The 55,347-nt window shown below is 61.2% G+C and carries 58 protein-coding genes and 2 pseudogenes (2 of these 60 running past the window's edge); 25 read left to right on the forward strand and 35 right to left on the reverse strand.

Going from position 1 to position 55,347, the window contains the following annotated elements:
* Positions 1-224, forward strand: the final stretch of a protein-coding gene (locus DQ393_RS19135; protein WP_112343318.1) for a glutamate synthase subunit beta. 1,231 nt of this gene lie to the left of the window's left edge; 224 of the gene's 1,455 nt are visible here — the last part of the coding sequence; its start codon lies beyond the left edge, outside the window; the stop codon is at positions 222-224.
* 64 nt (positions 225-288) lie between these two features.
* Here DQ393_RS19135 and DQ393_RS19140 read toward each other — a convergent pair whose 3' ends face one another.
* The 3 genes from DQ393_RS19140 to DQ393_RS19150 all read right to left on the reverse strand — a co-directional run bounded on the left by DQ393_RS19140 (position 289) and on the right by DQ393_RS19150 (position 3,770).
* A complete protein-coding gene (locus DQ393_RS19140) occupies positions 289-1,038 on the reverse strand; it encodes an aminoacyl--tRNA ligase-related protein (protein ID WP_112343319.1) in 750 nt (249 codons plus the stop codon).
* A gap of 238 nt (positions 1,039-1,276) precedes the next feature.
* Positions 1,277-2,467: an SGNH/GDSL hydrolase family protein gene (locus DQ393_RS19145; RefSeq protein WP_112343320.1), complete on the reverse strand. Its 1,191-nt coding sequence runs from the start codon at positions 2,465-2,467 to the stop codon at positions 1,277-1,279.
* 79 nt (positions 2,468-2,546) lie between these two features.
* On the reverse strand, positions 2,547-3,770 hold the full coding sequence (locus tag DQ393_RS19150; RefSeq protein ID WP_112343321.1) for a lytic murein transglycosylase: 1,224 nt from the start codon (positions 3,768-3,770) through the stop codon (positions 2,547-2,549).
* 201 nt (positions 3,771-3,971) lie between these two features.
* Here DQ393_RS19150 and galU point away from each other — a divergent pair, with 201 nt between their 5' ends.
* Positions 3,972-4,859 carry a UTP--glucose-1-phosphate uridylyltransferase GalU gene (galU, locus tag DQ393_RS19155; protein WP_112343322.1) on the forward strand — a complete coding sequence of 296 codons (888 nt, stop codon included), beginning with the start codon at positions 3,972-3,974 and terminating at the stop codon, positions 4,857-4,859.
* 99 nt (positions 4,860-4,958) lie between these two features.
* On the opposite strand, the gene DQ393_RS19160 is transcribed toward galU, so the two are convergent.
* Positions 4,959-6,479, reverse strand: a complete 1,521-nt coding sequence (locus tag DQ393_RS19160; RefSeq protein ID WP_112343323.1) for an outer membrane beta-barrel protein — start codon at positions 6,477-6,479, stop codon at positions 4,959-4,961.
* 197 nt (positions 6,480-6,676) lie between these two features.
* On the opposite strand from DQ393_RS19160, the gene DQ393_RS19165 reads away from it, so the two are divergent.
* A complete protein-coding gene (locus DQ393_RS19165) occupies positions 6,677-7,672 on the forward strand; it encodes a KpsF/GutQ family sugar-phosphate isomerase (RefSeq protein WP_112343324.1) in 996 nt (331 codons plus the stop codon).
* On the opposite strand, the gene DQ393_RS19170 is transcribed toward DQ393_RS19165, so the two are convergent.
* Both DQ393_RS19170 and DQ393_RS19175 read right to left on the reverse strand, forming a co-directional pair.
* A complete protein-coding gene (locus DQ393_RS19170) occupies positions 7,673-8,131 on the reverse strand; it encodes an NfeD family protein (RefSeq protein WP_112343325.1) in 459 nt (152 codons plus the stop codon).
* A gap of 1 nt (position 8,132) precedes the next feature.
* Positions 8,133-9,149, reverse strand: a complete 1,017-nt coding sequence (locus DQ393_RS19175) for an SPFH domain-containing protein (protein WP_112343326.1) — start codon at positions 9,147-9,149, stop codon at positions 8,133-8,135.
* A gap of 301 nt (positions 9,150-9,450) precedes the next feature.
* On the opposite strand from DQ393_RS19175, the gene DQ393_RS19180 reads away from it, so the two are divergent.
* On the forward strand, positions 9,451-10,359 hold the full coding sequence (locus DQ393_RS19180) for a S1C family serine protease (protein ID WP_112343327.1): 909 nt from the start codon (positions 9,451-9,453) through the stop codon (positions 10,357-10,359).
* Positions 10,360-10,435: 76 nt separating this feature from the next.
* Here DQ393_RS19180 and hemH read toward each other — a convergent pair whose 3' ends face one another.
* The 9 genes from hemH to DQ393_RS19225 all read right to left on the reverse strand — a co-directional run bounded on the left by hemH (position 10,436) and on the right by DQ393_RS19225 (position 20,633).
* Complete coding sequence (gene hemH, locus DQ393_RS19185; RefSeq protein ID WP_112343328.1) at positions 10,436-11,470, reverse strand: ferrochelatase; 1,035 nt, start codon at positions 11,468-11,470, stop codon at positions 10,436-10,438.
* Positions 11,471-11,567: 97 nt separating this feature from the next.
* On the reverse strand, positions 11,568-13,694 hold the full coding sequence (locus DQ393_RS19190) for a 5'-nucleotidase C-terminal domain-containing protein (RefSeq protein ID WP_112343329.1): 2,127 nt from the start codon (positions 13,692-13,694) through the stop codon (positions 11,568-11,570).
* A 146-nt stretch (positions 13,695-13,840) separates the two neighbouring features.
* Positions 13,841-14,164, reverse strand: a complete 324-nt coding sequence (locus DQ393_RS19195) for a hypothetical protein (RefSeq protein WP_112343330.1) — start codon at positions 14,162-14,164, stop codon at positions 13,841-13,843.
* A gap of 28 nt (positions 14,165-14,192) precedes the next feature.
* Positions 14,193-14,579, reverse strand: coding sequence for a hypothetical protein (locus DQ393_RS19200; protein WP_112343331.1), 387 nt, complete (start codon positions 14,577-14,579; stop codon positions 14,193-14,195).
* A 180-nt stretch (positions 14,580-14,759) separates the two neighbouring features.
* The gene (locus DQ393_RS19205; protein ID WP_112343332.1) at positions 14,760-16,211 is read right to left on the reverse strand and encodes a homospermidine synthase; all 1,452 of its coding nucleotides are present in this window, start codon (positions 16,209-16,211) and stop codon (positions 14,760-14,762) included.
* Between the two features lie 229 nt (positions 16,212-16,440).
* Complete coding sequence (locus tag DQ393_RS19210) at positions 16,441-16,725, reverse strand: YciI family protein (protein ID WP_112343333.1); 285 nt, start codon at positions 16,723-16,725, stop codon at positions 16,441-16,443.
* Positions 16,726-17,370 (reverse strand): aminotransferase class IV family protein, encoded by a 645-nt coding sequence (locus DQ393_RS19215; RefSeq protein WP_112343334.1) that lies wholly within the window; start codon positions 17,368-17,370, stop codon positions 16,726-16,728.
* Positions 17,355-18,515, reverse strand: coding sequence for an aminodeoxychorismate synthase component I (locus DQ393_RS19220; protein ID WP_112343335.1), 1,161 nt, complete (start codon positions 18,513-18,515; stop codon positions 17,355-17,357). Before DQ393_RS19220 ends, DQ393_RS19215 begins: the two co-directional genes overlap by 16 nt.
* A 273-nt stretch (positions 18,516-18,788) precedes the next feature.
* On the reverse strand, positions 18,789-20,633 hold the full coding sequence (locus tag DQ393_RS19225; protein WP_112343336.1) for a M3 family oligoendopeptidase: 1,845 nt from the start codon (positions 20,631-20,633) through the stop codon (positions 18,789-18,791).
* Between the two features lie 220 nt (positions 20,634-20,853).
* Between DQ393_RS19225 and DQ393_RS19230 the strand changes: the two are divergent.
* From DQ393_RS19230 to DQ393_RS19250, 6 genes and pseudogenes are all read left to right on the forward strand, one after another.
* Positions 20,854-22,105, forward strand: a pseudogene (locus DQ393_RS19230) (sigma-54-dependent transcriptional regulator); the annotation flags it as partial.
* Positions 22,106-22,221: 116 nt separating this feature from the next.
* Positions 22,222-22,434 (forward strand): annotated as a pseudogene (locus DQ393_RS34325) (helix-turn-helix domain-containing protein); the annotation flags it as partial.
* Positions 22,435-22,608: 174 nt separating this feature from the next.
* Positions 22,609-24,561, forward strand: a complete 1,953-nt coding sequence (locus DQ393_RS19235; RefSeq protein WP_112343338.1) for a DUF882 domain-containing protein — start codon at positions 22,609-22,611, stop codon at positions 24,559-24,561.
* A 216-nt stretch (positions 24,562-24,777) separates the two neighbouring features.
* Positions 24,778-25,395, forward strand: coding sequence for a hypothetical protein (locus tag DQ393_RS19240; RefSeq protein ID WP_112343339.1), 618 nt, complete (start codon positions 24,778-24,780; stop codon positions 25,393-25,395).
* A 119-nt stretch (positions 25,396-25,514) separates the two neighbouring features.
* Positions 25,515-26,357, forward strand: coding sequence for a glycosyltransferase family 25 protein (locus DQ393_RS19245; protein WP_112343340.1), 843 nt, complete (start codon positions 25,515-25,517; stop codon positions 26,355-26,357).
* Between the two features lie 11 nt (positions 26,358-26,368).
* Complete coding sequence (locus DQ393_RS19250; RefSeq protein ID WP_112343341.1) at positions 26,369-27,070, forward strand: polysaccharide deacetylase family protein; 702 nt, start codon at positions 26,369-26,371, stop codon at positions 27,068-27,070.
* 30 nt (positions 27,071-27,100) lie between these two features.
* Here the strand turns inward: DQ393_RS19250 and DQ393_RS19255 are convergent, their stop codons facing one another.
* Positions 27,101-27,373, reverse strand: coding sequence for a hypothetical protein (locus DQ393_RS19255; protein ID WP_145644493.1), 273 nt, complete (start codon positions 27,371-27,373; stop codon positions 27,101-27,103).
* A gap of 329 nt (positions 27,374-27,702) precedes the next feature.
* Here DQ393_RS19255 and DQ393_RS19260 point away from each other — a divergent pair, with 329 nt between their 5' ends.
* The 4 genes from DQ393_RS19260 to DQ393_RS19275 all read left to right on the forward strand — a co-directional run bounded on the left by DQ393_RS19260 (position 27,703) and on the right by DQ393_RS19275 (position 32,500).
* On the forward strand, positions 27,703-28,965 hold the full coding sequence (locus tag DQ393_RS19260; protein ID WP_112343343.1) for a flavin monoamine oxidase family protein: 1,263 nt from the start codon (positions 27,703-27,705) through the stop codon (positions 28,963-28,965).
* A gap of 191 nt (positions 28,966-29,156) precedes the next feature.
* Positions 29,157-30,254 (forward strand): branched-chain amino acid aminotransferase, encoded by a 1,098-nt coding sequence (locus DQ393_RS19265; protein WP_112343344.1) that lies wholly within the window; start codon positions 29,157-29,159, stop codon positions 30,252-30,254.
* Between the two features lie 202 nt (positions 30,255-30,456).
* Positions 30,457-31,380, forward strand: coding sequence for an NAD(P)-dependent oxidoreductase (locus DQ393_RS19270; RefSeq protein ID WP_112343345.1), 924 nt, complete (start codon positions 30,457-30,459; stop codon positions 31,378-31,380).
* 67 nt (positions 31,381-31,447) lie between these two features.
* Positions 31,448-32,500 carry an NAD(P)H-dependent flavin oxidoreductase gene (locus tag DQ393_RS19275; RefSeq protein WP_112343346.1) on the forward strand — a complete coding sequence of 351 codons (1,053 nt, stop codon included), beginning with the start codon at positions 31,448-31,450 and terminating at the stop codon, positions 32,498-32,500.
* Between the two features lie 67 nt (positions 32,501-32,567).
* On the opposite strand, the gene DQ393_RS19280 is transcribed toward DQ393_RS19275, so the two are convergent.
* The 3 genes from DQ393_RS19280 to DQ393_RS19290 all read right to left on the reverse strand — a co-directional run bounded on the left by DQ393_RS19280 (position 32,568) and on the right by DQ393_RS19290 (position 34,119).
* Positions 32,568-32,819, reverse strand: a complete 252-nt coding sequence (locus tag DQ393_RS19280) for a DUF2312 domain-containing protein (RefSeq protein ID WP_069613239.1) — start codon at positions 32,817-32,819, stop codon at positions 32,568-32,570.
* Positions 32,820-32,991: 172 nt separating this feature from the next.
* On the reverse strand, positions 32,992-33,297 hold the full coding sequence (locus DQ393_RS19285; protein ID WP_112343347.1) for a DUF1244 domain-containing protein: 306 nt from the start codon (positions 33,295-33,297) through the stop codon (positions 32,992-32,994).
* Between the two features lie 27 nt (positions 33,298-33,324).
* Entirely contained in the window at positions 33,325-34,119 is a 795-nt protein-coding gene (locus DQ393_RS19290; RefSeq protein WP_112343348.1) for an N-formylglutamate amidohydrolase, read from the reverse strand.
* A 204-nt stretch (positions 34,120-34,323) separates the two neighbouring features.
* Between DQ393_RS19290 and DQ393_RS19295 the strand changes: the two genes are divergently transcribed.
* The 4 genes from DQ393_RS19295 to DQ393_RS19310 all read left to right on the forward strand — a co-directional run bounded on the left by DQ393_RS19295 (position 34,324) and on the right by DQ393_RS19310 (position 38,443).
* On the forward strand, positions 34,324-34,812 hold the full coding sequence (locus DQ393_RS19295; protein ID WP_112343349.1) for a DUF1036 domain-containing protein: 489 nt from the start codon (positions 34,324-34,326) through the stop codon (positions 34,810-34,812).
* Positions 34,812-36,251, forward strand: coding sequence for a pyruvate kinase (gene pyk / locus DQ393_RS19300; RefSeq protein ID WP_112343350.1), 1,440 nt, complete (start codon positions 34,812-34,814; stop codon positions 36,249-36,251). Before DQ393_RS19295 ends, pyk begins: the two co-directional genes overlap by 1 nt.
* 124 nt (positions 36,252-36,375) lie before the next feature.
* Complete coding sequence (locus DQ393_RS19305) at positions 36,376-37,257, forward strand: NAD(P)-dependent oxidoreductase (protein WP_112343351.1); 882 nt, start codon at positions 36,376-36,378, stop codon at positions 37,255-37,257.
* A gap of 550 nt (positions 37,258-37,807) precedes the next feature.
* The gene (locus DQ393_RS19310; protein ID WP_112343352.1) at positions 37,808-38,443 is read left to right on the forward strand and encodes a LysE family translocator; all 636 of its coding nucleotides are present in this window, start codon (positions 37,808-37,810) and stop codon (positions 38,441-38,443) included.
* A 2-nt stretch (positions 38,444-38,445) separates the two neighbouring features.
* Here DQ393_RS19310 and DQ393_RS19315 read toward each other — a convergent pair whose 3' ends face one another.
* From DQ393_RS19315 to DQ393_RS19330, 4 genes are all read right to left on the reverse strand, one after another.
* Positions 38,446-39,417, reverse strand: coding sequence for a threonine ammonia-lyase (locus DQ393_RS19315; protein ID WP_112343353.1), 972 nt, complete (start codon positions 39,415-39,417; stop codon positions 38,446-38,448).
* An 88-nt stretch (positions 39,418-39,505) separates the two neighbouring features.
* Positions 39,506-40,078, reverse strand: coding sequence for a DUF4865 family protein (locus DQ393_RS19320; RefSeq protein WP_112343354.1), 573 nt, complete (start codon positions 40,076-40,078; stop codon positions 39,506-39,508).
* Positions 40,079-40,081: 3 nt separating this feature from the next.
* Entirely contained in the window at positions 40,082-40,477 is a 396-nt protein-coding gene (locus DQ393_RS19325; protein ID WP_112343355.1) for a cupin domain-containing protein, read from the reverse strand.
* A 5-nt stretch (positions 40,478-40,482) separates the two neighbouring features.
* Positions 40,483-40,875, reverse strand: coding sequence for a tautomerase family protein (locus tag DQ393_RS19330; protein WP_112343356.1), 393 nt, complete (start codon positions 40,873-40,875; stop codon positions 40,483-40,485).
* A 110-nt stretch (positions 40,876-40,985) separates the two neighbouring features.
* On the opposite strand from DQ393_RS19330, the gene DQ393_RS19335 reads away from it, so the two are divergent.
* Positions 40,986-41,927, forward strand: coding sequence for a LysR substrate-binding domain-containing protein (locus DQ393_RS19335; protein WP_112343357.1), 942 nt, complete (start codon positions 40,986-40,988; stop codon positions 41,925-41,927).
* On the opposite strand, the gene DQ393_RS19340 is transcribed toward DQ393_RS19335, so the two are convergent.
* The 6 genes from DQ393_RS19340 to DQ393_RS19365 all read right to left on the reverse strand — a co-directional run bounded on the left by DQ393_RS19340 (position 41,906) and on the right by DQ393_RS19365 (position 45,838).
* On the reverse strand, positions 41,906-42,955 hold the full coding sequence (locus tag DQ393_RS19340) for an alpha/beta fold hydrolase (RefSeq protein WP_112343358.1): 1,050 nt from the start codon (positions 42,953-42,955) through the stop codon (positions 41,906-41,908). The two genes, DQ393_RS19335 and DQ393_RS19340, sit on opposite strands and share 22 nt — an antisense overlap.
* Positions 42,956-43,055: 100 nt before the next feature.
* On the reverse strand, positions 43,056-43,685 hold the full coding sequence (locus DQ393_RS19345; protein WP_112343359.1) for a hypothetical protein: 630 nt from the start codon (positions 43,683-43,685) through the stop codon (positions 43,056-43,058).
* 92 nt (positions 43,686-43,777) lie between these two features.
* Positions 43,778-43,903 carry a type B 50S ribosomal protein L36 gene (ykgO, locus tag DQ393_RS19350; RefSeq protein WP_003582204.1) on the reverse strand — a complete coding sequence of 42 codons (126 nt, stop codon included), beginning with the start codon at positions 43,901-43,903 and terminating at the stop codon, positions 43,778-43,780.
* A gap of 153 nt (positions 43,904-44,056) precedes the next feature.
* Positions 44,057-45,124: a 5-(carboxyamino)imidazole ribonucleotide synthase gene (locus DQ393_RS19355; RefSeq protein ID WP_112343360.1), complete on the reverse strand. Its 1,068-nt coding sequence runs from the start codon at positions 45,122-45,124 to the stop codon at positions 44,057-44,059.
* Entirely contained in the window at positions 45,121-45,615 is a 495-nt protein-coding gene (gene purE, locus DQ393_RS19360; protein ID WP_069613329.1) for a 5-(carboxyamino)imidazole ribonucleotide mutase, read from the reverse strand. Before purE ends, DQ393_RS19355 begins: the two co-directional genes overlap by 4 nt.
* A gap of 19 nt (positions 45,616-45,634) precedes the next feature.
* Positions 45,635-45,838, reverse strand: coding sequence for a YdcH family protein (locus DQ393_RS19365; RefSeq protein ID WP_075851912.1), 204 nt, complete (start codon positions 45,836-45,838; stop codon positions 45,635-45,637).
* Positions 45,839-46,069: 231 nt separating this feature from the next.
* On the opposite strand from DQ393_RS19365, the gene DQ393_RS19370 reads away from it, so the two are divergent.
* Positions 46,070-46,243: a YdcH family protein gene (locus DQ393_RS19370; protein WP_069613224.1), complete on the forward strand. Its 174-nt coding sequence runs from the start codon at positions 46,070-46,072 to the stop codon at positions 46,241-46,243.
* 174 nt (positions 46,244-46,417) lie between these two features.
* Here the strand turns inward: DQ393_RS19370 and DQ393_RS19375 are convergent, their stop codons facing one another.
* Positions 46,418-46,678: an ArsR/SmtB family transcription factor gene (locus tag DQ393_RS19375; protein WP_034476040.1), complete on the reverse strand. Its 261-nt coding sequence runs from the start codon at positions 46,676-46,678 to the stop codon at positions 46,418-46,420.
* Positions 46,679-46,900: 222 nt separating this feature from the next.
* On the opposite strand from DQ393_RS19375, the gene DQ393_RS19380 reads away from it, so the two are divergent.
* The 5 genes from DQ393_RS19380 to DQ393_RS19400 all read left to right on the forward strand — a co-directional run bounded on the left by DQ393_RS19380 (position 46,901) and on the right by DQ393_RS19400 (position 51,993).
* A complete protein-coding gene (locus DQ393_RS19380; protein WP_112343426.1) occupies positions 46,901-47,554 on the forward strand; it encodes a thiamine phosphate synthase in 654 nt (217 codons plus the stop codon).
* A 9-nt stretch (positions 47,555-47,563) separates the two neighbouring features.
* Positions 47,564-48,784: a tetratricopeptide repeat protein gene (locus DQ393_RS19385; RefSeq protein ID WP_112343361.1), complete on the forward strand. Its 1,221-nt coding sequence runs from the start codon at positions 47,564-47,566 to the stop codon at positions 48,782-48,784.
* A gap of 194 nt (positions 48,785-48,978) precedes the next feature.
* Positions 48,979-49,779 carry an inositol monophosphatase family protein gene (locus DQ393_RS19390; protein ID WP_112343362.1) on the forward strand — a complete coding sequence of 267 codons (801 nt, stop codon included), beginning with the start codon at positions 48,979-48,981 and terminating at the stop codon, positions 49,777-49,779.
* Between the two features lie 135 nt (positions 49,780-49,914).
* Complete coding sequence (locus DQ393_RS19395) at positions 49,915-50,958, forward strand: flagellar motor protein MotA (protein WP_112343363.1); 1,044 nt, start codon at positions 49,915-49,917, stop codon at positions 50,956-50,958.
* A 3-nt stretch (positions 50,959-50,961) separates the two neighbouring features.
* Positions 50,962-51,993, forward strand: a complete 1,032-nt coding sequence (locus DQ393_RS19400) for a peptidoglycan -binding protein (protein WP_112343364.1) — start codon at positions 50,962-50,964, stop codon at positions 51,991-51,993.
* A gap of 4 nt (positions 51,994-51,997) precedes the next feature.
* Here the strand turns inward: DQ393_RS19400 and DQ393_RS19405 are convergent, their stop codons facing one another.
* From DQ393_RS19405 to DQ393_RS19425, 5 genes are all read right to left on the reverse strand, one after another.
* Positions 51,998-53,245 carry an RNA polymerase sigma factor gene (locus tag DQ393_RS19405; protein WP_112343365.1) on the reverse strand — a complete coding sequence of 416 codons (1,248 nt, stop codon included), beginning with the start codon at positions 53,243-53,245 and terminating at the stop codon, positions 51,998-52,000.
* 5 nt (positions 53,246-53,250) lie between these two features.
* Positions 53,251-53,589: a YciI family protein gene (locus DQ393_RS19410; RefSeq protein WP_112343366.1), complete on the reverse strand. Its 339-nt coding sequence runs from the start codon at positions 53,587-53,589 to the stop codon at positions 53,251-53,253.
* Entirely contained in the window at positions 53,574-53,783 is a 210-nt protein-coding gene (locus DQ393_RS19415) for a hypothetical protein (RefSeq protein WP_112343367.1), read from the reverse strand. Before DQ393_RS19415 ends, DQ393_RS19410 begins: the two co-directional genes overlap by 16 nt.
* A 53-nt stretch (positions 53,784-53,836) precedes the next feature.
* Positions 53,837-54,025, reverse strand: a complete 189-nt coding sequence (locus tag DQ393_RS19420) for a YegP family protein (RefSeq protein WP_015341032.1) — start codon at positions 54,023-54,025, stop codon at positions 53,837-53,839.
* Positions 54,026-54,134: 109 nt separating this feature from the next.
* A protein-coding gene (locus DQ393_RS19425) for an ABC transporter transmembrane domain-containing protein (protein ID WP_112343368.1) crosses the window boundary here: on the reverse strand, positions 54,135-55,347 show its 3' portion. The gene runs 608 nt beyond the window's last position; 1,213 of the gene's 1,821 nt are visible here — the last part of the coding sequence; its start codon lies off the right edge, out of view; it ends in the stop codon at positions 54,135-54,137.

The raw sequence follows: 55,347 nt of genomic DNA on the forward strand, positions 1-55,347 counted from the left end.
TGCTCAAGGAACTCGACGGCAAGCTGACTGTGAATACCGACCGCCGCGGCTCGACCAACGTCGTTGCCAACGACAAGGACTACAAGACCTCGGTCGACAAGCTCTGGACCGCCGGTGACGTTCGCCGCGGCCAGTCGCTGGTGGTCTGGGCGATCCGCGAGGGCCGCCAAGCCGCGCGCGCGATCGACGAGGCGTTGATGGGTTCGACGGTTCTGCCGAACTAAGTTTCGCTGTCCTCTCGCGCAAAGTTATCGAAGGCCGGGTTCGTTACAAACCCGGCTTTTGTCGTTACCGGCTTGCGGCGATATTCCAGCTGTAGACACAACGGTCGAGTCCGATGGCGATTTCAAGCACCGCGACGTCATGGTCTATCGCCGGCCCCTTCTTCGGCTGGCTGCGGTAGCGCTGAGGGAAATCCGTGCGTTTCGAGATCGAGCAGACTTCCATCCATTTGTCGCCATTGTCGACCTCGATATCCATAGTGATTTCGGAATAGGCCGGGAGACGGTCGGAAGGCACGATTCGCGTCGGCAGATGGATCACCGAGGCGATCATCCGGCGGACCGGTTCGAGGGAGGCGGCATGATAGTCATTGCCGCTATCGGCGGTGAAGGCGCATTGGAATTCGAGCTGCCAAAACTCCTTGAGCCGCACATGCTTGCTCGGCTGGTCCTGTTCGCGGCGATAGGATTTCCCGGCCTGCCAGACGCACAAGGGCAGCCGCGTTCTGGAATGGTTTCCGAGAAGATGCTGCATGTAGACATAGGTTGACGGCGTCGTTTCCGGCCGAAGCACAAGTTCGGTCTCGGTGTTCGACATTCGCTCCTGCACCCATATGTCCGAATTGGAATAGGCATCTGAGACAAGGCTTCGAGGCATCAGGGTCGGAGCCTCGACCCTGCGGAAATCCCAGGCGGGGTTTGCGGATCGCAGGAAGTTCGCGACTTCATCGGAAAAGAAGCGGACGAAATCGTCGCGCAGCTTGATGGCCCGCTCTTCCCAGTGAACGAGCGAATTGACGTTATAGATATTGAGCACGTGCCATTCTCCATGGGCAACGTTGATATTTTGAGGTTGAGGGCTTTACGTCCAGCAGCCGCCGGACGCATCAACGCCTCCGGCTGTCACGACTGGACGCGGAGACCTCGGCCGGAGAAAGCGCACAAAACCGCAACCTGCAGGCAGGTGCGGTAACGATCGATCTGATCTGCGCTGTTGGTGCTCATGCAATTCTTCTATTGGCGGTCCGCGAGCTTGTCAAACCGCTCCGGCGCACCTATCGCGCCGCCGATCCCGGCAACCGGTAGTCGTCCACGCGGCCGGCCGGCGCCGGATCCATTCGGCCCTTGTCGACGAGCAGATCGCGGGGCGACGGCGTCGTCACGGCGGGGGCGGGCGCGCTGCCCAGTAGTTGCGAGCCGCCATCGAGATCGGGGTCGGAAAGGCTTATCGGCTGCGTGCGGGTTATCTTTTCCATCTCGGTTGTGGGCAGGCTGGCCTGCTGCGCCGGCAACGGATTGCCCGTGTCGAGGCGGGTGATGTCGGGGCTCGCCTGATCTCCCAATATCCGGCGTGCCGGCTTTTCGACATAGAAGGCGACCTTGCGCTTGCCGGCCACCGTCAGGTTGACGCCATCGGCCGTCCTCAATCGAACCTGCTGGCCGTTTATATCGGAGCCGGTGACGATGAATTCGCCGTTCTGGTCGGTAAAGCCGTCCCATATGTCGATGAACTCACCGCCGACGCTGGTGGTCTGGCTCTGGTAGATCTGGTTGAGCTTGACCGCACCGGCGCTCAGCTGATCAGAGCCGAAGGAGGGCAGCCCCACCCAGAGCAGCGGGATATGGCGGCTCGTCACCAGCTTGGCGAATTGCTGCACGCGCTCTTCATAGGCGAGGAACCACGGATCTGTGCCGTATTTCTCGTTGAGCCCGTCGCCGATCATCTGCTGGCGGTCATTGGCGCCGATCATGACGACGACCATGGCCGGCTTCAGCTGATCGATCATCCCGGGCAGCTGCTGCGGCCAGTTGTAATAATCCTGCCGGACGAGGCCGGAAGCGACGTTGCCGCGGGCCTGAATGACGACGCCGGGGGAGGTGGAGAAGGCATCCTCCAGTCCCGCCGCCAGGCCGCTCGCCAGGAAGTCGCCGACGACGAGGATGGTTTTGGCATTGGGAAGCTTCTCCGCCGGTGACGGCGTTTCCGGCTGTACGACTGGCTGCCGAGGCGGTGGGGTCGGCCGTTTGCGCGGTTGGACCTTTCGACGCGGTGGCGGCTGCTCGGCCGGCTGATCGAGGTAGTCGGGCTCGCGGGTGCCGAACAACATATCGAACAGGTTTCTGCGCGGCCGTTCCTGCGCTTCGGCTGTGCTCCACAAGCCGCCGAACATGATGATGATTGCAAGGAATGCCGCAAGGACAATCCTTGCTGTTGCCATGGTTGCGCGGGCAGGTCGTTTTGTCATAGCTATTTTTCCGCTGACGCCCCGCGATCGCATGAGGATAAATTTCCCGCCAAGCGATCTCCGGTTCGTTCCAGGCGGCCTACTTGCGCAGCGCCTTTAGCAGGCCCATCGAAGGCTCGCCATCCGCATCCATGCCCATGCGTTGCTGAAGGGCTGATATCGCAGCCTTGGAACCCGAGCCGAAATTGCCGTCGACGACGCCGTCGTAATAGCCGAGCTCCTTCAGGCGCGTCTGCAGCTCGAATTTCTGCTTGACGTCGAGCGCGCCGCTCGGGCGAGGCCAGGATTGCTGCATGCCGCCATAGCCGGCGATCTGGTCCGCGAGCAGGCCGACGGCCAGCGCATAGCTGTCGGAAGCGTTGTAGCGCTTGATGGTGAAGAAGTTGCCCGTCATCAGGAAGCCGGGACCATCCGGGCCGCCTGGCATCTTCAGCTGCGCGCGGTCGGAGGTCGTGCGGAAACCCTTGCCGTTGGGACGCACGAAGCCGAGAGCCGCCCATTGTGCGATGGTATGGGTCTTGCCGGCCTGTGCAGCGCCGCCTGGCGGCACAACGACTTCATAACCCCATGTTCGCCCGGTATCCCAGCCGTTCTTGGCAAGAAGATTGGCCGTGGTCGCCAAGGCGTCGGGAATGGAGTTCCAGATATCCGGATGGCCGCTGCCGTCGGCATCCACGGCGTAGAGCAGGTAGCTGGTGGGGATGAATTGCGTATGGCCCATGGCGCCGGCCCAGGAGCCGTTCAACTCCTTGCGCGAGATATCGCCCTTCTGCAGGATCTTCAGTGCGGCGACCAGCTGCTTCTTGGCATAATTGGCCCGCTTGGGATCGGCGTAGGCGAGCGTCGCAAGCGCGCGGGGCACATAATGCAGCCGATCATTCTTGGCCAGGACGGCGCCATAGTTCGATTCCATCGACCAGATCGCCAGCATGATATTTCTGTCGACGCCGAAGCGCTGTTCGAGCGCGCGCAGCGTGGATGCATATTTGACCGCCATCTTCCGGCCAATATCCACGGTATAGGGATTGACACGGGAGTCGAGGTAGTCCCAGATTTGGGACTTGAACTCCGGTTGATACTGCGCTTTTTCGAGGACCGTGGGGTCTGGGTCCGTCACGCCGGCAAATGCATCGCGATAGGTCGATTGTGTGATGCCGCTCTTTGCAGCGGTGGCGTAGAAGCCCGCGATCCATTTCTGGAACCCAGGGTCAGCATTGGCGTTAACGGGGAAGAATCCCGCAAAGGCGCCGAGCGCGAGCGCCAGAGCGAGACCACGAAGGGAGTTTTTGCGGTTTAAGGTCATCTACAGCCTGGTCCATCAATCGTTGGATTTCGGTGCGGCGAAGCAAATGGCATTCGCCCAAGCGTGACACTAGAGGAACGAAGTCAACAAATTCTTTACCATGGAAGTGAGGGCCAGTCATTATTTGCAAAACAGTAGCAAATCTAATCTACTGACGTTTCGAATGGCTTGGCGCCAGCGTTTAATGCCCAGGAGGTATGAGTGGGACAGCATAAGAAGGTGCGTAAGGCAGTATTTCCGGTTGCCGGACTAGGGACGCGGTTCTTGCCGGCGACCAAGGCGGTGCCGAAGGAAATGCTGACTGTCGTGGACAAGCCGGTGATCCAATACGTCGTCGACGAGGCGATGGAAGCGGGCATCGAGCATTTCGTCTTCGTGACGGGCCGCAGCAAGCACGTTATCGAAGATTATTTCGATATCCAGTTCGAACTCGAGCAGACGCTGCGCCAGCGCAACAAGAATGCCGAACTGTCGCTGCTGAACGGCCTGCTGCCGAAGGCCGGTACGGCGAGCTTCACACGCCAGCAGGAACCGCTCGGTCTCGGCCACGCCGTCTGGTGCGCCCGCGAGATCGTCGGCGACGAGCCTTTCGCGCTTTTGCTGCCCGACATGGTCATGCGCGCCGAAAAGGGCTGCATGAAGGGCATGATCGAGCTTTATGAGCATAGCGGCGGCAACGTCATCGCCGTTGAGGAATGCGCGCCCGACCAGACCCATAAATACGGTATCGTCGGTGTCGGCGAAGCGGTCGGCAACGGTTTCCGCATCACCGAAATGGTCGAAAAGCCTGCCAAGGGCACGGCTCCGTCCAACTTCTTCATCAACGGCCGCTATATCCTGCAGCCGGAAATCTTCCGCATCCTGGAAAGCCAGGAACGCGGTGCCGGCAACGAGATCCAGCTGACCGACGGCATGCTGAAGCTCGCACAGACGCAGGATTTCGCCGGCTATCACTTCCAGGGCCAGACCTTCGACTGTGGCGCAAAGGATGGCTTCATCCTCGCCAACGTCGCTTTCTCGCTGGCGCGCGCCGATATCCGCCCGACCATCGAAAACGAGCTGAAGGCGCTGATCGCCGCCCTGAAATAAGCGCTTGCGATCTTCACAGGCAAAGCATCGAGGCCCGGTCATGCCGGGCCTCATGTCGTCTGCGCTGACAAAATTCACGGTACGGAGCGCAGTTTGAGGTCAGCGCTTCACCGTCAAGCCGACGCCGGCCTGAAGCTGGTGCGTGTCGTCGCCAGCCTTTCTGGTGGTCAGCTGATAGCCGATATTGCTGGTCAGATCGAGATAGCGATTGATCCCCCAGGTCAGGCCGAAAGCTGTGTCGTATTCGGTTTCGTCGGAGGCGCCGCCGTTGGAAGGGTAGTCGCGCCAGATCGTTCCGCCCGTCACTTTGGCGGTCAAGTCGTCGCGCAGCTGATGGCTTACGGTGCTTGTGAGCTGGTAGGCGGTATAGCCGCTGAGGCCAGCGGTGGTGGAGGGCTGGACCGTGGTCGAGAGACCGATGCTGATATCCGTGCCGCGCTGCGGTGACCAGGCAAGATTGCCGTCGATCGTCGGTGAGTCCACGGACGCGAGGCGCGAATCGTCGAATTGCGTGTGCTGATAGCCGAAGCCGAGCTCGCCCCTGAATTTTTCGCCAAGGTCGAATTCGACGCCGCCCTTGCCGCCATAGCTCTGGTTCGAGCGGGCATAGCCGTTGCTGTCGCGGGTTTGATCGTAGATTGCGCGGCCGAGATTGACTTCCACGAAGGGAATGATGGCGGGCGAGAGCTCGTAGCCGATACGTCCGCGCCAGGTGCCGGCCGTCTGATCGCGGTCGCTGAGCGTGACCTTGGTTCCGTCGGAAAGCACGGCATCGGAATAGACCGTCCGCGTCAGCGCCAGTGCCGTCGTGCCGCGTAGCAGGCCGAAGTCACGTTCCAGCGAAAGTCCGGTCGTGAATTGGTTGACCGCCGATTGCTTCGAGGCGCCGGCGATCGCGTTCGGGTCGCTCGTATCCTCGCGGTAGAACTGATAGCCGGCGGTGAGATGCGCCGTGGTATCGGCGGGAAGATCGAGCCGCAGGTCGGCATTAAGATTGATGGTCGGTTTTTCTTCGCTCGTGCCGCTGAGGTTCTTTTGCCAGACGCCTTCGCCGGTGACGGTCAGGGCATGACGATCCCAATCCGAGGTCAAGGTGCTGCGCAGGTCCGTCTGCAGGAAAGTGCGATTATCCTTGGTCGAGCCGGTGCGATCCCGCTCGACATTGATGGACTGGTTGACGGAAGGGCGCAGGGTGAAGGTGCCGAGCGGTATGCCCTGGGCATCTGCGCGATCCGGATACTGGCGCGCCTTCAATCCATCGACGGTCGGTTCTGGCAGGTTGACGCGGCGCAGGTCGTTATCGAGCGTGGAGCCCGTGGTGGTGGGATCGACGCCGTCAAGGCGAAGGCGCATGTTCGGGGGTGAGTCGCTGTTCGACGCGCTGGCGGAGGCCGCGTTCGTCGGCTGGACCGGCTGCGCGCCGCCTGCGGAGGTGGTCGTCGGATCGGCCGGCGATGCCGATGCAGGCAGGCTGTCGTCGAGGTTCTGATCGGGCGAGAGAGATTGCGCATAGGCCGACATCGGCGCGGCGAATGCGATACCCCAGCCGAGAACGGCAAAGGTCGCCCATGCCGTTAGCTGGAGGGCACCATGACCCGCCTTATCCTTGCCGATGTTCATTTTATTTATGTCTGACCCTGCTGGAAATGTCTTAAAATTCTTACCCAAGTGTAAAGCGGCGTGGTTAACGCTTGGTTGCCAAGGACTACGCGCCGATGTGGATCGGCAATATTATCGACATGATATGGCCGGCCGGCGCTGCGGGCATAAGTCGATCTTTAGTGGACAGATTTGCAGAAAAGCGTTAGGCCTCGCTCATGAATAAGAGAGCTGTAAGACTCATCGAGAACGGTGCGATCGAATCCGCGATACGAACGATCGAGACCGAGAGACGGGGCATGGAGGCGCTGGAACGCGCTCTGACCAACGGTCTGGCCGAGCCCTTCAGCCGCGCGGTGGAGATCATCGGCGACATCAGCGGCCGTGTCGTCATCACCGGCGTCGGCAAGAGCGGCCATATCGGCAACAAGCTCGCCGCAAGCCTGGCCTCTACTGGAACTCCTGCCTTCTTCGTGCATCCGGTCGAGGCCAATCATGGCGATCTCGGCATGATCACCCAGGATGATGTGATCATCGCCATCTCCTGGGGCGGCGAAAGCGCGGAACTGCGCGGCATTATCAGCTATTCCCGCCGCTTCTCGATCCCGATGATCGCCATTACCTCAGGCGAGGCTTCCACTCTTGCACGCGAATCGGATGTGGTTCTGCTGCTGCCGAAGGAGCAGGAGGCTTGCCCGCATGGGCTGGCGCCGACGACATCGACGCTGCTGCAGCTTGCCATCGGCGATGCGCTGACCGTGGCGCTGCTGGAGGCGAGGGGCTTCACGGCCGAGGATTTCCGCACCTTCCATCCGGGCGGCAAGCTGGGCGCCAGCCTGTCGCATGTCGCCGATATCATGCACAAGGGTGATCGCGTGCCCCTGGTCACGCTGGGCACCGGCATGCCGGAGGCGGCGATGACGCTGTCGCAAATGCGCTTCGGCTGTGTGGGCGTGATCGATGACGACGGTTGCCTCTGCGGCATCGTCACCGACGGCGATATTGCCCGTAATCTCGGCACCAGCCTCGCCGAGATGCGCGTGGACGAGGTGATGACCCGCAATCCGAAGACGGTCAAGGAAACGACGCTGGCAACGAGCGCCATGGCCGTGCTCAATCGCCACAATATCTCGGCGCTGATCGTCGTGGACGATGCACGCCGGCCGATCGGCGTCGTGCATTTCCACGATCTGCTGCGGATCGGCGTCGCCTGATCAGACGGGTTCGACCGTAAGCTCGCGGCCATTGCTGGCGACGACCTTGACGCGCGTGCCGATAGGCAGGTCCGGCCCGCTGACCGTCCAATAGGTATCGTTCAAGCGAATGCGACCCCGGCCCTCGCTGATCGGCTGATCCAGCGTTGCCGTTCGTCCGACCAGGCTGGCGCCGCGCTGATTGAGGAACGGCTCGTCCGTAACCTGGTCGTTGTTGTAGAGATAGCGTCGCCCGATCAGGGTGACGATCACGGCCGTGGCGGCGAAGACGAGCCCTTGCACCTGCCAGACCCAGAAGGCGCTGTCCCAGAAAAGCAGCGACAAGGCGCCGACGATGATGCCGGCCAGGCCGATCCAGACCAGGAAGAAACCCGGAAGGATCAGCTCGGCGGTGAGCAGCACCAATCCGAACAGCCACCAGCTCCAGGGGCCGAGTTCCACAGCAAGATTGTCGAACATCTCAGCTCTCCCGAGATGGCAGCGGATTGACGGAAGGCGTGGTGCGAACCGTGCCCGACCGGGGGCGGGACGGTTGCGGGGCGCCATTGCCGTCGCCATTGTCACCGAAGACTTCGCGGGCGATGGCGCCGATGCCGCCGAGCGAGCCGATGATGGAGCTGGCCTCCACCGGCATCAGCACCACCTTCGAATTGCCGGCGGAGCCGATCGCGGTCAGGGCTTCCGTGTATTTCTGCGCAATGAAGTAGTTGATCGCCTGCACATTGCCTTCGGCGATAGCTTCGGACACCACGCGGGTCGCCTTCGCTTCCGCTTCGGCGAGACGCTCGCGCGCCTCGGCATTGCGGAACGCCGCCTCGCGCTGGCCTTCCGCCTGCAGCACGGCTGCCTGCTTGGCGCCTTCGGCGCGTAGAATCTGTGCGTTGCGCAGGCCCTCGGCCTCCAGAACCTGCGCGCGCTTTTCACGCTCGGCCTTCATCTGCCGCGCCATGGCATCGACCAGGTCCTTCGGCGGCTGAATATCCTTGATCTCGACGCGCGTCATCTTGATACCCCAGGGTTCGGCCGCTTCGTCGACCACGCGCAGCAGCCGCTCGTTGATCATATCGCGGTTCGACAGCAATTCATCGAGGTCCATGGAGCCCATGACCGAGCGGATGTTGGTCTTGGTGAGATTGAGGATCGCATTTTCGAGATTGGTGATCTGATAGGCGGCCTGGGCCGCGTTCAGCACCTGAAAGAAGGCGACTGCATCGGCCGAGATGCTGGCATTGTCCTTGGTGATGACTTCCTGCGTCGGCACGGACAGAACCTGTTCCATCACATTCATGCGGGCGCCGACCGTTTCGATGAAGGGCACGATCAGGTTGAGCCCCGGTTCCAGCGTGCGGGTATAGCGACCGAAGCGCTGGACCGTGTAGCGATATCCCTGCGGCACGGTCTTGATCCCTGCGAACAGGACCAGGATGACCAGGACGATCAGGGCAATCACGACGATGCTGAAACCACCGACTACCATTGAATTCCTCCATGGACGCGCCCGCCTGCGGCGGAACCGCGTCGCGTCAATCGCTGCCGCTCTGCCTCCAATCGCTCGCCCGAGCATAAGAGGCGGCAGCTCAATCAGATGTGGTGGGTTAGCATGTTCTCGACAAGTGAGGAATGGGCACCGAAGGGGAGGTGCTTGCAAACTCCAATCAATCAATTGCGACCGGGTCTTGCTTCCGGCGGTTGATCTTCATACTTTATTATAGAAATTTCCGGCTCCGCTGTTCCGCAGCCTTTCGAGCCAAGTCATCGCGCATCACCAGGGTGGAGCTATGAATATCGATAGGACCTTACGGTCGGTCGTGGCCGTGCACGCCTCAATTCCGGAAGATGCTTTCACAGCGGCAACGCTCGGCACCCGCAGGGAAGGCAGCGGCGTGGTTATCCGGGGCAATGGGCTCGTCTTGACCATCGGCTACCTGATTACGGAAGCCGACAATGTCTGGCTGACGACCAATAGCGGCCGCGTCGTGCCTGGCCATGCCCTGGCTTACGATCAGGAAACCGGCTTCGGCCTGGTGCAGGCGCTCGGACCGCTCGACGTGCCTGCCCTGGAGTTCGGCGATGCCGACAAGGCCGAGATCGGTGATGAGGTCGTCGTGGCCGACGGGATCGGCCAGTTCGTCGAGGCGAAGATCGTCGCCAAGCAGGAGTTTGCCGGCTATTGGGAATATCTCGTCGATGAGGCGATCTTCGTTGCACCGGCGCATCCCTCGTGGGGTGGCGCGGCTCTTCTCGATGAGGATGGCAAGCTTCTCGGCGTCGGTTCGCTGCATTTGCAGATGGCGACCCAGAATGGCGACAGCGCCGACATCAACATGATCGTGCCGATCAACCTGCTATTGCCGATCCTGGACGATCTCATCAAACGCGGGCGGGTCAACAAGCCGCCGCGGCCCTGGCTCGGCGCCTTCTCGGCCGAAAGCAATGGCGATGTCGTTGTCATGAGCGTCACTGAGGGCGGCCCGGCCGCCAAGGCAGGGTTGCGCCGGGGCGATATCATTTCGGAGATCCGCGACGGCGAGGTCGACGGTCTCGCCGACTTCTACCGCAAGGTATGGGAGAGCGGGCCGGCTGGCGCCGAGATCCCCATGCGGGTGCTGCGCGACGGCCGCGAAGCCTGGCTGCGCGTCAAGTCGGCGGATCGCAGCAGCTTCCTCAAGAAGCCGCAGCTGCAATAGGTTTCGAGCGGTTCAGCTTTTCACGGAATCTCTGAACCGCTTCATCTCTTTGTGCCGCGCTATCCCGGCCGGCCTCTTACACCCAGCCGAGCAGTTCCCGCCGCACGACCTTTTCCAGCACCTTCATGCCGTCTTCGCTGTCGTTGAGACAGGGAATATGTGTGAATTTTTCGCCGCCATTGTGATGGAAGGATTCAGCCGCCTGTTCGGCGATCTCTTCCAGCGTCTCCAGGCAGTCGGAAACGAAGCCGGGATTGAGCACCGCGATGCGCTTGGTGCCGTTCCTGGCAAGCTCCTCCACCGTCTTGTCGGTGTAGGGCTGCAGCCATTCCTCCGGGCCGAAGCGCGACTGGAACGTGACCATGAACTGATCTTCGGAGAGGCCGAGCTTCTCGCGCAGCAGCCTGCCGGTCTTCTGACAGAAACAGTAATAGGGATCGCCAAGCTTGAAGTAGGACATGGGTATGCCGTGGAAGGAGGCGATGATCTTTTCCGGCCGCCAGTCCAGCGTCGAGAGGTGACGGGTCACGGAATTGGCAAGCGCCTCGATATAGGTCTCGTCGTCGTGATATTGCGGCACGGTGCGGATCGCCGGCTGCCAGCGCATCTTCTGCAGTTTTTCGAACGCCTTGTCGTTGACCGTCGCCGTCGTAGCCGCCGCATATTGCGGATAGAGCGGAAAGAGCACGATGCGCTCGCAGCCATCGTCCTTCAGTGCCTGGATGCGATCGGCGATCGAAGGCTGGCCGTAACGCATGGCCCAGTCGACCTTGACGTTGGGCAGGTCGCGCAGCCGCTCGGCCATCAGGTCGGACTGGTTGCGCGTATAGGTGCGCAGGTAGCTCTCGTTCTTGTCCTTGTTCCAGATCGTCTCGTAGGCCTTGCCGACTTTCTGAGGCCGGGTATTGAGCACGATGCCGAACAGGATCGGGTACCATTTCCAGCGCGACCATTCGATGACGCGGCGGTCTGTCAGGAATTCGCGCAGGTAGCGGCGCATCGAGGAATAGTCTGTGCCGTCAGGCGTTCCCAAATTGATGAGCAGCACGCCGACCTTGCCGTATTTCACGCTGGGGTGATCGGGCGAAAGCGTGGTCAGGTCAGCTGTCATCGATTGAATTCCTCTCAAGATACGAAGCACTTCACATAAGAACAAAAGCCGGTCCGGGAAAGCCCGGACCGGCCCTCTCATACGAGACAAATCGTCCTTACTTGGCCGGAACCCTCAACTTTTCACCGATCGTCAGGTGGTGGGGCTTGATATTGCGGTTGGCGGCCACGAGTTTGTGCCACTGATTGGCGTTGCCGTAATAGGTCTTGGCAATATCCCAGAGCGTATCGCCGGCGACGATGACATGAGTCGTCGGTGTCGTCGTTGGTGTCTTGGGCGGCTCGCTGGCGGCAGCTGCCGGTGCGGTTGTCTCCGGCGTTGTTGCCGCGGGCGCGCTCGTCGCGGGTGCCGACGTTGCCGGAGTTTCGGCCGCGGGTGCTGCCGTGGCGGGTGTTGACGCCGCAGGATCCGACTTTGGCGGAGTGGATGGCGTCGCGGTCGGATTTGTCGGCATGGTCGTGCTCGGTGTCGTGACGATCGGTGGCGAAGAGGCGGGAGGCGTCGTCGTGGAAGAAGCTGCGCCGCCATCCGCGGCCGGTGCCGGCTTCTGCTCGGGTGCGGCCTGCTGTGTCGCATCGGCGGGTTTTGCCGGCACAGGCTGCGCCGTTGCCGCGACGGTGCCGACCTGGGTTATGCGGCCGTCCGTGTAGGGCTTGTAGGGGTTGTGGGCGCCAAGATAATCGGCGACCACCGATTCCAGATTGGGGCCGAAATCATAGGCGTTCTTGCCATCCTTGGCGAAGACCGCATAACCGTCGCCGCCGGCGCGCATGTAATTGTTGCTGACGATACCATAGGTTTTTTCCGGATCGATCGGCTTGAATTCCGTGCCTTCCTGTACCTCGACGGAGACGAGACGGCTGCCTGCGGGCTTGGTCTTGTCGAAGCTGTATTTGAGGCCGGCAACCTGGGGGAAGCGGCCGGCGCCCTCATCGATCTGGCTGAGGCCGTTTTCCAGCGCCGCCTTTACCTCCGCGCCGGTCAGCTGGAAGGTCGCAATCGTGTTCTGGAAGGGCAGCACGGTCAGAACGTCGCCCATGCTGACGTCGCCGGCGCCGATGGAGGCACGCAAGCCGCCGCCGTTCTGGATGGCGATGGAAATGCCCTGCGTCTTGGTGCGGTCGAGCATCGCATCGGCTACGAGATTGCCCATGGAGCATTCCTGAACGCGGCAGACTTCACGCGCGCCTTCAATGGGTCCTTGCGAGCTGCCGATGACCTTCTTGCGCAGTTCCTCGATCGGCTCGGTCATTTCCTGCACGCGGGCTGCGATCGCCGGATCGGGCTTGATGGAGGCATCGAGCAGGATCGGGTCGCCCTTGGCATCCTTGACGATGCCGTTATCGTCGAAGGTGACGACGAGGTCACCGAGATACTTGCCATAGGAGGCGGCCTGGACGACCGGCACCTTGTAGCCCGCCGGATTGTCGACCATGGTCGGGTAAGGGCCGGCTGCCTTCGGGTCGGTGTTCGACAGGAGCGTGTGGGAATGGCCGCCGACGACGATGCTGACGCCGGCGATCTTGGCGATCTTCTCGACATCGCGCGGATAGCCGACATGGGTGAGAGCGATAATCTTGTTGATGCCCTGCGACTTCAGCGCATCCACCTCGGCGCTGATGGCGGCGGCATCGTCGGTGATCTTCACATGTGGGCCGGGCGAGGCCAGTTCCGGCGTTTCGGTCGTTACCGCACCAACGATGCCGATCTTCTGGCCGCCGACATCGAGCACGATGGATTTCTTGATGCGCTCGCCGAGCTTCGACTGATCGTCGACCACCAGATTGGCGGTTACGACCGGGAACTGTGCCTTGTCGAGGAAAGCTGCAAGCGGGCCTTCGCCATCGTCGAACTCATGGTTGCCGACCGTCATGGCGTCGATCTTCACAGCGTTGAGGAATTCGACCTCGGCCGCGCCCTTGTAAGTGGTATAGAACAGCGAGCCCTGGAAATTATCGCCGGCATCGAGAACCAGCACATTCTGGCCGGCAAGTGCGGCGCGGCGCTGGTCGATGATGGTCTTCAGCCGGGCTGCACCGCCGAAGCACTCATTCTTGGCTTCCTCGGCTGCCGAGCAGGTCGCGTCGAACTTGTTGATCGATTCCACGCGCGAATGGAAATCATTGAAATGCAGGATGTTGAGCTGATAGTCCGCGAAGGCGGCGCTGGTGCTGAGCGCCAGCAGCGTGGCGGCCAAAAGGCCTACTCCGAAGGGCTGCTTCATCTGTCTCTCCTGTTGGTCATCGCAATCCGGCCCGCCTGTGCCCCATGGCGGTCCCCCGTGCCGATGTTTTCATCACGGGCAAGCGAGTGCAAGCAAAAGCTGTTGGCTTCATTAGGATTTTTACAAGCACGGAAATGTGCGCCGGATCAGGCGCATGCCTCGGCGGAGGCGGGGCCGTAGGATTCCCGCAATGCCGCCGCGGCACTCCAGCCGGCGGCGCAGAAGATCAGCAGGCAGCAAAGGGAGGCCGCAAGATGAAAGCGCCGTTTCCGCTTCCGGTAGAGAAGGATCGCGCCGGCGCCATAGACCAGCAAGGCGGGCAAGGCGAAGATCAGGACGCCGATCGGGCCGTCGCAATCGAGCGCATCGATGCCCTGAGCCCGATAGGTATTGACAGGGAGAACCGTCGCCATAACAGCGACGGGGAGAGCTGCGACAAGAGCGAGATAAAGGACCAGCACGCCGCGCATGATGCCTTATCCATCCGGCAGGCCCATATCAGCCCTGGCGATTGAGCGAGAAATGCCCGCCGGTTTCGGAGGTGCAATTGAGCTGGCTCGGATTGGCCAGGAAGCAATTCACCTTCGACGACGTGCGCTTGACGTTCGAATAAAGATTGATCTGGATCATGCCGGATGGATCGGTCGTGTAGGTTCCCGAGGCCATCTGCTGGTTCGTGCCATCAGTGGTATGCGTTTCGAATCGGCCGCTCGAAAATGTCGAGTTCAGCCCGTTCGAATCGGCCCAGCGGCCTTCAACCGAATTCCCTTGCGGTTGGCCGCCGGTGTTCATTCCCATCGGCGGCGGCCTCGATCCGCCGAAATCGACGCAGGCGGACAAGGCTGACGCGGCAGCAACGAGGGCAAGCATGGTTCTTATCTTCATAAATGTCTCCCGCGGATAATGGCGGACTAAAGGCGCATCGGTTGCAAGGAAGATGACGCGACCATCGGGCTAAAGCAAGGCTCCACCACCGATCTGCTTGATTTATCTGGCTTGCGTAACAAAAATGCCCGCACGACTTGTGCGGGCATTCGGGTCTGGCATCAAGCTGACACTATACCCTTAGCGAACCAGAATGTTCCGGAACTGCCAGGGGTCCTTGATGTCGATGTCCTCCGGGAAAAGGCCGGGGCGGCCATCGAGCGGGGTCCAGTCGGTGTAGTGACCTTCGACCGGGCCGAGATAGGGCAGCTGCACTTCGAGGCAGCGCTTGTAGTCGACTTCGTCGGCTTCGACGATGCCGGCCTTCGGGTTTTCCAGTGCCCAGACCATGCCGGCGAGAACGGCTGATGTCACCTGCAGACCGGTGGCGTTCTGGTAGGGGGCGATGCGGCGGGTTTCTTCGAGAGACAGGCGCGAGCCGTACCAGTAGGCATTCTTGGCATGGCCATAGAGCAGCACGCCGAGTTCGTCGATGCCGTCCTCGAGCTCGTCCTCGTCGAGAACGTGATGGACCGGCTGCGGCGTGCCGCCGTTGCCGAACATCTCGTGCAGCGAGAGCACGGCGTCGTTGGCCGGATGATAGGCATAGTGGCAGGTCGGGCGGAAGGTCACTTCGCCGTCCTTGTCGCGAACGGTGAAATAGTCGGCGATCGAGATCGACTCGTTGTGGGTGACGAGGAATCCGTATTGCGGGCCAGGCGTCGGGCACCAGGTGCGGACGCGGGTGTTGGCGCCCGGCTGTTCCAGATAGATGGCGGCCTGGCAGCCCTTCTTGTGCTTCTTGGCGTTCTTCGGCATCCACTCTTCATGGGTGCCCCAGCCCAGTTCGGCCGGCTGCAGGCCTTCGGAGATGAAGCCTTCGACCGACCAGGTATTCCAGAAGACGTTGAGCGGCTTCGGATGCTTGGTGCGCTGCGTGTCGCGCTCGGCAATGTGGACGCCCTTGACGCCGACCTTCTTCATCAGCTTGGCCCAGCCTTCGCGGTCGTGCTGATCCGGCTCGTCGAACTTCAAGCCGATATCCTTGGCGAGGTTGACGAGCGCCTGCTTGACGAACCAGGAGACCATGCCCGGATTGGCGCCGCAGGTGGAAACGGCCGTCGTGCCGCCCGGGTTCTTCGCCTTTTCCTTGCGCACGGTTTCGCGCAGCGCATAGTTGGTGCGGTCGGCATTCTTCATGCTCTTGTCGAAGTAGAAGCCGAGCCAGGGTTCGACGACGGTATCGATGTAGAGCACATCGAGCTTGCGGCAGAGCTTGATGAGATCGAGCGAGGAGGTGTCGACCGAGAGGTTGACGCAGAAGCCCTGGCCGCTGCCTTCCGTCAGGAGCGGCTTCAGGAGATCCTTGTAATTGTCCTTGGTGACATATTCCTTGATATGACGGACGCCATGCTTTTCGAGGATCGCCAGGTGCTCGGCGTCCATCTGCGGGTCAATGACGACCATCCGGCTTTTGTCGAATTTGAAATGGCGCTCGATCAGGGGCAGGGTGCCGCGGCCGATGGAGCCAAAGCCGATCATCACGATCGGACCGGTAATTTCGGCATATACCGGATAGTTCTCTTCCGTCATTCTTTTCTCCTTCGAAAGGCAGGACGCCGTTCGGTTTGCGAAATTCAATCAGAGTTGGCGCGAAAACGCGAGATGAGCGGCTCTAATCATAATTTGATGTCACAATAAAGAGCTGTTCAGGGTTAGCCGGGCAAAGTCAAGAAGGCCAACATACACGCCATATGCGACGAGTTTGTTGCCTTCAAGGTTTGTTTTTACTGACCTATGGGAAATGCAGCGTCGGCCGCGCTCAGCCTTTCAAGGCTTCCAGGCCATCGGTAACGGTGGTCAGCGCGATTTCCTGGATCTCATAGACGGCGATGCCATGAATGGTGAAGGGGTCGGCTGCAGCATAGGCCTCCAGTTCGGTACGCTCGCCGCGGGCGAAGATGACGCCGCCGGTGCGCGGTACCTTGCGGCCGGAGGCCAAAAACCATCCCTTGGCATAGCCTTCCTTCACCCAGGCCATGTGCGGCTCCATATACCTGTCGGCTTCGTCATTGCCCTTGAGATAGGTGAGTGAGAGGATGAACATTCAATCATTCCATAGGAGTTGCGCGCGGATCAGGCCGCGCAGGGAGTTTCCGACGTAAAGGGTATGGTCTTTAAGGTCGTCGACGCGGATGCGGCCGACGCGGGCCTTGCGCTGGCAGATGAGTTCCGTGCGCAAGACGCCGGCAAGCAGGCCGGCGGAAATCGGCGGAGTGCGCAGCGCGTCCGGACCATCCTCGATGAAGACCGAGGTGATCGTGCCCTCGCACACCTCGCCCTTCTCATTGAGCAGCAGCACCTCGTCTGCTTCGTCAGGCCGATATTCCGCGCGCGCTGCCTCATAAACTGCGCGGCGCGTGGTCTTGACGCGCAGCAGCTTGTCGGCGGAATCGAGCCGGGTTGCGGCAATGCGGACCCGCCAGACGGTGTCGGATGGCAGCGGGACAAAGGGGGCCGTCGTCACTGCCGTCTGGCCTTCGCGATCCAGCGTCAACCGAACCCTCAAAGGCACAGCGGTACCGGCAATCGCCTGTTCCAGTTTTCCGAGCACGTTCTTCGGAGCTGAAAAGCCGAGGCGGCGGGCGGAGCGCTGCAGGCGGGCGAGATGCAGGCGCAGGCGAACGAAGCCGGTTTCCGGCTCGTAGCGCAGCGTCTCGATCAGGGAAAAATCCTCTACCGGTCGATCCATCGGTCCCCCACGGCAAAGCGCGCCTTGAGGAGGCATTCCTCATATTCCGCTTCCGCCGTCGAATCGAAGACGATGCCTCCGCCGACATTGAACACCGCGCGGCCGTCTTCGAAAAGCGTGATCGTGCGGATCGCCACCGAAAAACGCATGGCACCACCAGGCGAGATCATGCCGATCGCGCCGCAATAGGCGTCGCGCGGGCTGCCTTCGAGGTCGTGCAGGATTTCCATCGCCCGCATTTTCGGCGCGCCGGTGATCGAGCCGCAGGGAAAAAGTGCTGCGAGGATATCGCGAATGGTGATGCCGGGAAGCAGCTTCGCCTGCACATGGCTGACCATCTGGTGCAGCGTGGGATAGGTCTCGATTTCGAAAAGCTTGGGAACGTCCAGCGTGCCGACTTCGGTGATGCGCGAGATATCGTTGCGAAGCAAGTCGACGATCATGCGGTTTTCGGCCTGCGTCTTCTCGTCGGCCAGCATGGCGGCGATGATCTCGTCGTCATCGGCGGCATCCTTGCCGCGCTTGGCCGTGCCCTTCATCGGATGCGTCTCGATCCAGCCATCCTCGTCCGTGCGGAAAAAAAGCTCCGGCGAGCGCGACAGGATGATCGGCCCGCCGAGATCGACGAGCGCGCCGTATTTCACCGGCTGCCGTTCGATCAGCGACCAGAAGGCGGCGCGCGGATCGCCGTTCCAGCGGGCACGGATCGGCATGGTGAGGTTTGCCTGATAGCAATCGCCCTGGCGCAGATGCCAATGCAGCCTGTCGAAGCGCTCCTTATATATCTCGAAATTCCAGCTGGCCTTCGGCTCCGTGAGAAACTCCTGGTTTTCCGGGCGCTGCGCCGGCTGACCGAGTGGATGGCCGTCGGCCGCGGGCGCATCGAAAACGCCGAAACATAGCAGCGGTGTTTCCCTGTTTTCCTCGGCGAAGGATGCGAGTTTTTCCTCGAAGAGATGCCCGGCCTCGTAGGCCATGTAGCCGGCCAGCCATTTTCCCTCTTGCCTGGCCTTTTCCATGCGATCCAGCGCATCGAAAAACTGCACGCGCGTATGGGCCATGATGACCTCGGCCGGTTCGGCGAAGATCATCACCTGTCCTGTGCTGTCGTCCCTGAAGAGGACGTAGGGTATGGCATCGGCCATGCGCGGATTTCGATCCAGTCTTTGTTCAGTGATCCCCAGGCATGATTGCATATGCCGTTACGCGTGGCCTCTCACCCCAACCCTCTCCCCGCTCGCGGGGAGAGGGGACTGGTTCTGCGTCCACCGCACCATTCTCTGCACACAACGGTGCAGCGGTTGCGATCGCTCCCTCTCCCCGCATCGGCGGGGAGAGGGTTGGGGTGAGGGGCCACGCGCAAAGCTCCGGCAATAGCGAAGATGCCTGGCCTGCTTTTCCTCAGAGCAGACGGGATTTCAGTTCTTATCTAGCGCTTCCAGCTCGTCGATCAGCCCTTCGATCATCGACAGTCCCTTGCTCCAGAACGACGGATCGGTCGCGTCGAGGCCGAAGGGCTTCAGCAGTTCGGAGTGGTGCTTGGTGCCGCCGGCCTTCAGGAGCTCGAAATACTTGTCCTGGAAACCCTTTTCGGCGTTTTGGTAGACGGCATAGAGCGAGTTCACCAGGCAATCGCCAAAGGCATAGGCGTAGACGTAGAAGGGCGAGTGGATGAAATGGGGGATATAGGCCCAGTAGGTCTCGTAGCCCTCGGAAATCTTGATCGCCGGGCCTAAGCTCTCTGCCTGTACCGAGAGCCACAGCTCGCCGATATTGTCCGATGTCAGCTCGCCATTCTTGCGGGCGGTATGAACCTTGCGCTCGAATTCATAGAAGGCGATCTGGCGCACGACCGTGTTGATCATGTCCTCGACCTTCTGGGCGAGCATGGCCTTGCGTTCGCGCTTGTCGGTGGTCCTGTCAAGGAGCGCGCGGAAGGTCAGCATCTCGCCGAAGACCGACGCGGTTTCCGCGAGCGTCAGCGGCGTCTGGCACATCAGCGCGCCCTGGCCGCCGGCCAGCACCTGGTGCACGCCATGGCCGAGCTCGTGCGCCAGCGTCATGACATCGCGCGGCTTGCCCATATAGTTGACAAGAACATAAGGGTGGGCCGAAGGGACCGTCGGATGGGCAAAAGCGCCCGGCGCCTTGCCCGGGCGCACCGGCGCGTCGATCCATTCCTCGTCGAAGAAGCGTTTGGCAATAGCGGCCATTTCCGGCGCGAAACTGCCGTAGGCGGAAAGAACCGTGTCTTTCGCTTCGGTCCAGGGGATCAGGGCGTTGGGCGTCTCCGGCAGCGGTGCATTGCGGTCCCAGAAGTTCATCTGGTCCATGCCGAGCCACTTGGCTTTCATCTTGTAATAGCGATGCGAGAGGCGCGGATAGGCCTCGCGCACGGCGGCCGCCAGCGCATCCACCACCTCGCGCTCGACGCGGTTGGCCAGATGCCTGCTGTCGGCGATATCCTCGAAGCCGCGCCAGCGATCGGCGATTTCCTTGTCCTTGGCGAGCGTATTGGTGATGAGCGTGAAAGTGCGCAAATTGGCCTTGAAGGTTTCGGCAAGCGCCATGGCCGCCTTGCGGCGTATCTCCGGATCCTGCTCCTGCAGCATATTCAAGGCGACTTCCAGCGGCTGCTTCTCGCCGTCGATCTCGAAGCGCAATTCCGCCATCGTTTCGTCGAACAGGCGGTTGAAGGCGGCGGCACTCGTCATGGATTTTTCCAGGAACAGCTGTTCCAGCTTGTCGTCGAGCTGATGGGGCTTGTCCTTGCGCAGGTCGACGATCCACGGGCGATAGTGGCCGGCGGCGGGGTCGTTCGCCATGCAGGCGTCCATCACCGCATCGTCGATACGGTTGAGTTCCAGCGCGAAGAACAGGAGATGCGAGGAGTAGTCCGTCAGCTTCGCCTGGACATCGCCATAGAGCTTGCCGTTGGCCGGATCGATCGTATTGGAGAAATAGGTGAGCCCGGCATATGAGCCGAGGCGGCCCATGATGTCGTCAAGCGCTTCATACTCCTTGAGAGCCGCGCCGATACCGGCATCGCCCGATTTGGCGGCGGCATCGGTAAGCTTTCCCTTCCACTTTTCCTCGAAGCCAACGGCCATCTTGCCGGCCCTTTCCATGTCATTGAGGAAGGCCGGCGAGGTCGCGGACGGATAGAGGTCGCTGAGCTTCCAGGCTGGCAGGTCGCCAAGCGCTTGTCCGGCGGCCTGGCTTGCGGAAAAGTTAAGGGATCGATGGAGCGAGGTCGGGCTCATGGGCGATATTTCCTCTGCTTTTATTTTTCGGAACGTCCGGTCCGTTCGTGTCTAATCGGCCGAAAAGCATGCTGCAAGGCCTGATTTCCCTGCATTGGCGCTTGAAACATAAGCGATATTACATTCGTCATAATGATTAAAATGCGATGATTTGGCAAAACTTCATGTTCAAGCCTTTCTGCGAGTGTTCGCTTCAGGTTTCGCATGAAGTGAGGCACCAATGACCGTTTACAATAGCGCCAAGGGGGGCGCGCAGATTCTCGTTGTTGAGGATGATCCGATTCAACGCCGTCTGCTGAAGAATGCCATCGAGCGGCACGGACACGTCGCTCATTTGGCAGAGAATGGCCGTCTCGGTCTCGAAGTTTTGAAGCGCAGCAGCGATCAGATCAATGTGATCGTGCTCGATCTCATGATGCCGGAAATGAACGGCATCGAGTTCCTGGGCGCCCTGAACGATATGGGCATCGATCTGCCCGTGATCGTTCAGACGGGGCAGGGCGGCATCGATACTGTGGTGCAGGCCATGCGGGCCGGCGCCTTCGATTTCGTCGTCAAGCCGGTATCGCCGGAGCGTATCGCGGCGTCGATCGCCAATGCGCTGAAGCTGGACCAGCGCGAGGCCAAGGCCCGCGCCGGGCGCAAGTCGCGCTCGAGCAGCATCACTTTCGACGATATCGTCTCGGCAAGCCCGGCGATGATGCGTGTGATCGACCTTGCCCATCGCGCGGCGCAATCGAATATTCCCGTGGTACTGGAAGGCGAATCCGGCGTCGGCAAGGAACTGGTCGCGCGCGCCATCCAGGCAGCCAGCGACCGTGCCGGCAAGCCGTTCGTGACGGTCAACTGCGGCGCCATTCCGCACAATCTGGTCGAAAGCATCCTTTTCGGTCACGAGAAGGGCGCCTTTACGGGTGCTGCGGAGCGCCATGTCGGCAAGTTCATGGAGGCCGATGGCGGCACGCTATTCCTCGACGAGATCGGCGATCTGCCGCTTGATGTCCAGGTCAAGCTGCTGCGCGCCGTTCAGCAGGGCGAAATCGAGACCGTCGGCGCGCGCGTCGCGCAGAAGGTCAATGTCCGGCTGATCTCGGCGACCAACAAGGATCTGATCGAAGAGGTCAAGGCAGGGCGGTTCCGCGAGGATCTCTATTATCGCCTCAACGTCTTCCCGATCACCATGCCGGCATTGCGACGCCGCAAGGAAGATATTCCACATCTGGCACGCGCCTTCGCTGACCGATTCGCGCTTGAGCAGAAGCTCGACCATCCGCTCGGAATCAGCAACGACGCTCTTGCGCTGCTGACGGCCTATGATTGGCCCGGCAATATCCGCCAGCTCGAAAACGCGATCTTCCGCGCCGTCGTTCTGTCTGAAGGGCCGGAACTGCGCGATACGGATTTCCCGCAGATCGCCGCGCAGTTGCCCGGCTACTTCGCCGCCGAGCACCCGACCTTAGTTGTGGATAATTCGCAGGCGCACGCGGCGGATAACATTGCAACGGAGAGAGCGGAACGGGCCGCACGCCCCCTTCTTCAGGCTGCGGCTGCAACCTCTTCTCTTCCGGGCGGCGATGCTTCCGAGAGCGCTTCCGACAATGTCATCGTCAGCACCAATACATCGGGCGATGTCAGAAAACTGGCGGATGTCGAGGAAGAACTCATCCGATTTGCCTTGAAATTCTATCGCGGACAGATGAGTCAAGTGGCGAGAAAGCTCGGGATCGGCCGCTCAACTCTCTACCGAAAGTTGAAGGACTACGGCATAGACCCGGATGACCCGCAAAAAAACGCCGCATGAGTGGTGATTAACGTTTAGGCAAGCATATTTTGTTACCCGTCGTAAAGCACTTGTTAGTGCATCGTTCACCATGTATGAAGAGGGCGACCATGTGTGGCATTTTTGCCATCGTGTCACCGCAATTGACAGCCATTTGGAACACGATGCGACATTGTCTGTCGGACGGGGATCGAATTGCCGAATTTGAGTGGAAATACCAAGCCTAAAAGCTTGAGCTGGCATTCTGCGTGCTCTGACTTATTTCGCAAGGTGGCCAAGGTTGCAGCCGTTGGCCTCTTTGCCTTGGCCGTTTCCACCCCTGTTTTCGTCGGCACCCCTTCGCAGGCCGGCGGTGAAACCCGCAGCCTCAAGATCTATTACGTCCACACCGGCGAAAAGGCCGTCATCACCTATAAGCGCAATGGCAAGTTCGATCCGGACGGCCTGGAGAAGCTGAACCGCATCCTGCGCGACTGGCGCAAGAATCAGCCGACCAAGATGAATCCGCGCCTGTTCGATCTGATCTGGGAAGTCTACCGCGAAAGCGGTTCGCATGAATTCATCTACGTGATCTGCGGCTTCCGTTCGCCCGGCACCAACGAGATGCTGCGCACGCGCTCCGCCCATACAGGCGTTGCCAAGAAGAGCCAGCACATGCTCGGCAATGCGATGGATTTCTATATTCCAGATGTCAAGCTCACCAAGCTGCGCGAGCTCGGCATGAAGCTTCAGGTGGGCGGCGTTGGCTATTATCCGACCTCCGGCTCCCCCTTCGTCCATATGGATGTCGGCGGTGTGCGCGCCTGGCCGCGCATGGATCGCCAGGATCTTGTTCGCCTGTTCCCGGACGGCAAGACCATGCATATTCCGGCGGATGGCCGGCCGCTGCCGGGCTATCAGCAGGCAGTCGCCGACTATAAGCGCCGCATGTCGTCCGACGATATTCAGATCGCCAGCTCCTCGTCGCCGCGCCGCGGCTTCTTTGCCCGCCTGTTTGGCGGCGGCGGTGCGGATGAGGAAGAGGACAATGCGGAAAGTGGCACGGCGGTAGCGCCGGTGGCCGTGGCTTCGGCAACGCGTAAGGGTCAGCCAGCTCCGGTTGCGAGCGATGATGGTGACGATAGCGCCGCTCCGGTCCAAACCCCCGCTCAGGTTCAGGTTGCAAGCGTAAACGCCCCCGTTCCGCAGGTTCGTCCGGCCTTTGGCAATCAGCCTGCCGGCAGCGATGTTGCGTCCGCCCTTGTCTCGCCGTCGCGTAACGCCGCGCAAGACGCGCTTGCGGCCGCAATGCCGAACACGGACGATCAGCCGCAATATGCCGATCTTCGCTCCTATCACGTGCCCGTTCCGGCCTTGCTCGATCGGCGTGCGCCTGGCGATGCCGAGCTGGCCTCGGCCGAGGCTGATATGAAGGGCCAGGTCGCTTCCGTACCGGTGCCGGCACAACGCCCCGAACTTGCTGAAAACCTTTTGGCGTCCACTGACGCGGATCAGGAAGCGCTCGACGATCAGGCCGATGTCGCCGCCCTTTCGCCTTCGGTCGTCGCCGCCCTCGAGCAGAGCCGTCCCGATCGGTCCGATGCGACTGCTGCGGTTACCCCGCCGCTTAATGATGTTGCCTCGAAAGATCAGATTGCGCCGGTCAGTGACGGGGCAGCGGGCGGGAACGGTGCCGCTCAGGCTATCGCTTCGGTCCTGCCGCAGCAGCGACCTGCGCAGCAGATGCCGATGCAGGTGGCGGCGCTCGCGCCGATCCGCAACGAGGTCAAGGCCAGCAGCCGTCGCTTCAACGACAGCTTCGATACTGTGACCCCGCAGGAACGTCCGATTGCCGCCGGCATAGCAACCAAGGGCTCGCGGCCGAGTAAACAGGATGCGGTAGAGGCCGATGCTGGCCGCGCTACCGTGACGACCGCGCCTACCCTGACGGAGAAGATGATTTCGCAATGGGCGATCGCAAAGGCCCGCGTCGAGATCGTCAATCGCCCCGTCAAGGCGCCACGTTTCGTCAGCGCGACGCTGCGTGCCCAGCCGACCGCCGTCTACACGGATGGCTTCAAGATGCAGACGGCATCGATCGATCCGGAGCGTTTCAGCGGTTCCGCCGTGAACTTCCTCCAGGTGAAGAAGTTCAATTCGGTCGAATAGGCTGAGATTCCTGTTCTATGCAGTCCTCGGGGAGCCGCTTGGGCTCCCTTTGCATATGGCGGGTGCAGCTGAGATCAGTGCTGTTGCTCGCAGGTGACACCGCATCCGCTTTCAGGTTCAAGTCAGCTTTTATTCAGCCTGGTCTCACGCTTCATTCAGCGTCGTTTCATTCAGCCGGATTAGGGCGGCAGTCTTTCCAAGGCTGGATATCCGCGTTTGAATCGAAAGACAGCAATCATCATCGGCAATGGCAAGCTGCCGCGCGATCTCTCGGAGATCGTGGACAGAGCGGATTTTACAATGCGCTTCAACGAGCCGAAGACGTCGATCGGCATGAGCGGATCGCGCACCGATATTCTCATGCTCGCAACCTCCAGCAAGCCGATGCAACGCCGGCTGACGGATCCGGCCTTCCTGGCCAGCGCCACCTTCAGGGCCGCAAAGGAGGTCGTGCTTGCCTACCATCCCGTCATCATCAGCAAATATCACCCCAAGCCCAACTTCCTTTCGCGCCTGAAAGGCAGGAGAAGCGACTGGACGATGCGGACGATCGAACTCGTCGGCGCTGCCGGCAAGGAGATCCGCATCATGCCGCCGCAATTCTATATCGAAGGCTGTGAGGAGCTTGGCGTGAGCGAATGCCGGATGCGCCAACTCTTTCCAAGCACCGGCTTTTTCGGCATCCGCTATGCCCTGTCGCGTTTGCCCGCCGACGAGTGGGATGTCAAGCTGTGCGGCTTCAGCTGGGAAGGATGGAAGCGTCATGCCTGGCTGGACGAGCGCCGCTGGGTCGACGACAAGATGGCGAGCGGGCGCATCAGCCTGCTCGTCTAACCTTCTTTCAGTTGTCGAGTCGATTGAAAACAACCGTTTTCAGTTTCGGCTCAGGTTAGCCTAAGTTCGCTTTCATTCACGGTTGCTAGAGCCTCGCGAAAAGGACCGAGGTACTCTTAATGCAAACCCACGAATTCAACCCGTCTTCGGCGATGCCGCTCGAAAGATCTCATGCGGGATTCGAGTTCGATCATGCGCCCAATCCCGCCGACGCCAGACTGGAAGAAGCCAAGCAGCCCGTCATTCGCGGCTTTATCATTCATCTGGAGCGCGCCCGTGACCGCATGCCCCAGGTCGAGCGGCTTGCAGCCAGACTGCCGGTGCCAAGCGAGGTCATCGAAGCGGTCGATGGGCGCACTCTGACGGATAGCGCGGTCGAGCGCGTCTATCGCCGCCGACTGCAGAAGCCGTATTATCCCTTCGAAATGAGCATCGGCGAAATCGCCTGCTTTCTGTCGCATCGCAAAGCATGGGCCGCCATTGTCGAGCAGGGTATCGATGCCGGCCTCGTCTTCGAGGACGACGTCGAGATCGATGATGCGTTCCGGGCTGCTTTTGCTGCAGCCAAAGCTTGCCTGAAGCCCGGTTCGTTCATTCGTTTTCCATTCCGCATGGGCAGGGAGCATGGCAAGTGCGTTCTCTCCGAGGGCGGGACCAATGTCATCCAGCCGATCCGGATCGGTCTCGGCATGGTGGCCCAGCTCGTCAGCCGCGATGCGGCTATCCGCCTGCTGGAGGCGACATCGGTTTTTGATCGCCCCGTGGATACGACCGTGCAGATGAGCTGGTTGACCCGCGTATCTCCGCTGGCGGTCCTGCCAGGCGGTGTACACGAGATTTCTCCGCAGCTTGGCGGCAGTACCATCAAAAGCGACAGGACGTTGGCGGAACGGCTTTCCCGAGAGGTGTTGCGGCCACTCTATCGCGCGAAAATTGCCCTTCGTTCGCGCCGCTTCATCTGAGACGCCATATCGTGACCGTTCCAATTCTCGCTTATCATCAGATTGCGGTGCCGCCGTCGCGCAAGGCGCCGTATAGAAGCATGGTCGTTCATCCCGAAGCCTTCCATCGTCAGATGGAGTGGCTGAAAAGGCTTGGCATTCAGGGCATGACGCTGCGTGAGGCAATGCCCTACGTCCGGGGAGAAAAATCCGGCAGGGTCGCCGCCATCACCTTCGACGACAGCTATGCCAATGTCTATGAGAATGCATTGCCGGTATTGCAGGAGTTCGGCTTCACGGCCACGAATTTCGTGGTGGTGAACCAGATCGGCGGCAGCAATGTCTGGGATACGCCCATCAGTGTGGCGCATGCGCCCTGCATGTCGGTCGAACAATTGCGCCACTGGCACAGCCTGGGGCACGAGGTAGGATCGCACACGCTCGATCATGTACGCCTCCCGCGATTGCCGATGGAAGAGGCACGGCGCCAGATCACGCATTCGCGCGAGCTGCTGGAAGACCTGCTCGACGAGGGCATCTCGTCCTTCTGCTTTCCCTATGGTGACGAAACGCCGCTCGATCGCGTATTGACCTATGAGGCGGGCTATAGCGCGGCAACGACGACCCGGCGCGGCCGGGCGCGGTCGGCCGACGATCCGTTCGGTTTGCCGAGAGCGACCATCCGGCGCAACGACAGCTGGATGCATTTCGTCAAAAAATGCATCCTCGGATAACGGGCGGCCGCCAATTCACGGCGGCACCGGTCATGGCTGCTTTTCCGGTGCAGGAGCGCGATCCGCAATGGTCTGCCCATTGTGATCGGTGAGCGTGATGGGGCTGCCGACATGGTTTCTCATCGGCGTGGCCGGTGGCATGAGGGTCCATGTGAAATAGGCGATCAGGCCACAGACACCGAACAGAAAGACGGTGAGAATGGCCGGAAAGGACCATTCTTTCGTGAACATCGGTGTCTGCGGGTGAGGCTTGAACGTGGCGCGGCGGCCGGCGGCCGTCTTATTGAGCTGTGTCGGCATCATTGCCTCCAAAACTAGGCGTCCAGGCAGATTGGGAGCCGAGATATTTCAATGCGACGGCGCACGGGATGCGCACCAACCATTGCCTTGTTGCGAAGACCCGCTTGCGCATGATCTCTCTCCGTTGTCTGTCTGGATGAAGCACGTACGACATTCGCCGTCTCAGCTCAATGCGGCAATTTGGTATGGGCTGCCGTGCCCGTTTACATGCCGCGTCGAGGTCGGCTACAGATGATTGCGGGAGCTCGCGCTGGCGGATTGGCGGGTCTCCCATCGTTCATCGTCGTGCGTGGCCGGATCGCTCTCCGATGCTTGCGCGCAAAGGAATTGGAATGCCCATCGAGTCCTGGAAAGGCGGCGAGATCGACGTTGCCGTGATCGGTGCTGGAGCCGCAGGTGTGGGCGCTGCCCGGCAATTGCAGCGGCTTCGTCCGGATCTCTCTATCCTGTTGCTGGAAGCCTCCGATCGCGTCGGCGGTCGCGCGCGCACGGTCCATCCGTCCGGTGTGGGTGGAACCGCGCTCGATCTCGGCTGCGGCTGGCTGCATGGGGCGCGTACCAATGCCTGGACCGGAATCGCCGAAGAAGTCGGCCTGAGCGTCGATCGCACGCCAGCGCCCTGGAGCGATGGCGGGCATCGGCTCGAGCAAGACGATCCCGGGGTAAAGGCTGCGGGCGCCGCCGTGAACGGATTTTTCGGACGCGCCTATGCTTATGAAGGCGAAGATGATGCGGATCTTTCGACCCTGGTGGCACCGGACGATCCTTGGAGTGAACGGATCCATGCCGTCGGCGCGTTCATGACCGGAGGAGAGCTCGACAAGTCCTCGGTGATCGACCTTGGCCGCTATGATCCCGGTCCTGGCCCGGATTGGCGGGTGCGGCAGGGCTACGGAACGCTGGTTGCGACCTACGGCCTGCCGGTGCCGACCGTCCTTGGCGTCGAGGTCGGTCACATCGACCATAGCGGCGCCGCCCACATCGTGCTTTCCACGAGCAAGGGCGAGCTGCGGGCAAAGACCGTCATCGTCACCGTCTCCACCAATGTCCTGGCGGCCGAACGCATCGCCTTCTGGCCGCATTTGCCGGAGAAGATCGAGGCCGCATCGCGTCTGCCGCTCGGCCTGGCCAACAAGCTTTTCATTCGCATTGCCGAGCCGGATATGTTTCCGGAGGATACGCATGTCATGGGATCGCAGCACAATCGCCGGACAGGCGCCTACCAGCTGAGGCCGTTCGGCGCGCCTGTGATCGAAGCCTATTTTGCCGGTGATCTTGCTCTTGATCTGGAACGGCAAGGCATGGAGGCGATGTTTGCTTTTTCGGTGGAACAGCTGAAGCGCGTCTTCGGCTCGAATGTCGGCGCAACATTGTCGCCCCTTATCAGGTCCGCCTGGGCGGGAGAGCCCTTCGTCGGCGGATCCTATTCCTACGCGACACCCGGTGCGTCCGATCTCCGTGGGGTATTGGCCGCCGCCCGCGATAATCGGTTGTTCTTTGCCGGGGAAGCCTGTTCGAGGGCGCGATACTCGACGGCGCATGGTGCCTACGAGACCGGGGCGGCGGCCGCCGAAGCGGTTGCGAAAGCGCTGTGACGGGAGGTTGGTATGAGGGGCGCGCCGGCTGGGGAAGGGAAATGGCGATTTGCCTCATAAATTTCTGAAAATCACTCTTAAACTTGCGGAGGAACAGGCGTAAACGCAATCAAATACCACCCGATTTGATTTAAACCATCCTTCGGGAGATGGGCGGCGAAAACCGCGATAAAAGAAGCATTGGAGGAGCCATGAGCAACGGCGACACGTTAACCTTCGCCATCGAGAAAAATCCGAATCCTGCAACGGCCAGCGAGCGTGAAGCGCTGCTGCAAAATCCGGGTTTCGGTCGCATCTTCACCGATCATATGGCGACCATCCGCTATTCGCAGGACCGGGGCTGGCACAGCGCCAAGATCGAGGCGCGCAAGGCGCTGCCTCTCGATCCGGCGACCGTGGCGCTTCATTATGCGCAGGAAATCTTCGAAGGCATGAAGGCCTACCACCTGCCCGATGGTGGGGCAGCCCTCTTCCGTCCGAGCGCCAACGCACGGCGTTTCCAGAATTCGGCCGAGCGGCTGGCCATGCCGCGCCTGCCGGAAGAGCTCTTCGTCGAGTCCGTTCGCGAGCTGGTCAAGATCGATCGCGAATGGATCCCGACTGCGGAAGGTTCGTCGCTCTATCTCCGGCCGTTCCTGATCGGCACGGAAGTCGCTCTCGGCACAAAGCCGTCGGCAGAATACATCTACTGCGTCATTGCTTCCCCGGTCGCCTCCTTTTTCAAGGGCGGTGGATCGGCCGTCACGCTCTGGGTCTCGGAGAATTTCACCCGCGCGGCTCCTGGCGGCACGGGTGCGGCCAAGTGCGGCGGCAATTATGCGGCAAGCCTTGCCGCATTGGCCGAAGGTCAGCGCGAAGGCTGCGACCAGGTCGTCTTCCTCGATGCCGTCGAAAAGCGCTGGATCGAGGAGCTTGGCGGCATGAACGTCTTCTTCGTCTTCGACGATGGATCTCTGCAGACGCCGCCGCTGACCGGCACGATCCTGCCGGGCATCACGCGCGATTCGCTGATTAAGCTCGGGCGCGACATGGGCCTGACTGTCCGCGAAGAGCCCTATTCGATCGAGCAGTGGCAGGCCGATGCCGAGAGCGGGCGCCTGCGCGAATCCTTCGCTTGCGGCACGGCGGCTGTCGTGACGCCGATCGGCAAGGTCAAGGGCCGCAAACACAGCTTCACCATTGGCGATGGCAATGCCGGCGTGACGACACAGCGCCTGAAGGCCGCGCTGACCGATATCCAGTTCGGCCGGGCGCCGGATAAGAATGAGTGGCTGGACCGCCTGTTCTAAGCGGACCATGAACCGATACCCGGCGGGAAAGGCATATGAGCTCTCCCGCCGGCTCTGACACAAGAACGGTTCAGCTTTTCGTAAAATACCTGAACCGCTCAATCTCTTTGTTTCACGCAATTCCGGACGGAAAACCGCCGCGCACTTTTCCTGGAATTGCTCCAGAGATCGCATCGTCACCCGAAACATCGGAGTTGTTGTGATGACCAGCGTCAGCGAACGTCCCGGCGGTGAGCCGGGCGAGGAGATCGGTTTTGTCGGCCTTGGCGTCATGGGCCAGCCGATGGCTCTCAATCTTGCAAAATCAGGCACTAGGCTGGTGGTCTGGAACCGCTCTGCGGCAGCGGCCGATCCGTTGCGCGAGGCGAGTGCCGCGGTGGCGGCGAGCGCCGAGGAGGTGTTTGCGCGCACACGCGTCGTCATCCTGATGCTCGTCAACGAAACGGTGCTGGATGAGGTCCTGCAGCGCGGGACGCCGGGCTTTGCCAAGCTGGTCGCCGGGCATGTCGTGGTTTCGATGGGAAGCAATTCGCCGGGCTATTCGCGTGGTCTTGCCGCTGATATTCTTGCCGCCGGCGGGCGCTATGTCGAGGCGCCGGTTTCGGGCTCGCGCAAGCCTGCAGAGACGGCGCAGCTCGTCGCGATGCTCGGCGGCGATCCAGAGACGGTCGCCGAGGTGCGACCGCTGCTTGCGCCCATGTGCCGCGAAACGATCCTCTGCGGTCCCATCGGCAATGCGCTGCTGATGAAACTGACAGTCAATCTCTATCTTTGCACGATGCTGGCGGGGTTGGCCGAGGCGGCGCATTTTGCCGAGAGAAACGGGCTCGATCTCACCACCTTTCAGGCCGCGATCGATTCCGGTCCCATGGCGAGCGACCTGACGCGCGTGAAAATTCCGAAGCTTATCGCCAGGGATTTTTCAGTGCAGGCCGCAACCGCCGATGCGTTCAACAGCACAAACATGATCGCCCAGGCGGCGCACGCCGCCGGCATGGCGTCGCCGGTTCTCGATCTCTGCCGCACGCTCTATGGAGAAAGCGTGGACCTCGGCAACGGACGGCTCGACATGATGTCTGTGATTGCTGCCATCGAGGCTCGCACATCGGCCCTCGACCGATCCTAGGAAAGCGCTGTGCCGGCACCTATGTTGCATTGAGACGGAAACAGCCACTGCCGAAAGGAAGACGGATATGCCGGCTGCTGCGGACCACAATCTCTTTCGCCAACTCGGTTTGAAGCACCCGCTGATCGTTGCGCCGATGGCGGGCGGTCCCTCATCGGTGGATCTCGTGGCGGCCGCGTCGGCTGCAGGAGCGCTCGGTGCCATGGGAGGCGCCTATTCCAATGCCGCTGCCATCGAGGCCTTTGCGGATCAGGTGCGCCAGCGAACCGATCGGCCGTTTTCGATCAATCTTTTCATTCCGCATTCGATTCCCGAGGTTGCGGCCGATCGGCTTCAGCGCGCAGTGGCGGCGACCGCTCGGTACAGAGAGGAACTGGAGCTGCCTTCGCCGCAGCTTGCGGCTCCCTATGAGGAGGATTTCGACGCGCAATTCGAAGCCGTGTTGCGCGTCAAACCGGCATGTTTCAGCTTCGTCTTCGGTCTGCTCCCCATCGACCATATCCGCGAGGCGAAAAAGGCCGGTATCTCGCTGATCGGCACGGCGACGACGCTTGAGGAGGCGAGGGCACTGGAAGACAGCGGCGTAGATGCGATCGTGCTGCAGGGCTTCGAAGCGGGCGGGCACCGCGGCATTTTCGATGCCGGGGCAGCGGATCCGGAAATCGGCATGCGCGATCTCCTGGCGCAATGCGTCGGCACCATTCGCGTGCCGCTGATTGCAGCCGGCGGTATCATGACCCCGAGCGATATCCGGGCGGCGCTGCAGGCGGGTGCGCAGGTCGTGCAGATGGGCACGGCCTTCCTTGCCTGCACGGAGGCCGGAACGTCGGCTCCCTATCGCAAGAAGCTTGTCGAAACATCGGAACGCAGGACGCGCACGACACGCGCCTTTTCGGGCCGCTTTGCGCGCGGGATCGAGAACCGCTTCATGGACGAGATGGATGGGAAGCCGGACGCCATCCTTGCCTTTCCGGCGCAGAACAAATTCACGCGGGACATACGTGCTGCGTCGACGGCGAAGGGATTGCCGGATTTCCTGTCTCTCTGGTCGGGAACCGGCAGGGGCGAGCTGTGGCAGGGGAGTGCCGCCGAATTGATCGGTCGTCTTTTCGCAGAGTGATGCGCTTAAAAAGAAAGGAGCCGGCAAACCGGCTCCCGATCGTCTCGCAAGGCTTATGAAGCCTCGATTATTCCATGCCGAGCGCGGCCATGTAGGTCTGCAGGATGGATTCTTCTTCCAGACGTTCGTTCGCGTCCTTCTTGCGAAGGCGGATGATGGTGCGGATCGCCTTGGTGTCGTAGCCGCGGCCCTTGGCTTCGCCCATCACGTCCTTGATATCGGACTGGATGGCGGCCTTTTCTTCTTCGAGGCGCTCGATGCGCTCGATGAATTGACGCAGTTCCGCCGCGGCCACGTTCTCGACGCTGTTCTCTTCCATGCACTTCTCCTAAAGGGTCTCAAAGGGTCGCTTACAGCCGGTCGCAGATGAGATCGGTCGGTCACCGATAGGGGCACATCGCTTCAGGGCTTGCGCGGGATTTCGAATTCGATCGGGCAGTTGACGTGCCGCGAATGGCGCGCAAGGTCAAGCCGGATTGGTGAAGGGAGCGTTAATCTTTTGGCTTGTTCTGCTCGAAAGCGGCTTTTTGCACAGGAGAGGCTTCTTTCTGATGCAGGTTTTTCCAATCCTCGTAGGACATGCCGTAGATCATTTCCCGGGACTCATCCTTGCTGACGGGGAGGCCTGCCTCTTCGGCCGCTTCGCGATACCAGTTGGAGAGGCAGTTGCGGCAGAAACCGGCCAAGTTCATCAGGTCGATGTTCTGAACGTCGCTGCGTTCGCGTAAGTGCGCCACGAGGCGGCGGAAGGCGGCGGCCTCAAGCTCGGTCTCTTGTTCCTTGGTGAGCGTGGTCATCTGTTACTCCTCTGTTCGCTTGCCGGCCTAGATCTCGTAAGGACCGGTGCGCGAAGGATATTGCTTATATTCATGGAGCGCCGGATCGGCGTTTATCTCTGCGAAAATCGGTGCCAGGCGATCGGCCCATTCGGCAATGCCGGTCTCGTCGCCGATCAGATCCTGCCGGACTTCCAACAGCGCGTGCGGAATGCCCTTCATCATGCAATGGCGGAACATCGTGTCGTTGCGCAACGCACCGTCATACGGCTCATTGTCACCAATGACGAGATTGGTATCGGCGCCGAGCTTTGCAAGGAGCGGCGCGACGGCGCGATCATCGCTATCCCAGAGCACGCTTGCATGCCAGGGCCGAGGAACACCCTTCCACGCCGGCGTGAAGGAGTGCAGCGACAGGATCAGAGGTGCCTTGCCCGTCGTTGTGGCCACCGCTGAAATCGTCTCGTCGACGGCTTGATGGTAGGGCCGGTGGAAGGCTTGGATGCGGTAATTCCACTCTTCATTCGTGATCGGGTGATTGCCTGGGATGATCGCCCCGTCCGAGATCTTCATGATCAGGGTCGGATCGTCCTCGCCGCGGTTCGGATCGATCAGCAGGCGGGAAAAGCCGCCGAGGACGCCAGGCACACCCAACCTCTCGCAGAGATGACGGCACAGGCTTTCGATGCCGATGTCGTAGGCAATGTGGCGGGAGAAGGCGGCTTCCGGCAGGCCGAGGCTGCCATAGCGCTCAGGTAGATGCCGCATGGCGTGATCGCCAAGAATGACCATGCCTTTGTCACGATTGCCGGATATGATTTCGAATGGTTTGAAGTCGGTCATGCAGATTGTCGGTTATCGAAATTTTCAACTCTTTGTTTGATTGCATGTGCGGATGGAAGGTGCAAGGTTTGCAGCTTCGACCGGATGAGGAACGGCGCGGGGCGCCGTCACCATCCCGCGAAGAAAATATAATCGATTAGAGTTGCGTTGACATTCATGGGATGGCGGCGCAAGAAGACGCAACAACGAATAACCGGGAGCCAATTGGAAGCCGTGTCCAGCCAAGTCGCGCCACGTTTCGTTAAGCGGTCAGGTCCGCTCGCCCGAATCGCCTTCCTCATTCTCGCCGCGGCAGCGCCGTTCTTCTTCATGCCAAATGCGGCTCATGCCGACTTCCGCGTTTGCAACGGCACGCAGAATCTCGTCGGTGTCGCGATCGGCTACCGTGCGAAGGATGGCTGGGTGACGGAGGGATGGTGGCAGGTTCCGGCGACCACCTGTGCCACGCTGATCGAGGGGCCGCTTCAATCCCGCTATTATTATCTCTACGCAGAAGATGCGGCTCGCGGCGGCCGCTGGACGGGCGACGTCGAAATGTGCGTGGCGGAAAATGAATTCAAAATCCCAGGTGTGAAAGACTGCTACGCTCGTGGCTACCAAAAGATGGGATTCAAGGAATACGACACGGGGCGTCAGGCAAGCTGGATGGTTCAGCTCTCCGATACCTCGGGCAGCCAGGAAAGCCAGAATTGATGAGACGAAACCGCAAAGTCAAAATCCTCGCAACGCTCGGTCCGGCATCCTCTTCGGAGGAAATGATCCAGAAGCTCCATGAGGCCGGGGCAGATTTGTTCCGCATCAACATGAGCCATGCCAGCCATGACCTGATGCGCACACTGATCCAGCGCATTCGCGCCGTCGAAGCCCGCTGTGGCCGCCCGATCGGAATTCTCGCCGATTTGCAGGGTCCCAAGCTGCGTGTCGGCAAGTTTGCCGAAGGCAAGGTCGATCTCAAGCCCGGCCAGACGTTTACGCTCGACAATCAGGATACGCCCGGCGACAACACGCGCGTGTTCCTGCCGCATCCGGAAATCCTGGAATCGGTTCAGCCCGGCCATCGCCTGCTGATCGATGACGGCAAGCTGGCGCTGCGTGCCGAGAAGTGCGACGGCAAGAGCATCGTCACCACCGTCATTTCGGGCACGAAGATTTCCGACCGCAAGGGCGTCAGCCTGCCCGACACGCTGCTTGGCGTCGGCGCGCTGACCGACAAGGACCGCACCGATCTCGATGCCGTTCTCGCCACCAACGAAGTCGACTGGGTGGCGCTTTCCTTCATCCAGCGTCCGGAAGACCTGACGGAAGTCCGCAAGATCTCCCATGGCCGCGTCGGCCTGATGTCGAAGATCGAGAAGCCGCAGGCCGTCGAGCGCATAGAGGAAATCATCGAGCTCTCCGACGCGCTGATGGTGGCCCGCGGCGACCTCGGCGTCGAAATGCCGCTGGAAGCCGTTCCCGGCATTCAGAAGCAGCTGATCCGCGCCTGCCGCCGCTCCGGCAAGCCGGTGGTCGTTGCCACGCAGATGCTGGAATCGATGATCTCCGCGCCGGTCCCGACCCGCGCTGAAGTGTCCGACGTGGCGACCGCCGTCTTCGAAGGCGCCGATGCCGTCATGCTGTCGGCAGAATCCGCCTCCGGCGACTATCCGGTCGAAGCCGTTTCCATGATGGCTTCGATCGCCGGCACGATCGAGCGCGAGCCGCATTATCCGGGCATCATCTACGCACAGCGTGCGCTTCCGGAAGCGACCGGCGCCGATGCGATCTCGCTCGCCGCCCGTCAGATCGCCGAGACTCTGAAGCTCGCCGCCATCGTCTGCTACACCTCGTCGGGCACGACCGGCCTGCGCGCCTCGCGCGAGCGTCCGCAGGTTCCGATCCTGGCGCTGTCGCCGATCATCCAGACGGCGCGTCGCCTGTCCGTCGTCTGGGGCATGCATTGTGTCGTCACCCACGATGCGACCGATCTCGACGACATGGTCAACAATGCCTGCCGTATCGTTGCCGAGGAAGGCTTCGGCAAGCCGGGTGACCGCATCATCATCTCGGCCGGCGTGCCGCTCGGTACCCCCGGTGCCACCAACATGCTGCGCATTGCCTATATCGGTTCGGACGGTCAGTCCGGCGTGTGATTGCCGACATCTGATTGCGGCAGCCCTCAAACATCCGAAACCCGCTGTCGAAAGACGGCGGGTTTTTTCTTGAAGCCGAAGCGCCTGCAATCCCAGGCAGGTGGATGAAGAAGGAGATATGCCAATGAAAGTCGGGTTTATCGGATTGGGCCAGATGGGGAGCGCCATGGCCGTCAATCTTATCAAGGCCGGGCATGAGGTGACCGTCTATAATCGTTCGCGCGACAAGGCCGAGGCTCTGGCCGGCGAGGGCGCCAAGGTTGCGGCGACCGTGGCGGAAGCGAGCGCCGGCGAGGCAGTCTTCACCATGCTCGCACATGACGATGCGCTATCGGCCGTCGTCCATGGCGATGGCGGCGTTCTGGCAAGCCTTGGCAAGGGTGCAGTCCATATCTCTGCAAGCACAATCAGCGTGGCGATGTCCGAGCGGCTCACCAAAGAGCACACCGCGGCGGGCCAGCGCTTCGTTGCCGCGCCCGTCTTCGGCCGTCCGGACGCTGCGGCTGCGGCGAAGCTTTTCGTTGCCGCCGCGGGTGCGCCAGACGCCATCCAGTCGGTTACGCCGCTTTTTGACGCGATCGGTCAGCGCACCTTTGTGCTCGGCGAGGAGCCGAGGGCAGCCAATCTCGTCAAGCTCAGCGGCAATTTCCTCATCGCTTCGGTCATCGAGTCGCTGGGCGAGGCCATGGCGCTGGTCGAGAAGGGCGGTGTCGACCGGCATGCCTATCTCGATCTCTTGACCTCGACGCTCTTCAACGCGCCTGTCTACAAGACCTATGGCGGGCTGATCGCGGATCGCAAGTTCCAACCAGCCGGTTTCGCTGCACCGCTCGGCCAGAAGGATATCCGGCTGGCGCTCGCTGCCGGCGAGGCGCTGAACGTGCCGCTGCCATTGGCGAGCCTGCTGCGTGACCGGTTCCTCAACCTGCTGGCGCATGGCGGCGAGGAGCTGGACTGGTCGGCGATTGGCGCGCTGGCGGCGAAAGATGCGGGGTTGGTGGGGTAGTTCGGCAGCTGGGAGATTTATCCATAGCTAATCGAGTTTGCGGAGGTGCATACCCCCTCTGTCCCTGCGGGACATCTCCCCTACAAGGCAGGGGTATCGCATATGAGCGGAGATCGCCGCTGTCCCCCTTCTCCCCAGCGGGGAGAAGGTGCCGCCAGGCGGATGAGGGGGGTGCCCGCCAAGACCACTAAAATTCATGAATTCAAATAGATAACCCCCTCGTCCGACCCTTCGGGCCACCTTCTCCCCAAGGGGAGAAGGAGCTTATGGTGCTCGTCCGCCTCCATATGCGATAGCCCTGCCACAAGAGGGGAGATCGTTTGGAGTTTGCAGGCGTCTTTAACGATACAACGCGCTTCAGTCTCTGCGGATACAAAGTTGCTTGGAGGCGTGTCGATGCCGCAGGTTACCAATCTCCCCCTTGTGGGGGAGATGTCGCGATAGCGACAGAGGGGTATCATAGGTGCGGCAGACTGAAAGCCTCCGCCAAGCCCCTTGCTAACCACCTTCCCACATGCAACCCTTGCTCATTCCAAAAGGAGGGGACTCCATGCATCTCACTACGCTGCTTGCCTTCGCCACCGTTTCCTTCATCGGTATCGCGACGCCGGGGCCGACTGTGCTGCTGGCGCTGACCAATGGTTCGCGTTTCGGCGTCAGGCGCGCCTTGCCGGGCATGATCGGGGCCGTCCTTTCCGATGCCGTTCTGATCAGCGCCGTCGCTATCGGCCTCGGTGCCCTGCTTGCGGCTTCGGAATTCTGGTTCTCGGCGCTGAAATGGGTGGGTGCGGCTTATCTCGCCTTTCTCGGCATCATGATGCTGCGGTCGAAGGGAAGTATCGAGGGTGCGTTGCAGGCGAGCGCGAGCCAGGCGAAGGGTACGGCCTTTGCCATCGGCCTGAAGAGTTTCATGGTCGCCGTGACCAATCCGAAGGGCTATCTATTCTTCTCGGCCTTCCTGCCGCAGTTCATAGACCCTTCTGGGCCGCAGCTGCAGCAATATGTCGTGCTGGGCGCCGTCTTCGCCGCACTCGATTTTATGATCATGTTCGGCTACGCGGTCTTCGGTTCGCAGGCGGTCCGCGTCCTGAAGTCGGAAGGGGCTAAATGGCTGGAGCGCGCCTGTGGCGGCGCGCTGCTGGCTCTTGCCGGGTCGCTGGCGCTGTATCGTCGCGCCGTGAATTGAGGTTATTGACGGCTCAATGCCGCCTCAAAAACTTCCCTGTCGACATTGCCGCCCGACGTGACTGCGATCACCGTATCGCCGTCGACGTGCCTGCCGTGGAAGAGCGCTGCCGCGAGTGCGACGGCGCCGCCCGGTTCAACGACGATCTTCAAACGGGTGAAGGCGAGCGCTATGGCTTTCTGCGCTTCCTCGTCCGTGACGACTAGGCCGGGGCCGCAGAGGCGCTTCATGATCGGAAAAGTGATATCGCCCGGCTGGGGGCTGATGATGGCATCGCAGATCGAGCCTTGCAGCGCGGCATTGCGCTCGATCTTACCCGAAACCAGCGAACGGGCGGTGTCGTCGAAATTTTCCGGTTCGCACGGGCGTACCTTGAAACCCGGCGCGCGGGATTCGAGCGCGAGTGCGATACCCGAGGTCAACCCGCCACCGCCACAAGGAACCAGGACGCTGGCTGTCTCGATGCCTTCCTCTGCCGCTTGTTCGGCGATTTCCAGCCCAGTCGTTCCCTGGCCGGCAATCACCTGCGGTTCGTCGAAGGGCTTGATGAGAGTCAGGCCTCGCTCCTTGGAAATACGGGCGCCGATCTCGTCGCGATCTTCCTTCACGCGATCATAGAGCACGACTTCGGCGCCGAAGGCGCGGGTATTGGCGATCTTCAGCTTCGGCGCATCAGCCGGCATGATGATGACAGAGGGAATGCCGTGCAGCTTGGCGGCCAGCGCCACGCCCTGGGCATGATTGCCGGAGGAGAAGGCGATGACGCCTCTCGAACGCACGGCCGGCTCCAGCGCCGAAACAGCCGACCAGCCGCCGCGAAACTTGAAGGAGCCGGAGTGCTGCAGGCATTCGGCTTTCACGAACAGGCGGCGCCCGGCGATCTCATCGAGAAAAGGCGAGGAGAGCAGCGGCGTGCGCCGCGCCCGACCGCCGAGGCGAGTGCGGGCGGCTTCGATCATTGCGATATCGACCATGGACGGATCACTCTTCTGATTAGAAAGGTTTTCCCTCCATAAAGCGCGCCGCTTCCCTTTGAAACAAGGAGATTGTCTCCGTGACACTTCAGGCGAGGTTGGGCAGCGAGAGATGCCCGACGTCGTAGGTCTGCGGACCAGACCTGGCCGGATCTTTCGGTGGCTCGGCCAGCAGGCGGAAGCGCACCAACGTCCAGTGGGTCGGCTCGAAGGCGGCGACCGAGGCCAGTGCTTCGCTGTTCGAGAGGGCTTGCGCTGCCGCCTCAGTTTCGCTCGCGCGGAGCTCGGCGAGCGATGTCTCGGCATCGATCGTGACCACCTCGCGTGTCGCGAATTTGGCGCGGCGGATACCCGCAGATATCTCGGCGTGCCAGGCGATCCAGGTGTTGACCTGGGGGCGGCCGAAATTCTCGGTCAGGGCGAGGAAGCCGGGGCCGCAGACGAAGTCGCTCAGGCCTTCCTCCTTCTGCCAGACGTAGAAGGGCGAATAGAAATTCTGCCGGCTTCCCGTTACCGCATTGCCCTTTCTCGCTGTGAGATAGGCCTTGAATTTCAAGCCCGGAAGGTTGTCGAGCAGGGGACCTTTGTCGCGGATACGGCGATCGATGATCGTCATGTCGTAATCCGCGGGGAGGGGGAAGTTATATTGCATGGCGATCATCGGTCATTCCTCCAGCCAGGTCACGGCGCTGCCATCCTGCGCCGCCTGGATGCTGATATAGGAGAAGGCATTCTCCGGCGCCGCACCGTGCCGATGGCGCTCGTTGGGCGCGAAGCTGATACAGTCGCCGGCGCGCAGTTCCTCCGCCGGGCCGCCGAAACGTTCGGCAAGCCCGACGCCGGACAGGACATAGAGGATCTGTCCGTGCGGATGCGTATGCCAGCGTGTCATGACGCCGGGTTCGAGTTCGCAGCGCATGGCGCTCAGGCCGCCGTTCTCTCCATTCTCCACCAGCGACTCCACTAGGAAGGAGGCCGTGGCGATGCCCTCGGGCGATGGCCGCATATTCGTGCCGGCGCGATGGATGGCGGGCGACAGGGTAGATGTGGTCTGAGGCATGGCTCTCAAGCCTGTTCGATCATTTGCGCGATGCCGTCCGAAAAGGACCAATCCTCGCGTGTCGCCGTCGTGATGGTGATCATGATGTCCTCGGGACGGATACCGGGCGAATCGGCAAGAAGTTCGGCGACCCGGCGATAGAAGGTCTTCTTGACCTCGGTACTGCGGGGCTTGCCGATCGTGACATCGAAGAAGATGTAGTTGTCCGAACGCGGCTTGCCGGCGAAATAGGTCCGATCGAAGATGAGCTCATGCGGCTCCAGCTGATGAATGGACTGGAAGCGATCTGTCGGCGGCACGTCGAAGGCTTCGACCAGAGCGCGGTGGAAATTATCCGAAAGCGCCTTGAGATATTCCGGCGACTTGCCGCGCAGAAGGGTGATGCGGGTGAATGGCATGGGGTGCTCCTGTTTCCGTTTGACTTGACGAGCACAGAATGCCAGCGGATAATCATCCTGAAAATCAGATAATTTTGGATTTATAGTCCCAAAAATATGGATGATTCTCCATGCGAAAAGTCATCTTCGATCTCGATGTGCTGCGCAGTTTCGTCACCGGCATGGATCTCGGCAGCTATGCCAAGGCGGCCGACAGGCTCGGGCGTTCGACCTCCGCCATCAGTGCCCAGCTCAAGAAGCTGGAGGAGCAGGCGGGTACGCCAATCTTCCGCAAGGCGGGGCGTGGGCTGGCGCTGACGGAGGCCGGCGAGACGATGCTTGGCTATGCCCGGCGGCTGCTGGATCTGAACGACGAGGCGGCCACGGCGCTGCATGGGACCGAGCTTGAGGGCTGGGTGCGCCTCGGTCTGCAGGAGGATTTCGGGGAAACCCTATTGCCCGAAGTGCTTGGCCGTTTTGCCCGCGCCCATCCAAAGGTGCGCATCGAGGCGCGGGTCGTACGCAATGCGGAACTGATTGAGCGGGTGACCTCAGGCAAGCTCGACTTGGCGCTTGCCTGGAGCGACGGTTTCCGCACTGCTTATACGGACCGTATAGCCGAAGTACCGCTCTGCTGGGTCGGTCCGGCCAATGGCACGATTCAGTGGCGTGCCGATAGCGGTGAGGTCATGCCATTGGCCTCGCTGGAGGCGCCATGCCTGTTGCGTAATATCGCCACGAAGACACTCGATCGGGCCGGTATCGGCTGGCGGATATCCTTCGTCAGCCCAAGCCTCGGCGGCCTTTGGGCTGCGACGGCGGCGGGTCTCGGTCTGACACTGCGCACGCCGCTCGGCCTGCCGCAGAAGGTGCGGCAATTAACGCCTAATGAAGCGGGTCTGCCGGCTTTGCCGAAGCTTGATCTCGTGCTGCATCGTGCCGAGGCGGAGGCTAGCCCTGCGACGGAACGGCTGGCGTCGATCATGTTGCAGGCGGTGCGGCAGAGCATCGAGACCGTGCCGCAGAGCCGGATATTGGAGGATGCGCCGGCTCATGATGTCATCACCGCCTGAGATCCGGCGCTGGATTTGGAAGGTTCTGTCGGGAGGTTGGCTATACGGATTTCGGCCTCGGCTGCCAGTATTTCCAGATCGCGCGGCTGGCCCCCCAGATGTTCGATGGCTGCGATCGCAACATCCGTCGTCACATAATCCGGCTTGTGGCCGAGATTGCGGATGGTGATGAGTTTGGCACCGGCGATATCCCGGGCAAGCCCGCGCGAATGCAATTCCTCCAGCACGATATCATCGCTGTCGCCGGTAATAATGACAGTAGGTGCCTTGATCTCGCTGTAGCGCGGCGCATGGGTAGAGACATAGGCAAAGAGATTGACGACATCGATTGCGTTGTTGCGGAAGGTCCGCGGTCGCAATACGAGTTCCGGCGCTGTCTTCATGACGTAGTCCGCCGGCCGGGCATTCGGATGAAAGATGTTGAGCGTGCCGGTATCGACCCGGCGCAGGCCGATCGGAATGACGAAGAGCTGGGTAAAGAGCCAGCCCAGGACGGGCATGGCGGCGAGCGTGTAGTACCAGTCGACGCCGCCGGACCAGGGATGTGTTGCCGGTGCGAGGAAGAGCAATCCTGCCGTTTTTTCGGGATGGCGCATGCCGAAGGCGGCGGCGATGGCACCGCCGAAAGAGTGACCGATGATAATGGCGCTCTTGATGCCGCACCTATCCATCAGCCTTGCAATAGCATCGGCCTGACCGGAGGGAAGGGCATTTTCAGCAGTCCCGCGTTCGGAATAGCCGTGGCCCGGCCGATCGACGAACAGCATCTCGGCCCGGCCGCGCAAAGGTGCCGCAAAGGCTTCGAACTGATCGCGCAGATTGCCGCTGGCGCCATGGATGAAGACCAGAGCCGGCAGGTCCGCCGTCGCCGGGCGCGGCAGATGCACGGCATTGAGGCGATAGCCGCCGATGTCGGTGAGCTCGCCGATATTCGGATAGGTCTGCTCGATGGCGCGCGTCTTGTAGGCGGAGAAGCCCGCGGCAATGGCAAGAAGCAGGACAATGGCGGCGAGAAGAGAATCGAACATTGCGGCACAGATCAAATATCGTAAGACACTAATCTAGCGCATTCCTGCGGTTTTTCATCCCTTCCAATCAGCCAAGGGATGAGCGTTCGCGGCCACGGTATCAGGTGCGGCTGCCGGCAACCTTTTCCGAGAGCTTGCCGGCTTCTTCCTGCGCTGACCGATTCGCCGGATACACTTCCAGAAAGCGTTCCCAGGCCCTGAGGGCGAGCGCATCATTATCACGTTCGGTCAGGATCGCCGCCATGCCGGCCAGTGCGCCAAAATGGCGCGGCTCTATGCGTAGGACCTGATTGATGTCTTCCATCGACTTGCGATAGTCGCCGATCGCGAAATTCAGAGTTGCGCGGCGATTCCAGCCTTCAACATAGTCTGGTTTCAGCGAGATCACCTGATCCAGATAGTCCATGGCGGCGGCATTGCGCTTCTCCTGGATGGCCTTGTCGGCCCATTGCATCAGGAGATTGATCGTGGCGCTGCCGGAATCGCTGAGTTCGGCATTGATCTGATCTGCGATCAGGCTGGCCTGATCGGGATCGCGCTGGCGCTTCAGTGCCGTGAAGAGATTGTCGAGCTGCTGCTTCGGCGACAGGCTGCCGGAGGGATCGCCGGGATCCTTCTTCTCCATTATGCTCGGTTCGTCCGCCAACGCCGCATGGGGGGCGGAGGCTGTCAGAGCAAGCAGAATCGGCAGGGCTAGATATGACAAAGCAAAAACGCGCATGGCGGGCATAGTAGCCCGCCAATGTCGAAGATCAAAACCAAATTTGATGCGATCAACTAAAACTGAGCGTCGGATCCATAGGAACCGAGCCGCGCGCTATATCAGCCCTGACGAGCCTTGTAGCGCGGGTTCAGCTTGTTGATGATGTAGATACGGCCCTTGCGGCGGACCAGACGGTTGTCACGGTGACGCGCCTTGAGCGACTTGAGCGAATTCTTGATCTTCATTTTTCTGATCCGCGATCTCTGAGGGGGAATGTCACATTCGCCCGGGTCTTTTAACAATCAAAAGCGCGCGCGGGGCGCGCTCTTTAGGGTGGGGAGCAAATACCCTGTCATACCGGGCCTGTCAACCATGTCAGGGGCTTTTTCCCACGGCTCTCAGCGCAGAAGCTGTGTGACATGCCCCATCTTGCGGCCTGGCCGTGCTTCGGTCTTGCCGTAGAGATGCACCAGCGTGTCGTCAAGGCGCAGCCATTCCGGCAATGCCTTGATGTCATCGCCGATCAGATTGGTCATGACACAGTCCGAATGACGCTGAGGATTTCCGAGCGGCAGGCCGGCGACGGCACGGATATGCTGCTCGAACTGCGAGATGACGCAGGCGGCTTCCGTCCAATGGCCGGAATTGTGCACGCGCGGCGCCATTTCATTGGCGATCAGGCTGCCATCGGCCAGCACGAAGAATTCGATGCCGATGACGCCGACATAGCCGAGCGCCGTCAATATCTTTTCCGCAGCTTCGCGCGCGGCGTTCGCCGTCTCCTGCGAAATGCTCGCCGGCAGCGTGGAGGTGTGGAGAATGCCATTGCGATGGACGTTCTCGGCCGGATCGTAGCAGGCAACCTTCCCGTCACTGCCGCGAGCAGCGATGATCGAGATTTCGCGCTCGAAAGAGACGAAACTCTCCAGAATCAGCGGCACGCTGCCCAAGGCCGCATAGCCGCCCTCGGCGCTGTCGGCGCTGTCGGCGGTGGAGCGATAGACGCGCTGGCCCTTGCCGTCGTAACCGAGGCGGCGCGTCTTGAGCACGCCCTGACCGCCGAAATCGGCGAGCGCCTTTTCCAGGTCTTCCTGGCTGTCGACGGCATGGAAGCGGGCCGTCGGAATGCCGCAGCCATTGATGAAGCGCTTCTCGATCAGCCGGTCCTGTGCCATTTCCAGCGCCTTCGGCGGCGGATAGACCGTTACCTGCAAGGCAAGATCCTCGGCGGCGGTCACCGGCACGTTCTCGAACTCATAGGTCACGACATCGCAGCGCTTCGCCAGTTCGGCAAGCGCGGCCGCATCGTCGTAGGCGCCGGCGATCTGCTCATTGGCAACATGGGCTGCCGGACAATCGGCCTGGGGCTCGAGGATGACAGTGCGGAAGTTCAGGCGTGCGGCCGCCATGGCCAGCATGCGGCCAAGCTGGCCGCCGCCGATGATGCCGATCGTCTTCGCGCTCATAGGTCGTCCATCGGATATTCAGCGACCGCGGCACTCTGGCGGGCGCGCCATTCGTCGAGCCGGTCGGCGATCTCTTCATCGCCAAGCGCCAGCACCGCGGCGGCAAGCAGCGCGGCGTTGACCGCGCCGGCCTTGCCGATCGCCAGCGTGCCTACGGGAATGCCGGCCGGCATCTGGACGATGGAGAGGAGACTGTCCTGCCCGGAGAGAGCGCGGGACTGCACCGGCACGCCGAAAACTGGAAGAGGCGTCATGGATGCCGCCATGCCCGGCAGGTGCGCTGCGCCACCGGCGCCGGCGATGATGACCTTGAAGCCTTCATCCTTTGCGCCCTTGGCAAAATTCACCAGCCTGTCGGGCGTACGATGAGCCGAGATGATGCGCGCATCATAGGTGATCTCAAGCGCTTCCAAAGTGTCCGCGGCATTCTTCATGGTCTCCCAGTCGGACTGGCTTCCCATGATGATGGCGACAGGCGGTCTTTCGGTCATCATCGTTGCTTTGTACTCCTCAGGCTATGATATCGGGGATGATTTGGTCTTCCAGCTTGGTCAGCTTGTCCTTGATGACGAGCTTCTTCTTCTTCATGCGCTGGATTCGAAGGGCATCGCAGCCCGTCTGGATCATGGCGTTGATTGCGGCGTCATAATCCTCGTGCTCCTGGCGCAGCCGCGCCACGATCAGCCTGATTTCCGCCTGTTCCTGATCGGCCATGTTCATTTCCCCAGCATATAGCGGAATCGTATTCGTTCCGTCTCGTGAATCCCGCAAGCTCCTATCACCAAATGACGGTAACTGGAAGTTATCCTTCATCACGAATTTGCCGCCTATAGGCCACGTTTTCGCCTTCGACAAAGGCTCGATATTATGGCACAGTGGGAGGGTTGACACCTAGAGCCTTGGCGAATGGATGGTCAGGGCTCTTAAAGAGGAAGGAAGGGTCATATGACTGTTCAAGCTCATCTTGAATCGCTCGAAAAGAAACATGTCGCGCTCGAGGAGGCGCTGCATGCGGCAATGTCATCTCCCTCTAGCAATGATACGGAAATAGCCGACATCAAACGCAGGAAGCTGCGCGTCAAGGACGAAATCCAACGTCTGCGTTCGTCAGTTCACTGACATAACGCCCTAAAGTTCAAGAAGCCATCGATCTTGGGGGCAAGGGAGGCAGATCGAAATTTTTCCAGCCAGGATCGATGAGCATTTCCGCCAAAAAAACGGATGCGCCAACATCATAGTGTCAAGGGTAGAGGTTGGCGCAATTTTCTTGAAGTCGCGAAAGCGAAGATGATTTCAGGACCAGAACTGATCCAGCCATAAATTCAGCTTGTCGAAACCGCGGCTGTTGACGGCGTATATGCGCTTCGTGCCTTCATTGGTGACGGAAACGAGATTGCTGTCGAGGAGCGCCTTCAAGTGCTGCGACACCGCCGGGCGGCTGATCGGCAGACCCTGCGCCAATTCGTTGACCGTCTTGGGTGCGCGGCGCAATTCCTCCAGCAAATAGCGCCGGTTCGGATCCGCGATGGCTGCGAAAGGGTCCATGGTCGACATGGCCGAAAGCTACGTCAAACACCAAGGGGCGGCAAGTTAATTGTGCGCTGCATGATATATTGCGCGACGGGCTTACCGGCTGCGCCGAGAATGTCCCGGATTTACGCCACAGATCGCCGTTTCAGCCGCTGCCCCTTGTCAGAGAGAGCTAACGGATTTACTCACGACTATCGAACCGGTGCGCCATCGCTGACGATGGAAGCCGAAACCATGGAAGCTCGCATGACCGTGCCCGAAGATCGTTGCCGCCTCGTTCTCATCGTTCCCGACATTGCCGATATCGAGCAGCAGGTGAAGGTCGTGGCCGATGCGCTGAGGGGCGGGGATGTCGCCTCGGTGATCATTCCCCAATACGGGCTGGATGACGGCACTTTCCAGAAACATGCGGAAAGGCTGGTGCCGGTGGTGCAGGCGGCGGGTGCTGCGGCGCTCATTGCCGGCGACAGCCGCGTAGCCGGCCGGGCCAAGGCTGACGGGCTGCATATTGCCGGCAATATTGCCGAACTTACCGAAGCCGTCGAAAAATTCGTGCCGAAGCTGATCGTTGGCGGCGGCAACGCGGCCGACAGGCATAACGCGCTGGAGATTGGTGAGCTCAGACCGGACTACATCTTCTTCGGCAAGCTGGACGGCGACATCAAGCCGGAGGCGCATCCGAAAAACCTGGCGCTCGGCGAATGGTGGGCCTCCATGATCGAGATTCCCTGCATCGTCATGGGCGGCACCGATCCGAAGTCGGCGCTGGACGTAGCCCTGACGGGTGCCGAGTTCGTCGCGCTGCATAAGGCGGTTTTTGCCGACCCTGCGGCGGCTCCGTCCATCGTTGCCGAAGTGAACGCGCTTCTGGACGAAAAAGCGCCACGGTTTGAGGATTGATAGCGGTTCATGTCGTCAAAGCCTCGATTCCGCCATAGACCTTTTCTTGTCGCGCTCACGGCCGGGCTGACGATATTTCCACTGCTGGCTGCAGCGCAATCGGAGAGTGGCGCCACGTCGTTGCCGGGCGTCAAGGCGCCGGCGGAGAAGGGCGCGCGGCCTGATGACAAGGTTCAGGCCGATGACGCTTCCTCCGTGCCGGATGCACCGGCAGCCAACGAAAGCGTCGTGACGCGGCCGCTGGGTGCCGATGCCGGCACCTTCAAGACCGAGAAGATCCAGCCGGGCAGCGAGCCGAAGGCCGAGGGCGACATGAAGCCCTCGGAAGGTGTCGGGGTGTTCGAGCGCATGGGTGCCAATCTGCCTGCCCTGCCGCCGGAAAAGCCCTTCAAGGGCAAGGTCGACGATGCCTATGGCGCCTTCCAGCGCGGCTACTATCTGACCGCCTTCCAGCGGGCTCTGCCGCGGGCGCAGCTCGGCGATCCGGCCGCGCAGACCCTTATTGCCGAGCTGATGTCGCAGGGATTGGGCGTCAAGCGCGACACCAAGGACGCTGCTTTCTGGTACAGCAAGGCCGCCGAAGGCGGCGATGCCACCTCCATGTTCAAATACGCGCTGATCCTGATGGAAGGCCGCGACGTGCCCCGCGATCAGAAGAAGGCGGATGAATGGATGAGGAAGGCTGCCGAAGCCGGGCAGCCTTCGGCCGAATTCAACGTGGCGCAGATGCTGACGGCCGAAAATCCCGGCGCGAAGGGCCTGCAGATGGCGCTTCCCTATTATGAAAAATCCGCCGAGCAGGGCATTGCCGATGCGCAATATGCCGTCTCGCAGCTCTATCTCAACCTTCCCGACCTGCCACCGGAGAAGAAGGCCCGCGCGCGGGAGTGGCTGTCGCGTGCCGCCAATTCAGGCTTCGACACCGCGCAGCTCGACATGGGTCTCTGGCTGATCAACGGCATCGGTGGCAAGCAGGATCTCGAAAACGGCTTCAATTGGATGCGGGTCGCCGCCTATCGCGGCAACGTCGTTGCGCAAAACAAGCTGGCGCATCTTTATATCAACGCCATCGGCACGAAGCAGGATCCGGTGGCGGCGGCCACCTGGTATGTCATTTCCCGCCGCGCCGGTCTGAAGGATGCAGAGCTCGAGGATTTCTATCAGGGCATCGAGGACTATCAGCAGAAAGCGGCCATCGATGCCGCGAACAAGTATCGTCGCGCGCGGTAGCAGCCGGAGTTGAAACCAGCGTGACGGGCCTGATGTGATGTCAGTGTGCGCGTGCCATAGCCTCGCCACTTGAAATTCTCCCGATTTTATGGTCTTGAGGCCGCCAATCTTTATTTCCGCTGACGCTCCCGCTCCGTCGGGGCCTGCTTTCGAGCCGCCCGGTCAGCGCTTTCTGCATTATCCAAGGAAACCCGATGGCCCGTTCTGCTCTTCTCAATGTCATGGTTCAGGCTGCCCTCAAGGCAGGCAAGTCGCTCAGCCGCGATTTCGGCGAAGTGCAGAACCTGCAGGTTTCGGTGAAGGGACCGGGCGATTTCGTCAGCCAGGCGGATCTGAAGGCACAGAAGATCATCCGTGACGAGCTGATGAAGGCCCGCCCCACCTATGGTTTCCTCGGCGAGGAAAGCGAAGAGGTCAAGGGCACGGACGGCGCTCATCGCTGGATCGTCGATCCGCTCGACGGCACCACCAACTTCCTGCACGGTATTCCGATGTTCGCCGTTTCGATCGCGCTTGAGCGCAATGACGAGATCGTTGCCGGCGTCATCTTCAATCCGGCGACCGACGAGCTCTATACAACCGAACGCGGCGGCGGCGCATTCCTCAATGACCGTCGTCTGCGCGTCGCTTCGCGCCGCGTGCTGTCGGACAGCGTCATCGGCTGCGGCGTTCCGCATCTCGGCCGCGGCAATCAAGGCAAGTTCCTGGTGGAGCTGCGCCATGTCATGGGCGAAGTCGCCGGTGTGCGCCGCCTCGGCTCCGCATCGCTCGATCTCGCCTATGTGGCGGCCGGTCGTTTCGACGGTTTCTGGGAAACCGGTCTTTCACCCTGGGATATCGCGGCCGGCATTCTGCTGATCCGCGAAGCCGGCGGTTTCGTCTCGGATTTCCACGGCGGCAACGACATGCTCGGCACGAGTTCGATCATCTGCGGCAATGAGCACATCCAGAAGGCGCTCGCCGAAGTGGTTAAGCGTCCGATCCCGACGAAGTAAGCCATTCCCCCATTCGCTTTTTCGAATGACAAAACAGTCTGTTGCCAACGGGCTGTTTTGTGCTTTCCGTCTCTTCAATTCGGCACAATGTTGCTCTAGTCTCCGCCTGCGGAAGATACGGTGGCGGAGCGTGTGATGGAAAATGTGAATCTGTCGGATCTCGGATCGACCGACAACGTATCGGGCAATTACACCTACAAGCTCTCAAGCCCGATGGCCTTCTTCTGGACGATGGTTCTTTTTCTGATCATCGTCGGTTTCATCGTGGCCATCCTTTTCCGTCAGGCCCAGGTCGCCTTCCTGCACAATCCCGGGCTCAACGGCCTGATCCTCGGCGTTCTGGCCGTCGGCATCCTGCTGGTCTTCAATCACGTGCTGATGCTGAGGCCGGAGGTTCGCTGGTTCAACCATTTCCGTGCTGTCGGCAATGCGGACAAGGTCGGCCGCAATCCACGGCTTCTCGCGCCGATGCGGGCGCTGCTCGGCAACCGCCGCGCGATGCAGCTCTCCACCGCGACGCTGCGCTCCATTCTCGATTCGATCGCCACGCGCCTCGACGAATCGCGCGATACGTCGCGCTATCTCATCGGCCTCTTGGTCTTTCTGGGTCTGCTCGGCACCTTCTGGGGTCTGATCGGCACCATCGGTTCGATCAACGACGTCATCCAGGGCCTCGATGCCGGCACCGGCGACACCGGCGATATTCTGAGCGCCCTGAAGACCGGGCTTTCCGGCCCGCTGGTCGGCATGGGCACGGCCTTCTCGTCGTCGCTGCTCGGCCTTTCCGGCTCGCTGATCCTCGGCTTCCTCGACCTGCAGGCCGGCCGTGCGCAGAACCGATTCTACACGGAGCTCGAAAACTGGCTGTCGTCGGTTACCGATGTCGGCTCGGATATTGCCCCGGTCATCGAAGGCGCAGCCGGCGCCTCTTCGGAGGATGTGCGGGCGCTGTCGGATTATCTGCGCAAGATCGCAGAGGAAGGCGGCGGCCAGCGCTCGGTGACCGCCATGGCCAACCTCGCCGAAGGCATTCAGGGCCTGGTCAAGAACATGCGCAACGAACAGCAGATGCTGCGTGACTGGATCGAGGCGCAGCAGGAAGAGGCGAAATCGATGCGCCGCACGCTCGATAGGCTCGCCGACCGCATCGGCCACACCGAGAAGACCGGGAGCAAGTAAGCCATGGCGCTCGCCCGCAACCGACGCCACCAGAGAAGCGTCGACTATTGGCCAGGCTTCGTTGATGCGCTCTCCACGCTGCTGATGGCCATCATGTTCCTGCTGACGGTGTTCGTCGTCGGCCAATTCATCCTCAGTCGCGAAATTTCCGGGCGTGACGAGGTCCTCAACCGCCTCAACAGCCGCATCAACGATCTTGTGGAGCAGCTGGCACTCGAAAAGAACGGCAAGCAGGATCTGGAGGATACAGTTGCCAACCTCCAGGCGTCGCTGTCATCGGCGGAAAGCGAACGCTCGCGTCTGCAGTCTCTGCTTGCCGCGGGTTCCGGCAGCAGCCAGGCCGCCGAACAGCGGGCCGGAACGCTGACGCAGCAGCTCGACGAGCAGAAGCAGGTGAGTGCGCGGGCTCTCACCCAGGTCGATCTCCTCAATCAGCAGATTGCCGCACTGCGCAGCCAGATCGCGGCCGTAGAAGCCGCACTCCAGGCTTCTGAGACCAAGGATCAGTCGTCGCAGGTGAAGATCGCCGATCTTGGCCGGCGGCTGAATGTGGCGCTGGCGCAGCGCGTACAGGAGCTGAACCGCTACCGTTCGGATTTCTTCGGCCGCCTGCGCGAAATCCTCTCCGACCGCGATAACATCCGCATCGTCGGCGACCGTTTCGTATTCCAGTCGGAAGTGCTGTTCCCATCGGGCTCGGCCGATCTCAATCCGGCCGGCCAGACGGAAATGACCAAGCTTGCGGCAGCTCTCATCGACCTTTCCAAGGAAATTCCGCCCGAGATCAATTGGGTGCTGCGTGTCGATGGCCATACCGACAATGTGCCGCTTTCGGGCAGTGGCCGCTATCCGGACAACTGGGCTCTCTCGTCGGCGCGCGCCATCGCTGTCGTCAAGTTCCTGATCTCGCAGGGCGTCCCCGCTGACAGGCTTGTTGCGGCCGGTTTCGGCGAATTCCAACCGATCGCACCGGGCGACACGCCGGATGCTCGCGCTACCAACCGCCGCATCGAACTGAAGCTGACCGAAAAATAATTGGTCATTGCTCGGGCGACGCGATCTTATCGAGGCGTGCCTGCAGGAACTGTCGCACGGCTTCGCTGTCACTGAGGCCGATCGCGGTGCGATACGCGTGGGAGGCGCTTTCCGTATCTCCGGCCTCGGTCAGCAAGTGGGCGCGCACGGCCCAATAGGGCTGATAGTTGACAATGTCGCGCTCGGCTATCCGGTCAAGCAGAGCCAAGCCCGCTGCCGGACCTTCCACTTTGCCGGTCACGGCCGCGTGGCTGACGCGCGCGCCAGCCGTCGGCGTCATGATCACGAGCGCTTCATAGAGCTTGGCCAGAGCCGCCCAGTCGGTCGCGCCGGAGCGTCGCCGGTCGGCATGCACGGACTGGATCGCAGCCTGGCACTGGAACGGACCGAACCGCCCGAATGCACCAGCCTTTCGCAACAGATTATCGGCTTCCAGAATCATTTCGGCATCCCACAGGGCCATGTCCTGTTGGTCGAGAGGAACATACCGTCCAGTCGCATCGCGCCGGGCTCCACGACGGGATTGGCTGTAGAGCATCAGCGACAACAAGCCTGCCGCCTCCGGCTCCTGGGGCAGTGTCGCGAGCAAAGTACGGCCGAGCCAGATGGCTTCATCCGCTAGAGATCTTTGCTTGCCGATCTCTCCGTCGACCCCATCCCAGCCGAGGCCATAGGCGGCATATATCGCCGAGAGCACGCTTTCCAATCGGTCCGGCAAGACGGACCGTTCCGGAACGATAAAGGGAATATGTGCGTCGCGGATCTTGATTTTTGCCCGCACCAGCCGTTGGCTCATGGCTTGCGGCGAAACGAGGAAGGCCTTGGCTATGGTCGCGGCATCGACGGCCAGCACGGATTGCAGCATCAGTGGGGTGTGGGCCGAGCGATCCAAAGCCGGATGGGCGCAGACGAAGAGGAGCTTCAAACGCTCGTCCGGAAAGGTGGAATTGTCGGCATTCATGCGTTCCTCCGCTTCTTCGAAGGCCATCATGATCCTGTCGCGCGCTCCGGCCTTGACGTTCTCGTGCCTGACCCCGCGAAGGAGGTTACGCTTGGCTGCAACCAGCAGCCAGGCTTCCGGATTGTCGGGGATGCCGCGTTCCGGCCAGGTGCTCAGCGCTGCTGCGATCGCATCGGACAAAGCATCCTCGGCCGCCGGCACGTCACGGAAGCGCGCGGCGAGAAAAGCAACCAGCTTGCCGTAGGATTGACGCGCCGCTTGCTCGGCAGCGCGTCGGGCATCCGATGCCATGATGGCTAAACCTGCAATCGCGGCCGTATCTCGACCGAACCTTGCTGGGAGATCGGTACGCGTAGCGCCCATTCCAGCGCAGCATCGAGATCCGGCACATCGATCAGGTAGAAGCCGCCAAGCTGTTCCTTGCCGTCAGGGAAGGGACCGTCCTTTACCTCATGATCCTCGCCCTGGCGACGGACGACCGTTGCCGTCTCCGGCGCAGTCAATCCCGCGCCTCCGGTCATGATGCCGGCCTGGATCAGCGCCTGTGTGTAGGCGATCCAGCCGTTCTTGTAGGTCGGATCGGCGCGACGCCCAAAATCCTCGGCTGATTCACGGATGATCAAAGCATATTGCATGAGATAAGTCTCCCATTTGCAGTTTTGACGATGGCCGGACGGCGCACACCGGAAAGCTGAATGCCGGAATATACAACACCGCTGGCAAAACGGCTTCCTGCCGCTTCGATATAATGAGCCGCAAGACCGGCCGAGTTCGACACTCGCTGAAAGATTTTTTTGAAATTGATGGCCGAAATCAAAACGGCCGGCATGCCCAAGGGCAGCCGGCCGGAAATGGCGTTACAACGGATGCTGACGCGAAATCTTAGGCGGTTGCGGTCGTCTGGTCGTCGATGACGGCGCCGCCGACATGCGCCTTGATCGATTCGATGGCATGCAGGGCCGAAGCCTTCGCCTTGTAGCCTTCGGAACCGAACATGGTTTCGCCGTTCGAGGCTTTGAAGCGGAAGCGAAACTCGCCGGCCTTGTCCTTGTAGACTTCAAATTTATACATGGTGCACGTCTCCTAGAATCGCATCAGCGCGGGATAACGCGGAAAATCTAGCTCAACTTCAAAGTTATTTCCATATGGTTGTATTTTCGGCAATAGAGCACCGCACACACTATTCTGTGGCAAGCATGTGTTGCTCTATGCCGGCATCGAACTGCAGGCGCGCAAGCTTGGCATAGATGCCGCCGTGGCGGATCAGGCTCTGATGCGTGCCTTCCTCGACGATACGGCCCTGATCCAGCACCAGAATGCGGTCGGCCTTCAGCACGGTTGCCAGGCGATGGGCGATGACGAGGGTGGTGCGTGTTTCCATGAGGCCTTCCAGGGCCTTTTGCACCAGGGTTTCGCTTTCCGCATCAAGGGCGGACGTCGCCTCGTCGAGCAGCAGGATCGGCGCATTCTTCAGGATGGCGCGGGCAATGGCGATGCGTTGCCGCTGGCCGCCTGAAAGCGTCACGCCGCGCTCGCCGACTTGCGTGTCGTAGCCCTGTTCCAGACGCGAGACGAATTCGTCGGCCTGTGCGGCGATGGCGGCGGCGCGCACTTCCTCGCGAGAGGCATCCGGGCGGCCGAAAGCGATGTTGTCATGGATGGAGGCTGCAAAGATCGTCGTCTCTTGCGGCACGATGGCGATGCGCTCGCGCAAGGCGTCCGGCAAAACATCCCGAGCGTCGATGCCATCTATGGCAACACCGCCCTTCTGCGGATCATAAAAGCGCAGCAGCAGCGAAAAGATCGTGCTCTTGCCGGCTCCGGACGCGCCGACGATCGCGACCGTCTCTCCCGGCTTCACGGAGAAGGAGAGCCCATGCAGCGCCGATCTGTTCGGTCGCGACGGGTAGGAGAAGTGGACGTCGGAAAAATCCACGCGGCCCTGGGGCGGCTGCGGCAAGGGGAGGGGATTGGCCGGAGCTGCGATCGGCGATACCTCTGCAAGGAGCTCGCCCAGGCGATCGGCAGCACCTGCGGCCTGGGACAGCTCGCCCCAGACTTCCGACAGCGAGCCCAGCGAGGAACCAGCGATGACGGAATAGAGGAGGAACTGGCCGAGCGTACCCGCCGACATCGTGCCGGCGAGCACGTTCTGCGCCCCGACCCAGAGAACGGCGACGATGCTGCCGAAAACCATGGCAATGGCGAAGCCCGTCAGCAGCGAACGGGATCTGATCGCCGCGCGTGCCGCCTGATAGGCATCCTCGACCGCGCTGCCATAGCGCCGCGAGGCAGCGATCTCGCCATTATAGGCCTGTATGGTGCGGTTGGCTGCGATGGTCTCGTTGGCATAGGCGGATGCCTGCGCCAGTGTCTCCTGCGCGGTACGCGAG

The sequence above is a fragment of the Martinezella tropici genome (assembly GCF_003287875.1).
Lineage (GTDB): Bacteria > Pseudomonadota > Alphaproteobacteria > Rhizobiales > Rhizobiaceae > Rhizobium > Rhizobium tropici_C.

Coding starts and splice junctions, on each gene's coding strand:
- DQ393_RS19145 (WP_112343320.1), bottom strand. CDS start 2,467: ATGACAAAACGACCTGCCCGCGCAACCATGGCAACAGCAAGGATTGTC.
- DQ393_RS19150 (WP_112343321.1), bottom strand. CDS start 3,770: ATGACCTTAAACCGCAAAAACTCCCTTCGTGGTCTCGCTCTGGCGCTC.
- DQ393_RS19160 (WP_112343323.1), bottom strand. CDS start 6,479: ATGAACATCGGCAAGGATAAGGCGGGTCATGGTGCCCTCCAGCTAACG.
- DQ393_RS19165 (WP_112343324.1), top strand. CDS start 6,677: ATGAATAAGAGAGCTGTAAGACTCATCGAGAACGGTGCGATCGAATCC.
- DQ393_RS19170 (WP_112343325.1), bottom strand. CDS start 8,131: ATGTTCGACAATCTTGCTGTGGAACTCGGCCCCTGGAGCTGGTGGCTG.
- DQ393_RS19175 (WP_112343326.1), bottom strand. CDS start 9,149: ATGGTAGTCGGTGGTTTCAGCATCGTCGTGATTGCCCTGATCGTCCTG.
- DQ393_RS19180 (WP_112343327.1), top strand. CDS start 9,451: ATGAATATCGATAGGACCTTACGGTCGGTCGTGGCCGTGCACGCCTCA.
- hemH (WP_112343328.1), bottom strand. CDS start 11,470: ATGACAGCTGACCTGACCACGCTTTCGCCCGATCACCCCAGCGTGAAA.
- DQ393_RS19190 (WP_112343329.1), bottom strand. CDS start 13,694: ATGAAGCAGCCCTTCGGAGTAGGCCTTTTGGCCGCCACGCTGCTGGCG.
- DQ393_RS19195 (WP_112343330.1), bottom strand. CDS start 14,164: ATGCGCGGCGTGCTGGTCCTTTATCTCGCTCTTGTCGCAGCTCTCCCC.
- DQ393_RS19200 (WP_112343331.1), bottom strand. CDS start 14,579: ATGAAGATAAGAACCATGCTTGCCCTCGTTGCTGCCGCGTCAGCCTTG.
- DQ393_RS19205 (WP_112343332.1), bottom strand. CDS start 16,211: ATGACGGAAGAGAACTATCCGGTATATGCCGAAATTACCGGTCCGATC.
- DQ393_RS19210 (WP_112343333.1), bottom strand. CDS start 16,725: ATGTTCATCCTCTCACTCACCTATCTCAAGGGCAATGACGAAGCCGAC.
- DQ393_RS19215 (WP_112343334.1), bottom strand. CDS start 17,370: ATGGATCGACCGGTAGAGGATTTTTCCCTGATCGAGACGCTGCGCTAC.
- DQ393_RS19220 (WP_112343335.1), bottom strand. CDS start 18,515: ATGGCCGATGCCATACCCTACGTCCTCTTCAGGGACGACAGCACAGGA.
- DQ393_RS19225 (WP_112343336.1), bottom strand. CDS start 20,633: ATGAGCCCGACCTCGCTCCATCGATCCCTTAACTTTTCCGCAAGCCAG.
- DQ393_RS19245 (WP_112343340.1), top strand. CDS start 25,515: ATGCAAACCCACGAATTCAACCCGTCTTCGGCGATGCCGCTCGAAAGA.
- DQ393_RS19255 (WP_145644493.1), bottom strand. CDS start 27,373: ATGATGCCGACACAGCTCAATAAGACGGCCGCCGGCCGCCGCGCCACG.
- DQ393_RS19260 (WP_112343343.1), top strand. CDS start 27,703: ATGCCCATCGAGTCCTGGAAAGGCGGCGAGATCGACGTTGCCGTGATC.
- DQ393_RS19265 (WP_112343344.1), top strand. CDS start 29,157: ATGAGCAACGGCGACACGTTAACCTTCGCCATCGAGAAAAATCCGAAT.
- DQ393_RS19270 (WP_112343345.1), top strand. CDS start 30,457: ATGACCAGCGTCAGCGAACGTCCCGGCGGTGAGCCGGGCGAGGAGATC.
- DQ393_RS19275 (WP_112343346.1), top strand. CDS start 31,448: ATGCCGGCTGCTGCGGACCACAATCTCTTTCGCCAACTCGGTTTGAAG.
- DQ393_RS19280 (WP_069613239.1), bottom strand. CDS start 32,819: ATGGAAGAGAACAGCGTCGAGAACGTGGCCGCGGCGGAACTGCGTCAA.
- DQ393_RS19285 (WP_112343347.1), bottom strand. CDS start 33,297: ATGACCACGCTCACCAAGGAACAAGAGACCGAGCTTGAGGCCGCCGCC.
- DQ393_RS19290 (WP_112343348.1), bottom strand. CDS start 34,119: ATGACCGACTTCAAACCATTCGAAATCATATCCGGCAATCGTGACAAA.
- pyk (WP_112343350.1), top strand. CDS start 34,812: ATGAGACGAAACCGCAAAGTCAAAATCCTCGCAACGCTCGGTCCGGCA.
- DQ393_RS19305 (WP_112343351.1), top strand. CDS start 36,376: ATGAAAGTCGGGTTTATCGGATTGGGCCAGATGGGGAGCGCCATGGCC.
- DQ393_RS19310 (WP_112343352.1), top strand. CDS start 37,808: ATGCATCTCACTACGCTGCTTGCCTTCGCCACCGTTTCCTTCATCGGT.
- DQ393_RS19315 (WP_112343353.1), bottom strand. CDS start 39,417: ATGGTCGATATCGCAATGATCGAAGCCGCCCGCACTCGCCTCGGCGGT.
- DQ393_RS19320 (WP_112343354.1), bottom strand. CDS start 40,078: ATGATCGCCATGCAATATAACTTCCCCCTCCCCGCGGATTACGACATG.
- DQ393_RS19325 (WP_112343355.1), bottom strand. CDS start 40,477: ATGCCTCAGACCACATCTACCCTGTCGCCCGCCATCCATCGCGCCGGC.
- DQ393_RS19330 (WP_112343356.1), bottom strand. CDS start 40,875: ATGCCATTCACCCGCATCACCCTTCTGCGCGGCAAGTCGCCGGAATAT.
- DQ393_RS19335 (WP_112343357.1), top strand. CDS start 40,986: ATGCGAAAAGTCATCTTCGATCTCGATGTGCTGCGCAGTTTCGTCACC.
- DQ393_RS19340 (WP_112343358.1), bottom strand. CDS start 42,955: ATGTTCGATTCTCTTCTCGCCGCCATTGTCCTGCTTCTTGCCATTGCC.
- DQ393_RS19345 (WP_112343359.1), bottom strand. CDS start 43,685: ATGCCCGCCATGCGCGTTTTTGCTTTGTCATATCTAGCCCTGCCGATT.
- ykgO (WP_003582204.1), bottom strand. CDS start 43,903: ATGAAGATCAAGAATTCGCTCAAGTCGCTCAAGGCGCGTCACCGTGAC.
- DQ393_RS19355 (WP_112343360.1), bottom strand. CDS start 45,124: ATGAGCGCGAAGACGATCGGCATCATCGGCGGCGGCCAGCTTGGCCGC.
- purE (WP_069613329.1), bottom strand. CDS start 45,615: ATGACCGAAAGACCGCCTGTCGCCATCATCATGGGAAGCCAGTCCGAC.
- DQ393_RS19365 (WP_075851912.1), bottom strand. CDS start 45,838: ATGGCCGATCAGGAACAGGCGGAAATCAGGCTGATCGTGGCGCGGCTG.
- DQ393_RS19370 (WP_069613224.1), top strand. CDS start 46,070: ATGACTGTTCAAGCTCATCTTGAATCGCTCGAAAAGAAACATGTCGCG.
- DQ393_RS19375 (WP_034476040.1), bottom strand. CDS start 46,678: ATGTCGACCATGGACCCTTTCGCAGCCATCGCGGATCCGAACCGGCGC.
- DQ393_RS19380 (WP_112343426.1), top strand. CDS start 46,901: ATGACCGTGCCCGAAGATCGTTGCCGCCTCGTTCTCATCGTTCCCGAC.
- DQ393_RS19385 (WP_112343361.1), top strand. CDS start 47,564: ATGTCGTCAAAGCCTCGATTCCGCCATAGACCTTTTCTTGTCGCGCTC.
- DQ393_RS19390 (WP_112343362.1), top strand. CDS start 48,979: ATGGCCCGTTCTGCTCTTCTCAATGTCATGGTTCAGGCTGCCCTCAAG.
- DQ393_RS19395 (WP_112343363.1), top strand. CDS start 49,915: ATGGAAAATGTGAATCTGTCGGATCTCGGATCGACCGACAACGTATCG.
- DQ393_RS19400 (WP_112343364.1), top strand. CDS start 50,962: ATGGCGCTCGCCCGCAACCGACGCCACCAGAGAAGCGTCGACTATTGG.
- DQ393_RS19405 (WP_112343365.1), bottom strand. CDS start 53,245: ATGGCATCGGATGCCCGACGCGCTGCCGAGCAAGCGGCGCGTCAATCC.
- DQ393_RS19410 (WP_112343366.1), bottom strand. CDS start 53,589: ATGCAATATGCTTTGATCATCCGTGAATCAGCCGAGGATTTTGGGCGT.
- DQ393_RS19415 (WP_112343367.1), bottom strand. CDS start 53,783: ATGCCGGCCGTTTTGATTTCGGCCATCAATTTCAAAAAAATCTTTCAG.
- DQ393_RS19420 (WP_015341032.1), bottom strand. CDS start 54,025: ATGTATAAATTTGAAGTCTACAAGGACAAGGCCGGCGAGTTTCGCTTC.